53 protein-coding genes (2 of these 53 only partly in view) are annotated in these 57671 nt (G+C 50.3%); 3 read left to right on the top strand and 50 right to left on the bottom strand.

What is annotated here, in order from left to right:
• The 29 genes from ftsX to ACI7RC_RS04290 form a co-directional block, all read right to left on the bottom strand.
• Positions 1-820, bottom strand: the 5' portion of a protein-coding gene (ftsX, locus tag ACI7RC_RS04430) for a permease-like cell division protein FtsX (protein WP_408107018.1). It extends 74 nt beyond the left edge of the window; the window shows 820 of its 894 coding nt (coding positions 1-820); its start codon is at positions 818-820; its stop codon lies beyond the left edge, outside the window.
• A complete protein-coding gene (gene ftsE, locus ACI7RC_RS04425) occupies positions 810-1496 on the bottom strand; it encodes a cell division ATP-binding protein FtsE (protein WP_408107017.1) in 687 nt (228 codons plus the stop codon). Before ftsE ends, ftsX begins: the two co-directional genes overlap by 11 nt.
• A 236-nt stretch (positions 1497-1732) precedes the next feature.
• Positions 1733-2890 carry an iron-containing alcohol dehydrogenase gene (locus ACI7RC_RS04420; RefSeq protein WP_408107016.1) on the bottom strand — a complete coding sequence of 386 codons (1158 nt, stop codon included), beginning with the start codon at positions 2888-2890 and terminating at the stop codon, positions 1733-1735.
• A gap of 190 nt (positions 2891-3080) precedes the next feature.
• Complete coding sequence (locus tag ACI7RC_RS04415; protein WP_408107015.1) at positions 3081-4250, bottom strand: iron-containing alcohol dehydrogenase; 1170 nt, start codon at positions 4248-4250, stop codon at positions 3081-3083.
• A 31-nt stretch (positions 4251-4281) separates the two neighbouring features.
• A complete protein-coding gene (locus ACI7RC_RS04410; protein ID WP_408107014.1) occupies positions 4282-5391 on the bottom strand; it encodes a Zn-dependent alcohol dehydrogenase in 1110 nt (369 codons plus the stop codon).
• 40 nt (positions 5392-5431) lie between these two features.
• Positions 5432-6934, bottom strand: coding sequence for an aldehyde dehydrogenase family protein (locus ACI7RC_RS04405; RefSeq protein WP_408107013.1), 1503 nt, complete (start codon positions 6932-6934; stop codon positions 5432-5434).
• Between the two features lie 63 nt (positions 6935-6997).
• On the bottom strand, positions 6998-8329 hold the full coding sequence (locus ACI7RC_RS04400; RefSeq protein WP_408107012.1) for a lyase family protein: 1332 nt from the start codon (positions 8327-8329) through the stop codon (positions 6998-7000).
• Positions 8330-8344: 15 nt separating this feature from the next.
• Positions 8345-9328: an ABC transporter ATP-binding protein gene (locus ACI7RC_RS04395; RefSeq protein ID WP_408107011.1), complete on the bottom strand. Its 984-nt coding sequence runs from the start codon at positions 9326-9328 to the stop codon at positions 8345-8347.
• A gap of 13 nt (positions 9329-9341) precedes the next feature.
• Complete coding sequence (locus ACI7RC_RS04390; RefSeq protein ID WP_408107010.1) at positions 9342-10775, bottom strand: NAD-dependent succinate-semialdehyde dehydrogenase; 1434 nt, start codon at positions 10773-10775, stop codon at positions 9342-9344.
• A gap of 38 nt (positions 10776-10813) precedes the next feature.
• Positions 10814-11743 carry an ABC transporter substrate-binding protein gene (locus ACI7RC_RS04385; RefSeq protein WP_408107009.1) on the bottom strand — a complete coding sequence of 310 codons (930 nt, stop codon included), beginning with the start codon at positions 11741-11743 and terminating at the stop codon, positions 10814-10816.
• Between the two features lie 48 nt (positions 11744-11791).
• Positions 11792-12427 carry an ABC transporter permease gene (locus tag ACI7RC_RS04380; protein WP_408107008.1) on the bottom strand — a complete coding sequence of 212 codons (636 nt, stop codon included), beginning with the start codon at positions 12425-12427 and terminating at the stop codon, positions 11792-11794.
• Between the two features lie 21 nt (positions 12428-12448).
• On the bottom strand, positions 12449-13069 hold the full coding sequence (locus ACI7RC_RS04375; protein ID WP_408107007.1) for an ABC transporter permease: 621 nt from the start codon (positions 13067-13069) through the stop codon (positions 12449-12451).
• Complete coding sequence (locus ACI7RC_RS04370; RefSeq protein ID WP_408107006.1) at positions 13066-14199, bottom strand: mandelate racemase/muconate lactonizing enzyme family protein; 1134 nt, start codon at positions 14197-14199, stop codon at positions 13066-13068. Before ACI7RC_RS04370 ends, ACI7RC_RS04375 begins: the two co-directional genes overlap by 4 nt.
• Positions 14200-14482: 283 nt before the next feature.
• Entirely contained in the window at positions 14483-15442 is a 960-nt protein-coding gene (locus ACI7RC_RS04365; protein ID WP_408107005.1) for an ABC transporter substrate-binding protein, read from the bottom strand.
• Positions 15443-15460: 18 nt separating this feature from the next.
• Positions 15461-16831 carry a sigma-54-dependent transcriptional regulator gene (locus ACI7RC_RS04360; protein WP_408107004.1) on the bottom strand — a complete coding sequence of 457 codons (1371 nt, stop codon included), beginning with the start codon at positions 16829-16831 and terminating at the stop codon, positions 15461-15463.
• Positions 16824-18989, bottom strand: coding sequence for a sensor histidine kinase (locus tag ACI7RC_RS04355; protein ID WP_408107003.1), 2166 nt, complete (start codon positions 18987-18989; stop codon positions 16824-16826). Before ACI7RC_RS04355 ends, ACI7RC_RS04360 begins: the two co-directional genes overlap by 8 nt.
• Before the next feature lie 422 nt (positions 18990-19411).
• The gene (locus ACI7RC_RS04350; protein WP_408107046.1) at positions 19412-20170 is read right to left on the bottom strand and encodes an amino acid ABC transporter ATP-binding protein; all 759 of its coding nucleotides are present in this window, start codon (positions 20168-20170) and stop codon (positions 19412-19414) included.
• The gene (locus ACI7RC_RS04345) at positions 20170-20841 is read right to left on the bottom strand and encodes an amino acid ABC transporter permease (protein ID WP_408107002.1); all 672 of its coding nucleotides are present in this window, start codon (positions 20839-20841) and stop codon (positions 20170-20172) included. Before ACI7RC_RS04345 ends, ACI7RC_RS04350 begins: the two co-directional genes overlap by 1 nt.
• A 49-nt stretch (positions 20842-20890) precedes the next feature.
• Positions 20891-21718: a transporter substrate-binding domain-containing protein gene (locus ACI7RC_RS04340; protein ID WP_408107001.1), complete on the bottom strand. Its 828-nt coding sequence runs from the start codon at positions 21716-21718 to the stop codon at positions 20891-20893.
• 148 nt (positions 21719-21866) lie between these two features.
• On the bottom strand, positions 21867-23222 hold the full coding sequence (locus ACI7RC_RS04335; RefSeq protein ID WP_408107000.1) for a sigma-54-dependent transcriptional regulator: 1356 nt from the start codon (positions 23220-23222) through the stop codon (positions 21867-21869).
• Positions 23210-25231: a transporter substrate-binding domain-containing protein gene (locus ACI7RC_RS04330; protein WP_408106999.1), complete on the bottom strand. Its 2022-nt coding sequence runs from the start codon at positions 25229-25231 to the stop codon at positions 23210-23212. Before ACI7RC_RS04330 ends, ACI7RC_RS04335 begins: the two co-directional genes overlap by 13 nt.
• A 142-nt stretch (positions 25232-25373) precedes the next feature.
• Entirely contained in the window at positions 25374-26819 is a 1446-nt protein-coding gene (gene argH / locus ACI7RC_RS04325) for an argininosuccinate lyase (RefSeq protein WP_408106998.1), read from the bottom strand.
• On the bottom strand, positions 26816-28075 hold the full coding sequence (locus tag ACI7RC_RS04320) for an argininosuccinate synthase (RefSeq protein ID WP_408106997.1): 1260 nt from the start codon (positions 28073-28075) through the stop codon (positions 26816-26818). Before ACI7RC_RS04320 ends, argH begins: the two co-directional genes overlap by 4 nt.
• Before the next feature lie 133 nt (positions 28076-28208).
• A complete protein-coding gene (locus ACI7RC_RS04315) occupies positions 28209-29528 on the bottom strand; it encodes an HD-GYP domain-containing protein (RefSeq protein ID WP_408106996.1) in 1320 nt (439 codons plus the stop codon).
• Entirely contained in the window at positions 29512-30063 is a 552-nt protein-coding gene (locus tag ACI7RC_RS04310; RefSeq protein WP_408106995.1) for a DUF5317 domain-containing protein, read from the bottom strand. The genes ACI7RC_RS04315 and ACI7RC_RS04310 overlap by 17 nt, the downstream gene beginning before the upstream one ends.
• A gap of 505 nt (positions 30064-30568) precedes the next feature.
• Entirely contained in the window at positions 30569-31540 is a 972-nt protein-coding gene (argF, locus tag ACI7RC_RS04305; protein ID WP_408106994.1) for an ornithine carbamoyltransferase, read from the bottom strand.
• Positions 31485-34724, bottom strand: coding sequence for a carbamoyl-phosphate synthase (glutamine-hydrolyzing) large subunit (gene carB / locus ACI7RC_RS04300; protein ID WP_408106993.1), 3240 nt, complete (start codon positions 34722-34724; stop codon positions 31485-31487). The genes argF and carB overlap by 56 nt, the downstream gene beginning before the upstream one ends.
• Complete coding sequence (locus ACI7RC_RS04295) at positions 34717-35823, bottom strand: carbamoyl phosphate synthase small subunit (RefSeq protein ID WP_408106992.1); 1107 nt, start codon at positions 35821-35823, stop codon at positions 34717-34719. The genes carB and ACI7RC_RS04295 overlap by 8 nt, the downstream gene beginning before the upstream one ends.
• A 132-nt stretch (positions 35824-35955) precedes the next feature.
• The gene (locus ACI7RC_RS04290; RefSeq protein ID WP_408106991.1) at positions 35956-36798 is read right to left on the bottom strand and encodes a transporter substrate-binding domain-containing protein; all 843 of its coding nucleotides are present in this window, start codon (positions 36796-36798) and stop codon (positions 35956-35958) included.
• Positions 36799-36972: 174 nt separating this feature from the next.
• Between ACI7RC_RS04290 and ACI7RC_RS04285 the strand changes: the two genes are divergently transcribed.
• Positions 36973-37494 carry an RNA polymerase sigma factor gene (locus tag ACI7RC_RS04285; protein ID WP_408106990.1) on the top strand — a complete coding sequence of 174 codons (522 nt, stop codon included), beginning with the start codon at positions 36973-36975 and terminating at the stop codon, positions 37492-37494.
• A complete protein-coding gene (locus ACI7RC_RS04280; RefSeq protein ID WP_408106989.1) occupies positions 37491-38585 on the top strand; it encodes a hypothetical protein in 1095 nt (364 codons plus the stop codon). The genes ACI7RC_RS04285 and ACI7RC_RS04280 overlap by 4 nt, the downstream gene beginning before the upstream one ends.
• Positions 38586-38726: 141 nt before the next feature.
• Here the strand turns inward: ACI7RC_RS04280 and argD are convergent, their stop codons facing one another.
• From argD to ACI7RC_RS04215, 13 genes are all read right to left on the bottom strand, one after another.
• Positions 38727-39908, bottom strand: a complete 1182-nt coding sequence (argD, locus tag ACI7RC_RS04275; RefSeq protein WP_408106988.1) for an acetylornithine transaminase — start codon at positions 39906-39908, stop codon at positions 38727-38729.
• 24 nt (positions 39909-39932) lie between these two features.
• Positions 39933-40727 carry an acetylglutamate kinase gene (gene argB, locus ACI7RC_RS04270; RefSeq protein ID WP_408106987.1) on the bottom strand — a complete coding sequence of 265 codons (795 nt, stop codon included), beginning with the start codon at positions 40725-40727 and terminating at the stop codon, positions 39933-39935.
• 9 nt (positions 40728-40736) lie between these two features.
• Positions 40737-41783: an N-acetyl-gamma-glutamyl-phosphate reductase gene (argC, locus tag ACI7RC_RS04265; RefSeq protein WP_408106986.1), complete on the bottom strand. Its 1047-nt coding sequence runs from the start codon at positions 41781-41783 to the stop codon at positions 40737-40739.
• Positions 41784-41884: 101 nt separating this feature from the next.
• On the bottom strand, positions 41885-42298 hold the full coding sequence (locus ACI7RC_RS04260; protein ID WP_408106985.1) for a c-type cytochrome: 414 nt from the start codon (positions 42296-42298) through the stop codon (positions 41885-41887).
• A gap of 133 nt (positions 42299-42431) precedes the next feature.
• On the bottom strand, positions 42432-42701 hold the full coding sequence (locus ACI7RC_RS04255; RefSeq protein WP_408106984.1) for a YciI family protein: 270 nt from the start codon (positions 42699-42701) through the stop codon (positions 42432-42434).
• A 131-nt stretch (positions 42702-42832) separates the two neighbouring features.
• A protein-coding gene (prfB, locus tag ACI7RC_RS04250; RefSeq protein WP_408106983.1) for a peptide chain release factor 2 occupies positions 42833-43952 on the bottom strand; the annotation gives its coding sequence in 2 pieces (ribosomal slippage) (positions 42833-43870 and positions 43872-43952; 1119 coding nt in all).
• A gap of 78 nt (positions 43953-44030) precedes the next feature.
• Complete coding sequence (locus tag ACI7RC_RS04245; protein WP_408106982.1) at positions 44031-45026, bottom strand: ketoacyl-ACP synthase III; 996 nt, start codon at positions 45024-45026, stop codon at positions 44031-44033.
• Between the two features lie 117 nt (positions 45027-45143).
• Positions 45144-47663, bottom strand: coding sequence for an accessory Sec system translocase SecA2 (gene secA2 / locus ACI7RC_RS04240; protein ID WP_408106981.1), 2520 nt, complete (start codon positions 47661-47663; stop codon positions 45144-45146).
• A 168-nt stretch (positions 47664-47831) separates the two neighbouring features.
• On the bottom strand, positions 47832-48383 hold the full coding sequence (hpf, locus tag ACI7RC_RS04235) for a ribosome hibernation-promoting factor, HPF/YfiA family (RefSeq protein ID WP_408106980.1): 552 nt from the start codon (positions 48381-48383) through the stop codon (positions 47832-47834).
• A 180-nt stretch (positions 48384-48563) separates the two neighbouring features.
• The gene (locus ACI7RC_RS04230) at positions 48564-48764 is read right to left on the bottom strand and encodes a cold shock domain-containing protein (RefSeq protein WP_408106979.1); all 201 of its coding nucleotides are present in this window, start codon (positions 48762-48764) and stop codon (positions 48564-48566) included.
• A gap of 88 nt (positions 48765-48852) precedes the next feature.
• Positions 48853-49524 carry an amino acid ABC transporter permease gene (locus ACI7RC_RS04225; protein WP_408107045.1) on the bottom strand — a complete coding sequence of 224 codons (672 nt, stop codon included), beginning with the start codon at positions 49522-49524 and terminating at the stop codon, positions 48853-48855.
• A 75-nt stretch (positions 49525-49599) separates the two neighbouring features.
• Complete coding sequence (locus ACI7RC_RS04220) at positions 49600-50478, bottom strand: basic amino acid ABC transporter substrate-binding protein (RefSeq protein ID WP_408106978.1); 879 nt, start codon at positions 50476-50478, stop codon at positions 49600-49602.
• 267 nt (positions 50479-50745) lie between these two features.
• The gene (locus ACI7RC_RS04215) at positions 50746-51180 is read right to left on the bottom strand and encodes a hypothetical protein (protein ID WP_408106977.1); all 435 of its coding nucleotides are present in this window, start codon (positions 51178-51180) and stop codon (positions 50746-50748) included.
• A 144-nt stretch (positions 51181-51324) separates the two neighbouring features.
• Between ACI7RC_RS04215 and ACI7RC_RS04210 the strand changes: the two genes are divergently transcribed.
• Positions 51325-51498, top strand: a complete 174-nt coding sequence (locus ACI7RC_RS04210; RefSeq protein WP_408106976.1) for a polyribonucleotide nucleotidyltransferase — start codon at positions 51325-51327, stop codon at positions 51496-51498.
• An 83-nt stretch (positions 51499-51581) separates the two neighbouring features.
• Here the strand turns inward: ACI7RC_RS04210 and ACI7RC_RS04205 are convergent, their stop codons facing one another.
• From ACI7RC_RS04205 to ACI7RC_RS04170, 8 genes are all read right to left on the bottom strand, one after another.
• Positions 51582-53015 (bottom strand): hypothetical protein, encoded by a 1434-nt coding sequence (locus ACI7RC_RS04205; RefSeq protein ID WP_408106975.1) that lies wholly within the window; start codon positions 53013-53015, stop codon positions 51582-51584.
• Positions 53016-53217: 202 nt separating this feature from the next.
• Complete coding sequence (locus ACI7RC_RS04200; RefSeq protein ID WP_408106974.1) at positions 53218-53880, bottom strand: TylF/MycF/NovP-related O-methyltransferase; 663 nt, start codon at positions 53878-53880, stop codon at positions 53218-53220.
• A gap of 91 nt (positions 53881-53971) precedes the next feature.
• Entirely contained in the window at positions 53972-54340 is a 369-nt protein-coding gene (locus tag ACI7RC_RS04195; RefSeq protein ID WP_408106973.1) for a flagellar protein FliT, read from the bottom strand.
• Positions 54337-54732, bottom strand: a complete 396-nt coding sequence (gene fliS, locus ACI7RC_RS04190) for a flagellar export chaperone FliS (protein ID WP_408106972.1) — start codon at positions 54730-54732, stop codon at positions 54337-54339. Before fliS ends, ACI7RC_RS04195 begins: the two co-directional genes overlap by 4 nt.
• Before the next feature lie 18 nt (positions 54733-54750).
• Positions 54751-56193: a flagellar filament capping protein FliD gene (gene fliD / locus ACI7RC_RS04185; protein WP_408106971.1), complete on the bottom strand. Its 1443-nt coding sequence runs from the start codon at positions 56191-56193 to the stop codon at positions 54751-54753.
• A 10-nt stretch (positions 56194-56203) separates the two neighbouring features.
• A complete protein-coding gene (gene flaG / locus ACI7RC_RS04180) occupies positions 56204-56566 on the bottom strand; it encodes a flagellar protein FlaG (RefSeq protein ID WP_408106970.1) in 363 nt (120 codons plus the stop codon).
• A 121-nt stretch (positions 56567-56687) separates the two neighbouring features.
• Complete coding sequence (locus ACI7RC_RS04175) at positions 56688-57371, bottom strand: acylneuraminate cytidylyltransferase family protein (protein ID WP_408106969.1); 684 nt, start codon at positions 57369-57371, stop codon at positions 56688-56690.
• On the bottom strand, positions 57368-57671 hold the 3' portion of the coding sequence (locus ACI7RC_RS04170; protein WP_408106968.1) for a nucleotidyltransferase family protein. The gene runs 743 nt beyond the window's last position; 304 of the gene's 1047 nt are visible here — the last part of the coding sequence; its start codon lies off the right edge, out of view; the stop codon is at positions 57368-57370. The genes ACI7RC_RS04175 and ACI7RC_RS04170 overlap by 4 nt, the downstream gene beginning before the upstream one ends.

Here is a 57671-nt window from a genome sequence, read left to right as displayed (position 1 = left end):
TGACCGCGATTTGATAGGACAGCGGGAACATCGGCAGCAGGTCGAACAGGGATCCGGCCAGGTTGGAATGCATGGCACGCAACAGGAAGTAATAGCCCGTGCCCAGCAGCAGTATCGGAATGATCGCGCCCAGTATCCCCATGAACAAACCTTCGATAAAAAACGGCCAGCGGATAAACCAGTTGGTCGCCCCGACCAGCTTCATGATCTCGATCTCCCGGCGGCGGGCGACAATCGTCAGTTTGATCGTATTGGCGATCAAAAACATCGCCGTAAACGCGAGGCCGATGATAAACACCAAACCGATGTTGCGGATGACTTTTGTCACGGCAAACAGCGCATCGACCGTCTCGTCGCCGTACACCACTTTATCCACATTCTCGATCGTACCGACCTGCTTGGCCACGGCAGCCGTATCCTCCGGCTTCTTGGTCCTGACGACAAACTTGTCGGGAAGCGGGTTCTCGTTCTCCAGCCCGTCGAGGAAATACGCTTTCTCTTTAAACGATTCTCGTAATTCTTCCAAGCCCTGCTTTTTGGGAACATATGTAACGCTCTTGACCAAGGGGTTGGCTCGGATTTGCGACTCCACCTGATCAATCGTAGGTTTGTCTGCCAAAACATTCAAAAAGACGTGGATCTCTACTTGGTCCTCCACCTTCTGGGTAATGTGGTTGACGTTGAGCGCCAAGAGCAGAAAAACGCCGAGAATCATAAGCGTTATGGTCACAGCGCTGACAGAGGCGAAAGTCATCCAGCCGTTTCTGCCGAGGTTCTTGACTCCTTCGCGAACGTGACGTCCCAGGGTGCTAATTTTCATAGCCGTAGTCCCCCTTCTGTTCGTCGCGAACGATCTGGCCGCCCTCGATGGCGATGACGCGCTTGCGGATGGTGTTGACGATCTCACGGTTGTGGGTAGCCATTACTACTGTGGTCCCGCGCTGGTTGATCTCTTCAAACAGGTTCATAATCTCCCAGGAGGTTTCGGGGTCGAGGTTGCCTGTGGGCTCGTCGGCGATGATAATCCCGGGGCTGTTCACCAGCGCCCTGGCCAAGGCAACACGCTGCTGCTCGCCGCCTGACAGCTCGGAAGGCAGCATTTTCGCCTTGTGCTTCAATTTCACCAGTCCGAGTACGTCCGACACCCGCGGCTTGATCTGCTTCTTATTGGCTTCGATCACTTCCATCGCAAAAGCGATATTTTCAAATACCGTCAGCGTGGGAAGGAGCTTGAAATCCTGAAAGACGACTCCGATACTGCGCCGAACGCTGGGAATCTGACGTTCCTTGATCCGGCTGACGTTAAAGCCGCCGAGAAAGATTTGCCCTTTGGTCGGTTTTTCTTCGCGGTACATCAATTTGATAAATGTCGATTTTCCCGCTCCGCTCGGGCCTACTACGTAAACAAACTCGCCTTTATTGATCCGAACGTTAATCCCTTTTAATGCGTTCGTTCCGTTTGGATAGGTCTTCCAAACATCGAACATTTCTATCAAAGCTATCACATCCTACTATTCTTTGCTGTTATTCGACTCTCGTTGCTGCGCAATTTGACAAAAACTCCCTCTTTGTCTACTCTCTTCCCCATTATACCATCGGAAATCGTCAATGTTATCCCCTAATTCTCTCAAATCTTGTCGTTTCCCTCTTTGTTTTTTCGGACATTTTACCCAAAGTGTAAAGCAAAAAAAGAGCGTCCCGCAAAAGGACGCTCTCGGAAAACCCGGTCGCACTATAAACTCATCTGCAGTATAGCGTGCACGTCGCTTGCTTCCAACGGTTTGAAGCGGCCGATCGGACCGAACGGCGTCGCTTTCTGGGCCATGACATCAAGCTGTTCATCCGTGATGCCGTAATCTGACAACCGGCTTGGCGCCCCGATCTGGTTGAAAAACTCCCGTGTCCGGGCGATCCCTTCCAAGGCGACGGCTTCATCCGACTTGCCGGCAGGATCGATGTTCCAGACGCGGACCGCGTACTGCTTGAACCGTTCGACATTTTCTTTGTACACGTACTTCATCCAGTTGGGAAAGAGGATCGCCAGTCCGCCGCCGTGCGGAATGTCGTACACAGCGCTGACGGCATGCTCGATAGAGTGAGTTGCCCAATCGGTCTCCACCCCTACCGGAAGCGTGCCGTTCAACGCCATCGTACCGCAGTAGAGCAGGTTGGCCCTGGCATCGTAATCATGCGGATTTTCCAGGACACGCGGCGCGTTTTCGATCACCGTTTGCAAGATGGATTCGGCAAACCGCGACTGTAAGGGGATCTCCATTGTCTGCGTAAAATACTGCTCAAATACGTGCGACATCATATCCACAATTCCGTAGACAGTTTGATCGCGCGGAACGGTAAACGTGTATTCCGGATCCAGGATCGAAAAAGTGGGAAACGTCGTCGATACCCCTAACTTCTGTTTCGTTTCCCAGTTGGTGATCACGCTGCTGCGGTTCATTTCCGATCCGGTGGCAGCCAGCGTGAGAATCGTCCCGAGCGGCAGCGCTGCCTGCGGCACAGCATTCCGCATGTAAAAATCCCAGACGTCCCCGTCGTATTTCACCCCGACGGCAATTGCCTTCGAAGCGTCAATGACACTTCCACCGCCTACAGCAAGGATCCAATCCAGCTGCTCGCTGCGGCACAGCTTGATACCTTTATATACGGTACTGAGACGAGGATTTGGCTCGACACCGGCCAGTTCCACTACGTGGCATCCCTGTTCGGCCAAGATCGAAACGACGTTGTCGTACAAGCCGAGCTTCTTGATGCTCCCGCCCCCGTACACCAGCAAAATTCGTTTCCCAAGTGCCTTTACCTTGTCGGCAAGATGACCAATCGCTCCCTTGCCAAAGATCAATTCAGTCGGGTTGTGGTAGATAAAAGAATTCATCAACAACCGCCTCCACATGTAGTTTTTCTACAACGTAATAGTACCACACCTGGAGTGTCAGACAAAAATTTAGGCTTTAAACGGACAGGACAAAACAACCTTGTCACGACGAGCGGTGGAATTACGTCTATCCCGAAATTTTGGACAAGTGAACGCCGCTATCACATTCTCCATTTTTGACCGGAATCAACTATGCCAAAATTTGTAGAGCGAACCGGTTTAGATCTTCATGAGTGGCCAAACGGCAATTATTATTAAGCATTGGTTCATTTTCTGCGGATAACATGATGTCGACAAATCTTTCTATTTCGGCAGTCGTAATACCTTCATCTTCAAGAGAGGTTTTTAACTTGGAAGAAGTGATCAACTCGCCAAATTTTGCCGCTCCTGCCAATGCAAGCTCATCTTCAGACATTCCGGTTCCATTTACGCCAAGTGCGCGAGCGATATCGGCATGAACCGAGATGTTGCCGGCGACATTCCAATGATACACCGCGTTCAATGCGATAGAGACAGCCCTTCCGTGATGGACACGTGCCAAGGTCCCAAGCGCATGGCCGATGCAGTGGGCAATCCCCGTGCCGCCCAGTTCAATGGACAGTCCCGCTAAAGCCGCACCAACGCTTAAATTGCCCCTGGCCTCCAGATCGTTCGGCTGCCGGATCGCCTGCTGCAAGCTGCAGGATATTAAGCGAATTGCTTGCAATCCGTAGGAGAGAATCAACGGATTGCTCCGCTGGCCGGCACACGCTTCAATCGCGTGAACCAGGGCATCCAGACCAGTTGCCGCTGTCAGATGCGGAGGCAGGGCGACCGTTAGTGTCGGGTCGAGAATGGCCAAATCAGGGGCCAAATCGGAGCTCCATCCCCATACTTTCCGCTGTTCGCGATTGGAAAAAACTACGGTGCTGGTCACCTCTGCCCCGGTGCCTGACGTGGTGGGGATCATGATCGAACTTATGACTTTTGGTGCGAACGTATTAGCCATCAAAGCATAATGCTCCGCCGGATGCGAGTCTCCCGCAACCAAGCCTGCGCATTTGGCCACATCCATTGCCGAGCCGCCGCCCAGTCCTACCACGCACTTCGCTCCAAACGAGCGGATCGCCTCCGCAGCCTTGTCGATCGATTGGCTGGAGGGATCGCTTTGCACATCGTCAAACAGGTAAACTTCGATGCCCTCCGCTTCCAGTGCCGTACTCACTTCTCCGGCCAAGCCAATCTGGACCAGCCCTGGGTCTGTGACAAGAACCGCTTTATTCTGCCCGCTCAGCCGCAGCACGTCTCCTCCGACGCTCTTGCTACGTCCGATCCCATAGCTGATCGCTGTGTTCCCGGGATTAAACTCAAATGGTCTCATGCTTCCACTTCCTCCAATATAGTAGCGTCGACTAAAACGTGATCACAGAACGCCCTACGTTTACGCAACTGCAATCGTGGAATGAATCGAATGCTTTGTTGATCTCTTCCAAACTGATCTTGCCCAAGACCAGCTCATCCAGCATGAACTTGCCTTCTAGATACAACTGTGCAATGATCGGAAAATCGTGAAACGGATTCACATCCCCGTAAAAGCTGCCTTTGAGTGTTTTCCCCATACGATGGAACCCGCCAGCAGGCAAGGTCAATTCCTTTTGCGGGTTAAACGCCCCGACCACGACGACGGTTCCGCCTTTGCGCGTTCCTTTCCACGCGGCAGCAGCCGCCTGTGTATTGCCCGAGCAGTCGATTGCGAAGTGCACACCGTAACCGCCTGTCAGTTCTTTTAGTGCTTCATCTGCCGCTACTTTGGCTACGTTGATCACATGGGTAGCCCCGAATGTTTTCGCCAGCTCCAAATTTTGCTCTTTTACGTCGCAAGCGATGATTTTGGACGCTCCGGCAATCCGCGCCCCTTGGATCGCATTGACACCGACGCCGCCAATTCCAAACACAGCTACTGTGGAGCCCGGCGTCACTTTTGCCGCCCGCACAGCCGCTCCATATCCTGTCGCTACGCCGCAGCCGATCAAAGAAGCTTGGGCGAATGGCATAATATCAGGTATTTTAATGCAAGACATTTCCGGCACTACGGTATATTCGGCAAAGGTAGACAAGATCGAGTAGTGATACAGCGTTTCGCCCTCGACAGACAAACGGGACGTCCCGTCAAGCAATGTTCCGGCAAACATCGGGCCAAACGCAGACTCGCAAAGATTCACGGAGCCTGTGACGCAAAACTCGCATGTACCGCAATACGGAACCCAACTAAGCGCGACACGGTCTCCTGGTTTTACGCTTTTTACATTTGGCCCTACTTCTACCACAATGCCAGCGCCCTCATGGCCGAGAATGGTAGGGGTAGGCGTCGTCTCGTCCTCCAAGGCGTTCAGGTCGCTGTGGCAGATGCCAGTTGCTTCTACTTTGACGAGAACTTCGCCTGCTTTAGGCGGGGCCAATTCCACATCGAGGATTTCCAAAGGCTGGCCCGTGTGACACATCACTGCCGCTTTCATTTTCATCTGTCCGTTCCTCCTCCAGTTGGTTCGGGTAACTTTCTCCTTAATGGGCAATCCAGATCGCTTTGCTCTTCGTGTAGGAGGCCAGCGAGTGCATGGCATACTCTTTGCCCCAGCCGCTCTGTTTCAATCCGCCAAACGGACTGGCAAAATCGTAGCAGCCGTAGCGGTTGACAAACACCATGCCCGCATCCAGTCGTCTGGCAACCCGATGAGCCCGAGAAACATCATTGGTCCACAAACCGGCAGCAAGTCCATAGATATTGTCATTGGCCATCGTAATTACTTCTTCTTCATCTGTGAAGGGAATCACGCACAGCACAGGCCCGAAAATCTCTTCCTGGGCAATCCTCATGCTGTTGTCGACGTCGGCAAAAATCGTCGGACGAATAAAAAAGCCATCCGCATTGGTGCCTTCTGTATCACGGGTTCCACCGACCACCAGTCGGGCTCCCTGTTGTATGCCGCTTTCGATATAGTCTAAAATCCGCTCCATGTGCGCTTTTGTCACCTGAGGCCCCTGATCGCTGCTGGGGTCAAACGGATCGCCGAGACGATAGTCGTTCGCCATTTGCGCCAATCTGTCTACCACTTTGTCGTAGATGTCGCGGTGGACAAACAAGCGTGTCGGTGCGGAGCATTTTTCGCCTTTATGCGTAAACAAGCCATAAAAAGAGCGCTCGATTGCCGCATCCAGGTTCGGAACGTCGGCAAACAGGATGTTGGGGGATTTTCCGCCTAACTCCAAGGTTATCGGCTTCAGATTCGAGTCGGCAGAGTCGCGGACGAGCTGCTTTCCTACGTTGGTACTGCCCGTAAACGAGATTTTGTCTACGCCCATGTGTTGGGAAATGTATCCTCCCACTTTTCCTTCGGCCAGGATCAGATTGAGCACACCCGGCGGCAATATGTTCGCTTCGTGAATCAGTTCGACAAAGCGAATTGCCGAAAAAGAGGTGGCATTGGACGGTTTGAACACAATGGTGTTGCCCATCGCCAAAGCGGGAGCAATTTTCCAGGCCGCCAGGAGCAGCGGGAAGTTAAACGGCGTAATCAAGCCGCATACGCCAATCGGATCTTTGGTGGTAAAGCTGATGAAGTCGCCTTCCACCGGATTGCTTTCGCCGTAGTACTTGTCCGTCCAGCCGGCGTAGTAGTCCAGGATGTCCGCGACCTCCTGCATGTCGTCGCAGTACGATTCCTTGTATAATTTTCCGTTGTCCAGCGACTCCAAAGTGGCAAGCTCCGCCTGATGTTCGCGAACCAATGCGCTGATTTGACGCAAGATGCTGGCACGCTCTTTGCGAGACGTTGTTTTCCAAGGTCCAAAGTCAAACGCTTCCCGGGCAGCCGCTACAGCGGCATCTACTTCTGCTTGGCCCGCACCTTGGAAACATCCCAAAACTTTTCCGTTTGCCGGGTTAATCGATTCGATCCGCTGATGAGAGGAACTCTCAGTCCACCAACCGTTGATATATGATTTTTTCTCTGATTTCAGCCATTCTTTGGCCCATTCGAGCTCTGGAGCTTTGATGTTGTTTGTCACGTCGCTCTCCCCCTCGTTTCGTAATGATCTAGACAATTCTCGTTTTCGGCCTCTTTCTCGTCTCTACTCTATTGAATTGAGCGACTCTTTGGCCTTGTTTTTGATTTCCTCATGGCTCATCTCTTTCATCCAGGCACTTACCTGGGCATAGCCATAGGTTTCCTTCAACTCTACAACGGCCGGAATCAGGCTGGCGGCCAACTCGCGGCAGCGCTCCTCATTGGCGACAAGTCCGGCAAGACATTTGTCGTGAAACAAGTTCAGCGCCGCTGCCAACATTTTCAGAGAGTCAAGTATATTGCTTCCCGCCATCCCCTCCCAGATGTTGAGCTGCAGCTCTCCATGTTCAATCGCCGCCTCAACGGCCCGGCTGGCCCCGATCACCTGAAAACAACATTGGATCAGCATCTCTGGAATGACCGGATTCACTTTTCCCGGAAAAAAAGAGGAGCCTGCCTGAACGGCCGGCAGAGAGATCTCGGCAAATCCCGCCTCCGGACCGGATGAGAGCAGCCGCAAATCCTTGGCTATTTTGATCAGGCACCCGGCCAACAACGCTAGCTGACCAGCCACTTCGCCGAGATCATCCAGATTTTGAGCCGCATCATACAGATTGGGGCGAAGCTTAAGTTCCTTCCCAACCACTCGGCACAATGCCGGCATTACATGCTCTCGATACGTTTGGGATGCGCCCGTGCCAGAGCCGACCACGGTTCCCCCCAGATTGACGCTGGAAAGCCCAGAGACGGAGCTGCGTAAACCGGCCAGCCTTCTGGTCAGCACCGCAACGTACCCGCTGAATGAATCTCCCAGCGAAATGCTGATTCCATCCTGAAGGCAAGTCCGGGCTATAGTTGGTATGGATCGGAATGCTTCCGCTTTGCGTAAAAATGTATTGATCACTCGTTCGAGCTGTACTTCCACGGATTTGCTGACGTCGAGGATCGCCAACCGCATCGCCGTGTGGCAAACGTCTGCAGTGGATTGCGACGCGTTTACCTGCTCTGTAGGATGAATCGGCGCATACTGTCCGCGCATTCCTCCGAGCCGTTCATTGACAAGATTGGCGATCACTTCGTTGATATTCATGTTGGATCCGATACCGCCGCCGCCGTGAAACATATCGACAACGAATTGGCCCTGATAATCTCCGGCGATCAGTTGATCACAAACCTGGCCAATCACCTCGCAGTGCAATTCTGCAAGCAGTCCTGCCTGACAATTGGCGATAGCGGCTGCTTTTTTCACTTGGGCCATCGCCCGAATGTACTCTGGATAGTCAGCCAATTTGCGCCCTGAAAACGACATGTTCTCAACTGTCCGCAGCGTATTGATCCCGTACAGCGCCTCGTCAGCAACCGCCATCGGACCGATCAAATCGGTTTCTGTTCTCATCTGTCCATCCTCCGGCTACTTGACTTGCAAGTACTTGACGATCGTGTCCAAACTGATCCGGTTAACACAACGGTTACTGTCGTCTATGACCGGCAGCTCTTTCCGTCCTGACTCGATCAGTCTTGTAAAGACGGTTTTCAGGTTGTCGTACAGATGGGCCGTCTCGACATCAGGGTACACAGCAGCTGCTGTCTCTGTCTCCCCCGCAGCTTTCTGCTTGATATCGAGGATGTCACTGATCTTTAACATGCTCATCCGGCGGTAGACATCGCGGTCACCCACCAGTTGTCTGACAAAATCATTGGCCGGGTTAGTGATGATTTGATATGACGTATCAAACTGCACCACTTGACCAGCCTGCATGATGATGATTCGGTCAGCCAGGCGGAAGGCCTCATCCACGTCATGTGTGACGAACAGGATCGTCTTTTGAAACTGCTTTTGAATGCGAAGCAGCTCTTCCTGCAAATTGCTGCGCGTAATCGCATCAATCGCACCAAATGGTTCATCCATCAGCAAAATGTCCGGGTTGGCTGCCAGCGCTCTGGCAATCCCGACGCGCTGCTGCTGCCCGCCTGACAACTGGCTGGGATAACGCCGCCTATACCCCTTTGGATCGAGATGAACCAATTCCAGCAGTTCATCCACCCGCTTGCTGATCTTCGCCTCGTCCCATTTCAATAGGCGGGGAACAACCGCGATGTTGTCTTCAATCCGCATATGCGGGAACAAGCCATTTTGTTGAATGACGTAACCGATCCCCCTGCGTAGTTCCGCTTCCGGCAGGGTAGCAGCGTCAACCCCGCCGATCTCAATCGTTCCGGATGTGGGTTCGTACAGACGATTGATCATTTTCATCAATGTCGTTTTTCCGCAGCCTGAAGGTCCGAGGAAGACGATGAACTCTCCCGGCTTAATCGTCAGGCTTACGTTATTGACTGCCAGGTTTTCAGCGTTTTTGTACCGTTTGCAAATGTTGCGAAAGACGATTCCTTTCATTTCCCCTCACCTCTCAGAAGTTCAGATTGAGATATTTGTAATCCAGGAAGTCGTCAATGCCATGCCTTCCCCCTTCCCGCCCCATCCCGCTCTGCTTTACTCCGCCAAACGGAGCCTGCACATATCCGAGCGCGGATTCATTAATCCCGATCATGCCGTACTCGAGCTGTTCGGATACTCTCATTGTCCGGGCCAAATCTTTTGTGTAGAAGTAGGCAGCCAAACCGTATGGAGTCTGATTTGCCGCTTGCACGACTTCCTCTTCGCTCGAAAACGGAATAAGCGGCGCCACAGGCCCAAACGTCTCTTCATGGAAAATTTTCATTTCTTCCGTTACATGGGTCAAAACCGTCGGGCTGTAATAGTATCCCTGTGCAAAAGTCCCTTCCAGCAATCGCTGGCCGCCGCAGAGAAGCCCCGCTCCTTTGGCCAAAGCATCCTCTACATGCTCTGCCACCTTTGAGAGTGCGCGTTCATGAATCAGCGGGCCAATCTGAACGCCCGGCTCCATCCCATTGCCAATGCGAAGTTCAGCAATTTTGGACGTCAATTTTTCGCTAAACGCCGCCGCAATCGACTCGTGTACAAAAATACGGTTGACACAGATGCAGGTCTGCCCGCCGTTTTGGAACTTGTTGAAGACCAGTCCTTCTACAGCCGCATCCAGATCCGCATCCTCGAACACGATGTAAGGAGCGTGCCCTCCCAGTTCCAGGGAGAGTTTTTTCACCTGTGCCGCCGATTGTTCGATCAGGTACTTTCCTACCTGGGTTGAACCGGTAAAGCTGATTTTGCGCACTTTGTCATTCTCCAGAAACTCCCGTCCGATCTCCTGCGAATCCCCTGTCACCAGATTGACTACGCCTTTGGGCAATCCCGCCTGCTCAAATAATTCAAACAACGCAATTGCAGAGAGCGGCGTTTCCGGAGCTGGCTTCACCACTACCGTACATCCGACAGCCAAAGCCGGAGCCAGTTTGCGGGTGATCATCGAAGACGGGAAGTTCCACGGCGTAATCGCTGCCACTACGCCAACCGGCTGACGCTGAACGAGAATCCGTTGCGTCGGACGGGAAGCCGGGATCATCTCCCCGTATACCCGTCGCGCTTCCTCTGCATACCAAAGCATGAAGTCCGCGCCCCACAGCACTTCTCCTCTTGCTTCTTCAAAGGGCTTGCCTTGCTCCAATGTCATCACTTCTGCCAGATGGTCTGCATGTTCCACAATCAATCGGTAAATCTTACGCAAGTATTCAGCGCGTTCTTCAGCGGACAAGCGGGACCATCCGGGAAAAGCCGCATGTGCCGCTTCTACTGCCGCCCGTGCTTCTGCTCTTCCGGCATAAGGTACCTGATCCACCACTTCACCTGTCGCCGGATTGGTTACATCTGCTGCCGCCTGCGAAGAAGCGTGTGTCCATTGACCATTGATGAACATCTGTTTCATGTTTGTTGTCTCCTTTTGCTAGCACATTTTCAAACCCGTTATTTTACTAGACCGTTTTCTTTCAAGAATTCTTTCGCTACATCTTCCACTTCTTTTTTGTCTGGACCGTCCACTTGCCAGTCCAGTTTTTGCATCACTTGGTCCGTCAAAAGCGCGGATAGCTTGTTCAACGGCTCTTTTGCTTCCGGATACATCTCCAGCTTTTCTTTCCGGATAATCGGCGCTACGTTGTAGACCGGGAAGAAATTCACATCGTCTTCCAGCAATTGCAGTTCGTAACCGGCGATTTGGCCGTCAGAACCTACAGAGACCGTCACGTCGGAAAGTCCCTGTGTTAACGGATCGTAACGCAGGCTGTAATCCACCTGGAATTGCTTTTTGAACTGGAAGCCTCCTTGATCCTTAAATTGCTTTTGCAAGCCGGGCAGACCGTCATCGCGAACGTCGAATTCTTGCGGGTAGGACAGTGTCAATTCCTTGCTGTGTTTCGCTAAGTCAGAGATCGTTTTCAAATTGTATTTGGCCGCTGTCTCTTTTGTGGTGGCAAACCCATATGTGCTGTTGAGTGGTGCGGGATCAAGCCACTCGATGTCCCACTGCTTGAAGCCTTCGCGATTTTTTTCCATTACTTTTTGCGGATCTTTTTCCAACGGCAGCTTGAGGATAGCGAGGATACCCGTCCCCGTATATTCTGGATACATGTCGATCTGTTTGCTCTTGATCGCTTCAAAGGTAACCATCGTTCCTCCGAGATTCAGTTTGCGCTCAACCGGAACGCCTAGCTCTTCCAGCACCTGCGCGTACATTTCCCCTTGCAGCAGGTTTTCCGTGTTGTTCTTGGAGCCAATCACAATAGGTTCTTTTTTCGTCGCGCCACCGGCGGATTCAGATCCCCCGGAGCCACATGCTGCCGTTAAGAATGCAGCCAACGCTACCACCAAAGAAAATGCAATCTTTGTCTTTTTCATCTTGTTTCCCCCTCTGTAATGGTATTGGCAAAAATACCTTGTAAGAATTTACTTGTAAGCGGTTACCTGCTTCAGCAAAAAACCGAATAAAAACTCGCTCAGTATCGCCAGCAAGGCGACTGGCACTGCGCCGAGAAGCAAGAACATCGTGTTAAACATGGCAATGCCGTTCATGATGTAGTTGCCCAGGCCGCCGCCGCCGATGAGTACGGCCAACGTAGCGCTGGCAATAATTTCAACCGAAGAGGTACGAATGCCGGCGATGATCACGGGCAGAGCAAGCGGCAGCTCTACTTTCCGAATCGTTTGCATCGGTGTCATACCCATCCCGTACGCCGCTTCCCGAATGCTGGGCGCAATCTCTTTAAAGCCAACATACGTGTTCAGCAAAATCGGCGGGCAAGCGAGTAAGAACAAGGCCAGAAATGCTGGTAAAAAGCCGACCCCGAGCAATGGCATGGCCAAGGCCAGGATCGCCAAACTGGGTATGACGCGGGCAACGTTTACCAGGTTAATCACTGGACCTGCAATCATCGCTTTTTTGGAAATACAGATTCCCAGCGGCACACAAACTAGAATCGCCGCCGCTATAGACACCACGCTGATCAGCAAATGCTGTCCGAGCGAGGTCAGAAACAGGCTGGTGTTGACCGCAAAGTAATCTTGCAATTGTTGCAAAAGCAAGTTGTCCTCCTCCTTTCCCGGCTACACGATGTTGGGGCGCAGCCATTTTTCGATCAGTCGAAAGAGCAGATCGGCGGCAATCGCCAGCAGCGCAATCGTGACCGTTCCTGCAATGATCTTCTCGGAGTGACTGCGGTAAATGCCTTCAAAAATCAACGTCCCCAGACCGCCAGCATTGATCCAGGCAGCGACCGTTGCGATGGAGATAATCGAAACCGCAGCGATTCGAATACCAGCCACCACGACAGGCAGGGCAAGCGGAATTTCGATTTTCAAAATCATCTGCCATTTGTTCATCCCCATTGCCCTGGCTGCCTCCAGCATCAGCGGATCGATGCCCCGGATTGCCGCTACCACGTTACGTACCAGGATCATTTGCGAATAGGCGATCAATCCAACAATCGCTGTCGTACTGCCCAAGCCTGTAATCGGGATTAGAATTGCGAACAGCGCCAAGCTTGGGATGGTGTAAACCAGGCCGAGAAAGCCGGTTACTGGCACGTAGAGTTTGGAAAACTTGACGACGAGCAGCCCGAGCGGAATTGCGATAATCAGAGCTATTCCTAATGAAATGGCCGTGATGTATAAGTGTTCGCCAAACAGTCCTAACACTTTTTCGGGATGATCAAACAAGTAGTTCATGAACTTTCACCAACATATACATGGTTGATTTCATAGCGGTCCAGCGCTTCTTCATCCAATTCGAAGCCAAGTCCCGGCTTTTGCGGTACAACCAGGTAGCCATCCGAGTCCACCATGAACTTCTCTTTTTGTACAAAATCGCGACGCTCCGCTGTCCAGGCTGGCGGATCATACGGAAATTCCAAATACGGACAAAGACTGATTGCTGCGGACAGATGCAGATTGGCGAGAAGTCCAATACCGTTTGTCCAAGTATGCGGACTAAACCACGCCCCATTCGCTTGCACCATTTCCCCTATCTTTTTTACCTGGGTAATTCCACCCGAAAGGGCCACATCCGGTTGATAAACATCAAGCGAACCGAGATGATTCATCTCTCTGAAATCGTACCAATTACGGTTCATCTCTCCGCCGGCAATTCGAATCCCTACCATCTCACGCAACTTGGCCAAACCGCGAAAATCGTGAGAAGGTAACGGTTCTTCCAGCCAAAAAACATTCAGTTTTTCCAGTTCTTTGGCCACCTGGTGAGCTGTTTTCAGGTCCCATGTACGCTCCGTATCCCACGGCATTTTCCAACCTTGATTGGCGTCCACCATGATTTCCAGCTTGTCGCCGACCGCTTTCCGGACAGCTTCCACGACCTTGATGTCGTCTTTCGGATTTTTGTGGTGGAAGCGAATTTTCATCGCCTTGAATCCTTGCTCAATGAAACCCAACGCTCTTTCTGCTCTTACTTCCGGTTCGACCAGTTCGCCTGAGGAAGCGTAGGCAAGGATTTTGTCCGCTCTCCCCCCCAACAGTTTGTAGACTGGCTGCCCGGTTGCTTTCCCCATCAAGTCCCACAGTGCCAAATCAAGCGGCCAACACCGACCGTAATGGAAGTCGATATTGTCAATAATCTGACTGTGTCTTTCGATCGCAAACGGATCCTGTCCGATAAACAGATGCTCATGTCCTGCGAAACCCGTCATCAGATCTCCAGAACCAATTCCTGTAATTCCTTCATCTGTATGGACATAAACGAGCGTGCTGGCAAATTTTTTCCGTGGGTTGGGGTCCCAGGCGGCTTTAAACGCCGGTTCCAACGGCAATAGATATTGTTTGATCTCAATCGATGTAATTTTCATTTCACTCACCTCTAAAACGTTGTTTGCCGTGCCATGCTTTCGCTTGCCTAATACTCATACAGCAAGTTGCATGCCAATTTAAATTCGAGATGAATACGCTATTTTTGAAATCGCTTCAATAATGTTGCACATAAATTTTACACACAATAGTGTAAAAAATTTGGGCAATCCGCTGCTTCCATTACCTGACGCAAGAATCGTTATGAATCAGGGCAGCGTACGCTGTCCTAACTCAAACAAAAAACCTGCCGATATTGGCAGGTTTTTATTCGTATAGCTGTGTTTATTCTGTCGGCTGTGACTGAATCAATTTTTGCTGGATCAAAAACTGACGGGCGGTCTGGGATACGTCCTGATGCAGAACGTCTACCTGATAGATCAGTTTATCCATCGTTTCATTGTTAATTGGCTTCGTTAATTGTTTCATCAGTTTCTCTATGTCACGATTGGCGTGAAGCGTCTTCTCCTGGATGACCGCCGAAGCGTGATACGGGGCGAACAGTTTTTTGTCATCGTGCAAGATCACCAATCCGTCCTCTTGGATCCGCGGGTCAGTTGCCATGCCTACGGCCACTTGCACGCGGGACTCCTTAACCGCTTGGGGCAGCAAGCTGGAGTCTATCGCAATCAGATCGTCGTCAGAGATAGAAAACTGATACACCTCTTGCAATCGTTTAATCCCATCATCCCGAATCAAGTATTCATCATTGGTGGCGAATTTGAATTTGTGCTGCTTTTCACGGGCGTACGCGGCAAGATCGCTAATAGTAGAGATATGTAACTGCTCTGTGACACTTCGTTTCATCAATACGGCCCAACTGGAATCAAATTGGCTGCGCTCAATCCAGATAATCCCTTTGGGCTTGTCTGCTTTTGCCGCGGCTGCAAAAGACTCGTCCGGATCGTAAATCGGCGGCCGCTTATGATAAAAGTGCAGAGCGGTAGTCGTGTATTCCCAATACAGATCGATAACTCCTGACTCCATCGCTTGGCGAATCGCCGGACTGTCCAAAAATACTATCTCTTTCACCTTGTACCCCTGCTCTTTCAGCAAAAGGGAAGTCATTTTCATCAACAAATACTGTTCCGTCAGCGATTTTGCTCCAAGCGTGATGACTGGTTTGGGGTCAGCAACAGGTTTGCTAGGTTCAGTTGGAGGTTCAGCAAGCGTTGCTGTTTGCGACGGGCTGCAGGCGGCCATCGCAAACACCAAACACAGCAACAGCCACAGATGTTTCCACATCACCTGTTCACCCCTTCCCTACAGAACGTGCATTTTCTTCAGTTTGTAGATCAGCGTATTGCGGGAAATCCCCAAAAGTTGGGCGGCTTTCGTCTGGTTGCCTCCCGCCCGTTCCATCGCTTTCTCGATCAGTTTTTCTTCTATCTCTGACAACACTTCCGGCAAGCTGCCCTCCCGGAAGAGAAACTCACTGTTCTGCGTTTCTGCTGTCCTCGGCTGCTGCAAGTCATACGGTAAATCAGCCGCATCAATCTGTCCTTTCCAATTCAGGATGCACATGCGCTCCAACATGTTAAACAACTCACGCACATTGCCGGGCCAATGATAGGCAGCCAACTGTTCCACAACTTGCGAAGTTACCTCAATCTGCTTGTTGTATTTATGTCCCAGCGTCTGCAATCCGTGCTGGATCAAGAGCGGAATGTCTTCCTTCCGCTCTCGCAGCGGCGGAACCACCAATTCTACCAGATTGAGCCGATAGTAGAGATCTTCACGAAATTTACCGTTGCGAATCAGTTGTTTGATATCTTTGTTGGTTGCCGAGATGATTCTCACATCCACGGACCGGTACGCATTACTGCCCAACCGCATGAAGCTCTTATCCTCGATTACGTGCAGCAGTTTGGCCTGCATTGTCAACGATACTTCCCCTATCTCGTCGAGAAAGATCGTACCACCGTCCGCTATCTCGAATTTTCCCGGACGGGACTCCATAGCTCCGGTGAACGCGCCTTTGCGGTAGCCGAACAGTTCGCTTTCCAACAGTGATTCCGGGATGGCCGCGCAGTTGAGTGAAACAAATGGCTTTTCCCTGCGCGGACTGCGTCTGTGCAACCATTTGGCCAATGCCGTTTTACCGACGCCACTCTCCCCTAGAATCAGCACGCTGGCGTCCGTCTCTACCACTTTGTTCATCATCTGCATCATCGTTTGCATCCGCGGACTGGCAAACACCAACTCATCCTGTTTGTCGTCCTGCTCCAGTTTTTCTTTTAGCAGTTGGTTCTCCTGTTTTAACTGCTTGCTTTCACAAGCTTTTTTGACCACCTCTTGCAGCAAGCTTAGCTCGATCGGCTTGTTCAAATAGTCTTCCGCGCCATATTTCATCGCCTGGACAGCACTTTCAATATTGCCGTAAGCGGTTAGCATCAAAACCGAGATCGTGGAGTCTTCTTCCTTCAATCGCGCCAGTACATCCAAACCAGTCATATCGGTCAACATGTAGTCCAGGATCACCACGTCAAGCTTTGTCTCTTTAGCCAAGTCGATTGCGTCCTGACCTGTATACGCTTCATAGGTGTGAAAACCAGATTTCTTTAACTTCATCGCAATGTTTCTCGCCAGCTTTTGCTCATCGTCTACCACGAGAACAGAAAACGGATTACTCATAATCCTTCCCCTTGCCCCCTATCAGCGGAAATTTGCAAGTAATGGTGGTTCCCTTGCCCGCTTCACTTTCCACTACCATTTCACCGCCGTGCTCTCGAACAATATCCCGCGCGATCGTCAAACCCAGACCGGAGCCGTTCTCTTTTGTGGAAAAAAACGGGTTGAACATCCATTCCAGATCCTTGTCTACAATTCCATGTCCGGTGTCGCTGATTACCACTATTAGCCATTCAGCCAGTTCCCCACTCTTTTCGTCGTGCTGCTCGTCGATGACGATCCGCAGCGTGCCGCCGTCTGACATCGCGTCTAAGCTGTTGAGAAAGAGATTAAGATAAACTTGCATCAGCCTGTTCGGTCTGATCATCAGCTTGCGATCCGTCACTCGATACTCTGTCTGCACTTGTACCTTTGCTTCATTTACTTTAATGCGCAGCAGATGCAGGACTCGATCGATCACTTTATGCATTTCGATTCGTTCTTCTGCGTCTTCTTTCGTCCGTGCAAATGAGAGAAAATCAACAACAATTCCACTCATCCGGCGAATCTCTTCATGAGTATCCTTTATTAGCATCCGAATCGTTTGTCCATCCCTATTTTCTTCCACTTCCTCACACAAAAGTTCAGAAGTACTTGACAACACGGCCAGCGGGTTTTTCAATTCGTGAGCAATTCCCGTCGTGATCTCGCCGATCAGCGCCAGCTTTTCGCTCTGTTTGATATGCTCCTCCATCAATTTCAACTGTGAGATATCTTGCAGCACGGCAATCAATCCGATGCTTTCTTGCCGCTCATTGTAAAATTTGGAGGTGACAATGCGAACGATCCGTCGGCTGCCGGTTGTATCGATAATATAGGACTCTCGCTCGTCCCAGTTTTGATCGGTGTGAAGTGACTGCAGCAGCACAAAATCATCCTGGTCTTCCTTGATCGGTAAAGCAGATAAGGGACGCCCCTGAATCTGGCTGTGGTCGAATCCAGTGAGCTGAGCAAAGCGTTGGTTCAGATAGGTTACGATCCCCTGATTGTCAATCGTAACAAGTGAGTACGGGATTCCTTCCAGAACATCGTGTAAAAATCGCTCTTTGTCTTCCAGCATCCGTTGCTTTTCCATGATACTCAGTCGCATGGAGACCATCGCTTTCATCAAAATGCCGAGCTCGTCCCTGACGTCCCCCTTTACTCTGCCGATCTCTTGCAAGGCAGCAGGATTCTCAAAATTCTGAGCAAAGCGCGTCAGCTTGACGATGGGATAAAGGATATGGCGAACTCCAAGAAATATAAAAATCACGAGCAGCACAAAAATGCCTGTAAAGCCTAGCTGCAAAGCGACAGAGAGCGTAGAGACGGGTTGAAACGCGATTTTCTCCGGTACGCCAAGTCCTAATCCCCAGTTATCCCGAAGCGGCTGATAGGCAATAATGCTAGGCTCCCCCTGGTAGTTTTCTTTCAGTGTACCTGATGAACCCTTTGCCAAATTGATCGCTACCGGGTGCAGCTCGTAAGATTTGCCCACTTCCCGAGCGGAAGTGGAAGCGATCACCTTTCCTTTCTGATCCAAAAGAAAGCTGAACCCGCCTGTCGACACATTGATGCTGCGCAACACGTTTGAGAGATAGTCCTGGCTGAACTCCGCAATGAGCACTCCCTGAAATTTTTGGTCCTGATAAAACACCGGGATGGAAACGGTTACAACTTCATCATTTTGAAAGTTGCGAATGAGTCCCGTCACCACGTAGTTTTTACTCCACTTTACTTCATCGAACTCGGGGTAGTCATAGTACAGATCATCTATTCTCGGCTGAAATGGCGCTTCAAACAACAGTTTATGGTTTAAATCCAAATAGTAAATCGACTGAATAAATGATGACTTCGTAATAGCCTGTTTGGCTCGATTGTAAATCGCCGTCGTTGAAGTTGGCTGGTTGCCGCCTTGTCCCAAAATCAGCTGCAATTGCAGCACGATATCAGTGATTTCCTTATTCAGCCGCTTCACCAATGCATCAGCGCTGACGGCATTTTTACGGACAATATCATTCTCCATGATCTCTTTGGCAGAGCCGATGATCAGTTGATAAATGATAATGGTTGGAACAAGAAAAACCGCCAAAAAGATGGCGATGTACTTTTGGGTGATACCGGTTGGAAAAAGTCGGTTCATATCATCTGATCACCTGCCTGGCTGTTGAATACGAGTTTTCCTCTTAAAAAAATATTTCGCAGACGATCAGGGTGGAAAACAAACACATCATGTCATACCGACGTCCTTCGTACCACACAACGTACTTATCTAGTACCCCGGGAGTGATAATCTGCTCAATTCGACTCATTCCATTAGGTTTCCTTATCAACAACATGGTACCACAGGCAACGAACCATGTGCCAGAATAAAAAACTCGGCCAATACTGCATAGAAGTTCTTGAAAATATCAGTACCCTCTGCAACAAACTTGGCAACCAAAACAGCCTCCTCCCAACAGGAAGGAAGCTGTTCTTTTTATTCCGGCAGGGTTTGGCGATTCCAGCTTTCTATGGGTTACCGTTTATCCCGCTTATAATTACCTGTTACAAAATGAAGTCGACTCAATGTGTCAATACCTTGCTTAAGAAGTTTTTCGTTCGCTCACTTTCAGGGTTTTGGAAAATTTTATCAGGAGCACCTTCCTCAATGATCCGTCCATCGGCCATGACTACAACGCGGTCTGCCACCTCGCGGGCAAAACCCATCTCATGCGTCACCACGACCATTGTCATTCCTTCTTTTGCCAATTCCTTCATGACGGATAGCACTTCACCGACCAATTCCGGATCGAGTGCCGAAGTCGGCTCGTCAAACAACATGATTTGCGGCTTCATCGCTAATGCTCTAGCGATCGCCACCCGCTGTTTTTGCCCTCCGGAGAGATTGTCGGGGTAGGCCTCAGCCTTATCCGCCAGGCCGACTTTCTCCAAGAGCTCTCTCGCCAACGAGACGGCCTCCTGTTTTTTCATCTTGCCCAAGGTGAGCGGCGCCATGATGATGTTGCCCAAAACCGTTTTATGCGGGAACAGGTTGAAGTTTTGAAAGACCATCCCCACTTTTTCCCTCATCGCATTCAGTTCGTTTTGCGGCATTTCTATAAGCTTCCCGTTTTTATGAATTAATCCGATAGGCTTTCCTTCGATTTCAATGGATCCATCCTGTATCTGCTCCAGATAGTTGATGCACCTGAGCAGCGTGCTTTTTCCAGAACCGCTGGGTCCGATAATGACGACGACTTCACCTTTGTGAATACGTAAATCAATCTCTTTCAATACATGGTGAGCGCCGTAATGTTTGTTGATCTTGTTTACCGCAATCATCATCTCGTCACTCCCACGTGCAGTCTTCTTTCAAAATAACCGATGAATTTGGAAATTGCGTAGTTCACGATAAAATAGAGAACAGCAACAGCGATATAAATTTCGAAGTACCGGAAATTGTTCGATACGATAGAGTTTCCCGCCCTCATCAACTCAGGAACGGTAATAACAGACAGCAGGGAAGAGTTTTTGGTCAGGGCGATAAATTCATTCGCCAGCGGCGGGAGCATCCGGCGCAGCGCCTGCGGCAAAATCACCTTTCGCATCGTCTGCCAGTGACTCATGCCCAGCGAGCGGCCCGCTTCCATCTGCCCTTTGTCGATCGATTGGATAGACCCGCGAACGATTTCGGAGACGTACGCGCCGCTGTACATCCCCATACCCAGGACCCCAGCTACCGTAGCGCTCAAGTCAATCTGCATGCCAATCGCCAGCCCGTAGTAGAGAATCATCAACTGAACAAGCAGCGGAGTCCCGCGAAACCAAGCGAGGTAGATGGAACAAAGCGATGAAATAAACTTGTTCTTCGACAGCCCGCCGATTCCGATAATCAAACCGATGATCACGCTTAAAATCAGCGCAAAAAACGTCATCGAAATCGTCATCCACAACCCTTTTAAGAGAAAGGCAAGGTTACCATCCTGAAATAAAACCGAGAATTCAAGTTCCATAATCAAATACGACCCCCTTCTTTTGAAGAAGGGAGCAAGTTATGCTCCCTTAATTGCCAAACCACTTTTCGGTAATCTTCTGATATTCGCCATTGTCTTTAATCGCCTGTATCGCTTTATTTACCTCTTTTACAAATGCGGTGTCTTGCTTGCGAATCCCATACCCATAATTTTCCTGCGTCAATGGCTCTTCCAGAACTTTTACTTTCCCGCTCTGTTTGGCATACACTTTTGCCGCCGGCATACCGGTAACAACGGCATCTACCCGCCCGCTTTCCAACTCCAGGAACATCTCGACATTCTTCTCAACCTCTACCCTTGTCACATCCGGGTAGTTCTCTTCCAGGAATTTCACCGATTTTGTTCCGATTTGGACCGCAACTTTTTTTCCTTTCAAGTCATCGATGCCCTTAATGGAATTGTCATCTTTTTTCACCATGATGGACAAACCGCCTGGATAGTAGGTGTCGGAGAAAGCGATTGACAATTTGCGTTCATCCGTCATATACATGGCAGAAGCGATCAGATCGAACTTCTTAGCCTGAAGGCCTGGAATCAATCCCTTAAACTCGGTATCGACAAATTCAACCTTATCGGCCCCAAGTTCTTTCGCCACAGCGCGAATCAGGTCAATATCAAATCCATCGAATTCCTTCTTGTCATTCTTAAACTCAAACGGCTGGAAAGTAGCATCGGTACCGACGGTCAACGTTTTTGATTCCTTGATTTTTTTCAATACGGCATCATCGGCGGCTTGCTCTGCTTGCCCGCCCGTCGACTGCGTTTTATCCGCCGCTCCTCCGCATCCTGCCAAAACAAGACTGCATAGCATCGTCAAAAGCAGCATTGACGCAAACCATTTGGAAAACCCTTTCATTTCTTTACCCCCTAATAAAATCTTTTCATTTCACAATTTCTTTAAATAGCAGGAATTATGCCAAGTCGATATCCGCTTAGTGATGCGGGTTTCATGGGCGTCATTGCATAAAAAAAAGCGGCCAAAATTGCCGCCTTGCAAAAACCGCCTACTTCTCATCCTGATATTTTTTTAATTTGTCACGGAGAGTTCGCTCCCCGATGCCGATGATTTGGGCTGTCTTTCTTCGATTGCCTTTACATGCGGTAAGGTTATGCAGGATCACTTTTCTCTCCACTTCCTCCATCGTTTCTCCGACGTAGACGGGGATCAGCGTATGCGAGATAAAAGCCTGCTCTTTCGTTTGAATTTCGTCTGGCAGGTCCACTTTTTGAATGAATGACGAGTTGGTCAAGGCAATCGCTCGTTCAATGATGTTCTGCAGTTCTCTTACGTTGCCGGGAAAAGAGTACGTTTGCAGAATCTTCAAGGCTTCCTGTGAAATGCCGTCAACCGGTTTTCCCATCCTGTCCCCTATCTTTCGGATAAAAAACTCCACCAGCAGCGGTATGTCCTCCCGCCTTTCTTTTAACGGGGGAAGCTTGATGGGAATCACGTTTAAACGGTAATAGAGATCCTCGCGGAAGCGATTCTCTTTCACTTCTTTCATTAAATCCCGGTTGGTCGCAGCGATGATCCTCACATTCACATTTATTTCTTCCGTTCCCCCCAGGGGAGTAACCTTTCGTTCCTGAATCACCCGCAGAAGCTTGCTCTGGAGGGCCAAATCCATCTCGCCAATTTCGTCGAGAAAAATCGTCCCTCCCTCGGCTTGCACAAACAGTCCTGTTTTTCGTTGGGTAGCCCCGGTAAAAGCCCCTTTCTCGTAGCCAAACAATTCGGATTCAAGCAAATTCCCCGGTATAGCAGCGCAATTAATCGTTTGAAACCGTTTAAATCTGCGTTTGCTCTGATTGTGAATCGTGCGCGCCGCTACCTCTTTTCCCGTTCCGCTTTCTCCGGTAATCAATATGTTGGAATCGATATCTTTCACTTTGTCGATCATCGCAAGCACATCTCTGATCGCCGGACTTTTGCCGATCAAGCCAAAGGTATCTGATGCTTTTTCTAACGCCTCGCTTAACCATTGCACCTTGGAATGAAGACTGTAAAATTCCTCCGCTTTCTGTATCAAAATGCCGAGCTCGTCGATATGCAGCGGTTTGGTCGCATAAGAGAACGCCCCTTTGCGCATCGCTTCGACAGATGAAGGAATACTCCCGTATGCGGTCATCATGATCACAACGGTGGATGGAGATACCACTTTGATTTGCTCCAGTATCTCAATGCCATCGTATTCACCTACCTTCAGGTCTAACAATACGATGGCGACTTCGACTCTTTCCAACAGCGACAGTGCCGCCCCCGGTTCGGTAAACGCATACACCTGGTACTGTTCCTCCAGGGCAAACTTCAACGACTGGCAAATCGCCGGTTCATCATCGATAATGACTACATTGTACATGGTTCCTGTGGCCTCCTTTCCGGACCGGGCAAAGTTACAATCATCGTCGTTCCGCTATCCTTTAAACTGATCACATCAATCGTTCCCTGATTTTCTTTCACCAACTGATAGGAGATCGGCAACCCCAATCCGACCCCATTCGCTTTCTTGCTGTAAAACGGCTCGAAGATTTTGGAAAATTCCTCTTCCGCTATGCCGCACCCATTATCCGCGATCTCGATAACAGTCAAACCCTCTTTACAGGAGCCTGTTATCGTTAGCTTTCCGTTGTTTTCGACTGCCTGAATTGCGTTTAAGATGATATTCATCAATACTTGTTTGATCTGCTGTTTATCAGCGGTCACCTCCAGTTTTTCATCAAGCTCAAGGCTGATCCTGATGGCTTTTTCGCTAATTTTTTGTTTGAACAGTTGAAGAATGGACGTCACCACCTCCGAAACGGAGAAAACGCTGGGTTCTGATTTTCTAGGACGAGCATAATCCAATAAATCGCTGACTAAAGAGTTTAGGCGCGTAATTTCACTAGAAACCTGAAGGGCAAAAAAAGTGCGGAATTCCGGGTTGTCAAATTTTTTTGGCAGCAACTCGGTATAAGTCAAAATGGATGTGAGCGGATTGCGAATTTCGTGGGCGATTCCCAGCATGAGACGTCCCAAGGAGCGCAGCCGATCTTCCTGAGCCAGTTTTTGCTCAAACTCTTTTTGCTCGGTAATATCAGTAAAGTTGAGCACCGCTCCGGCGATTTCCCCCGAGGTGGTGACAATCGGATAAATGCTGTAAGAAATGCATCTCTTCTGCGACCTCTCGCTTGTCGTGTCAGATTGCCATAAGACCTCCTTTTGCAGGTAGACACGCTTGTGCTGCAGTGCTTCTTCCACTTCCTGCACAGGTATAAAATCGGCGATCAGGGTATCCACAAGTCTCTTGCCAACGAGATCTTCCTTTAGCCCAAGGTAATCTATCGCCCTTTGGTTCATCATCGATATCGCGGCTGACTCGTTGAGTGTAATAAAGCAGCTGTATGTGCTGTCCAATAGCTGCTGCTGAAAGAATACATTTTCTTCAAGAAGACCCATTTTATCTTCCAGCTTTTTATTCATCGCGGCGATTTCGGCGGTTCTCTTGGCCACTTCCCGTTTGAGCACCCGGTTCCACCAGACCACGGCAAAAATGACGCAACAGGTGATGATCAATCCACATTCAACATATACCAAAGCTTCTCGCAGCTTAAGCGTAGAAGGCATGATATACTCGCCAAACCAATGCTGCTCAATTTTTTTATACGTGCCGTCGCTTTTAATCTGAGAGATACCGTCGTTCAGTGTGTCCAGCAGTTCTTTATTCCGGGGCAGTACCGCAATACCGTATGCAGTGGGGTCGATCGGCTCTCCGACAATCTTGATCAAATCCTGCTGATTGCTGTTTTGAATAAAGTATTGTCCGGTAATTCTGTTTCCGACAAAAGCGTCAACCTTTCCCTCGACGAGCAGTTGAATCGCTTCCTGCTGGCTGTCTGTCTTGATGAACTCCAAGCGGTTTAATTTGCTGAGCAGGTCATTGGCGATGTCGCCCTTTTGCACAGCTACTCTCTTGCCTTCCAGGTCTTGCAGCCTTCGAATGCTCAGGTTGTCCTTTAACACAAAGATTCCCTGTGAACTGGTAAAGTAAGGATCGGAAAAACGAAACACTTCGCTGCGGCCGGCACTGTACTTCATTCCCTGAATCGCTTCTACCCGACCGTCCTTAAGCGCTTCAACAGCTTCGTTCCAGGACATCGGGTGGAACTCTATGCGGATACCTTTCTTGCTTGCGAGCGCTTTCATTACATCTATGTTAAAACCGATGTAATCCCCTTGATTGTTTACAAATTCAAAAGGAGGAAAGTTTTTATCGCCCGCAACCCGTATGACTGTCCCTTTTTCCGAATAGGCCAAATTCGGAAAGATTACTGCAAGTGAAAAAACACTGACGAAAGATAGCAAAATCCAGAGATACTTGAGTCTTTTCAACGATTTTCCCCCATCTGTATTTTTTCTTTTTAATATAATTATACAAAATTTTAGCGTTGTCATATGAACAAACAATCTGGAAAACAACAAAAACAGCCTCCTCCCATCAGGAAGGAAGCTGTTCTTGTTATTCGCTATCCGCTTACAGCGGCGATCCGACGTCGATCAAGGATTCGATCATGACCTTTTGACTGTGCTCGGCGATCCAGGTTTCCGTTTTGCCCATCGCTTCGCGGTAGGCGGCGATCTGCTTCTCCACCTGCTGGCGGGCCGTACCGCCCATCACGTTGCGGGCGTTGACGACAGTCTCAACGTCGAGCGCTTGGTACACGTCGCCTTCGATGAGCGGAGAGAATGCCTGGAATTCCTCCAGCGTCAGATCGAGCAGGTATTTTTTCTGTTCGATGCAAGCGAGCACCGCTTTCCCGACAACCTCATGAGCTTGGCGGAAGGGCAGGCCCTTGGTTACAAGGTAGTCAGCCAGGTCGGTCGCATTGGAAAAGTCCTCGGTCACCGTCTGCCGCATGCGCTGCTTGTTCACCGTCATCGTCTCAATCATCGGAGTCAGGAGCGAGAGTGCACCGTGCAGCGTCTTGACGGTGTCAAACATGCCTTCCTTGTCCTCCTGCATGTCTTTGTTGTAGGCGAGCGGCAGTCCTTTCAGGACTGTCAGCAGGCTGAACAAATTTCCGTATACGCGACCCGTCTTGCCGCGAACCAGCTCGGCGACATCCGGATTTTTTTTCTGCGGCATGATGCTGGACCCGGTGCAGAAGGCGTCATCCAGCTCGATGAAAGCAAACTCCTGGCTGCTCCAGATCACCAACTCTTCGCACAGGCGGGACAAATGTGCCATTAACAGCGCTGACGACGACAGGAATTCGACGATAAAGTCACGATCGCTTACGGCGTCCATGCTGTTGATGTAAATCCCGTCGAACTGCAGCATATCGGCGACAAATTCCCGGTCGATCGGAAAAGTGGTTCCCGCCAGCGCCCCCGCCCCCAGCGGCAGGACATTTACGCGCCGCCATGCTTCCTGCAGCCGCTCAATATCGCGCTGCAGCATAGAGACATAGGCCATCAGATGATATCCGAACAGTACCGGCTGGGCCCGCTGCAAATGAGTATAACCCGGCATGACTGTATCCAAATGCTGACTTGCCTTATCGGTTAACGCCCTTTGCAGGTACATGGAGAGTTGGATAATCTCCATCATCTGTTCGCGCAAGTAGAGATGCATATCCAGCGCGACCTGATCGTTCCGGCTCCGCCCGGTATGCAGCTTCCCGCCTACGGGCCCAATCTCTTCGATCAGCATTTTTTCAATGTTCATGTGAACATCTTCATGGGCTAACTGGAAAGTGACCTGTCCCCGTTCGATCTTCTCTTTTACCTTTTTCAAGCCCGCGATGATCTGCTTCACTTCATCCATCGGCAAAATGCCGCATTTCCCCAGCATCGCTACATGGGCAAGGCTGCCGACGATATCCTGCCGCCACATCTTTTGATCGAAAGAAATCGAAGCTGTATACTCATCTACCAGCTGATTGGTCGGCTTGGTGAAGCGTCCTCCCCACAACTTCATGGTGTTACCGCATCCTTCGCGTCAATGATTTTGATATCGGTTTTGAACGACGATTGCGTATGTCCTTCGTTCACTTGCGCGTGTACTTTGGTCGGCAGGCCCCAGAGCTTGATGAAGCCGAGGGCCGCTTTGTGGTCGAATTGATCCCCTTCCGCGTAAGTAGCCAGCTCGTGGCTGTACAGGGAAGAAGCCGATTTGCGCCCTACGACCACTGCATGTCCTTTATGCAGTTTCACCCGGACGACGCCGCTGACGAACTTTTGCGTTTCTTCGACGAAGGCCTCCAGCGCGTTGCGAATCGGCGAGTACCAGAGTCCTTCGTAGATGACCTGAGCCATTTTCAACTCGATGATCGGCTTGAATTGGGCGATTTCGCGAGGCTGTGTCAAGCTTTCCAGCTCACGGTGCGCCAGGATCAGCGTGGTGGCTGCCGGCGTCTCGTACACTTCGCGGGACTTGATGCCAACGAGGCGGTTTTCCACGTGGTCGATCCGGCCTACGCCGTGCTCGCCGGCGATTTTGTTTAACTTGAGAATCAGTTCGGACAGCGGCAGCTCTTCTCCGTTCAGAGCCGTCGGCACCCCTTGAACAAAGGTGATCTCGATCTCTTCCGGTTGATCCGGAGCGTCTTCGATCGACTTGGTCAAATCATACGCTCCTTCAGGCGGGGCTGCCCACGGATCTTCCAGCACTCCGCACTCACAACTTCTGCCCCAGAGGTTCTGGTCGATGCTGTACGGATTGTCGAGGTCGATCGGGATCGGAATGCCGTGTTCCGCCGCATATTTAATCTCCTCGTCGCGGGTCCAGCCCCATTCGCGAACAGGAGCGACAATCTTCAGGTTGGGATTCAGCGCCGTAAAGGAGACGTCAAAGCGAACCTGGTCGTTTCCTTTGCCTGTGCAGCCATGGGCTACCGCTACGGCCCCTTCTTTTTCCGCGATCTCCACCAGCACGCGGGAGATCAGGTAGCGCGACAGTGCAGAGACGAGCGGGTACTTTCCTTCGTACATCGTGTTTGCTTTCAGCGCCGGCAGCACGTACTCCTGAGCGAACGTCTCCTTCGCATCGACGACATACGATTTCAATGCCCCTACTTTTAATGCCTTCTGCTGGACGAATTCGAGATCTTTTCCTTCCCCGACATCAAGCGCCACCGCAATGACATCGTAGTTATATGTTTCCTGCAGCCATTTGATTGCTACAGAAGTATCCAATCCGCCGGAATAGGCCAAAACGATCTTTTCTTTTGCCATAGTTTCCCCTCTCCATTCGTTCATGTTTCATCTTGTGATTAATTATACATACGGACTAATAAAAATACAATCACTTTTTTGGTCCCAATCATGCGGACAGCCCTGGCGCCATGACCGGCACCAGGGCTGCTCTCTACCCTGTCTTTTCATTAGAGTCACTCTTCCAGTGACCTTTTTTGTTCATGATGATCTCAAACTCCTCGGGCGGGTAATTCCTGATAATGTTGACGAACTTTTCGGCGATATTGGCGTCAAACTGCGTTCCCGAAGCCTCCTCAATCCTCTCGAGCGCCACTTCTACCGGAATTCCTTTCCGGTAGGGACGGTCTGAGACCATGGCGTCGAAAGCGTCCGATATGGCGAGGATGCGGGCCGCCAACGGAATCTCGGCCCCTCTGAGACCGTCCGGATACCCTTTCCCGTCTATGCGTTCGTGATGAGATCGAATCGCTGGCAGCAGTTCGTCAAATACGCCCGCCTGCCTCACGATTTGATATCCGATCACCGGATGCTGCTGGATCTTGGCGTATTCCTCCTTGGACAGTTTCCCTTCTTTTTTTAGGATCTCATCTTCTATGCCAATCTTGCCGATGTCGTGAAGGATCCCCCCGTAGTAGATTTCATCAACCTGCGCCTTGCCGAGTCCCAGCACATGGGAGATTTCCCGAGCCCAGTGCGCCACCCGGTAAGAATGCCCGTGCGTATACGGATCTCTTGCATCAATCGAAGCTGCCAGCGTTACGAGGAAAGAGTCGTTGAGATGCTCCAGCTTTTTCATCCCCCCAAAATATCTGTGAAAAACAATGCTTATCGCAATGATCTGTGCAAGGAGCGGGATAAAGGCATAGATGCCATACGCGCTGACCAGCCGGGCTCCGAGTCCGCCGATCAGCATTAACAGAATATAAGTGGTCGTCCCCGTTTTTACCATCCTGGTCATCGTTTCCAACCACGGCGCATGGAAGAAATAGGATATCCCTACAGCTACCAAACAAGTGTTGGCAAGCCAATAGATCAAGATCAGGATCAGGTCGAGGACAACCCACCAAGAAGCGTCAAAGGCACCAAACATCCAATCCCGAACCAAGCTTGCAAACCAGACGGTAATTAACATCTGACCGGCATTCGCAGCCGCTTTGCTGACCGATGACCTGACAAGCGAGGAGACGATCAGAATTTCCAGAATCGCACACCAGACGGCTATCCATGATCCGTACAAAAGGATGCCGGAGAAGAGAACCGCATTATTCAGCGTCAGCCTTGCATTATAGGTGCTTACCGGTGCGAACGTACAAATGATCGTCAGCACCGTGTAGCCGATCAGGGTACCCCAATGCTCCCTCGTTTCCCAGTATGGCAGCGCGGTATAAAGAATCGCAAGCCCCGCCATGGGATAGCCTACGCGGACCAGAAGGGAGACGAGCGTACGTCGGATGTCAATGTTTGGCCGCATAGGGTTTACCTGCTCTGAGGCGAACAAGCGAGATGGGCCTGTTCATGATCCGTTGAACCAAAAAGAAGGTTCCTAACATGATAAACATGTCCCCGACGCTTATCAGGCGCGGTATCGGAAACGGCATGTAGATAATGTCACTGAGAAAGGGCAAGTGGGTCGCCTCGCTCAACACGGTGTGTTTGAAGTCCGTCCCGTTTACGATCGGTTCGATGGAATACGGCAGCTTTTCCGCCAGTTTCAGGTCAACGGGCATCCGTCCCAGATTCGTCCAGATCACTAATGAATTCAACAGCCAACCGATTAGGAAAATGCGAATATCTTCGTGTACGCGATTATAAAAGAAGAAAAGCAGTATACATACATAAGCCAGTGAAACAAATCCGCCGCCCCACTCCGGCATCAGCGCTGAGCAAAGCTGGAGCAGGAGGCTTGCCGCGAGAAACGGCAGCTTGTGAAAGGTGGGTATGTTTCTGATTCGACCGCCACGCAAAAAAGCAACGATAAAAGAGAATAAGATTACGTCCAACAGCATGATGTTCCCCCCTTTTTCAAGTTTCTATCGCTTTCACTGTCTGATGCACCCGTAATAGATTCTATAGAAAGCTTTTCGTATGAAGTGAAAAACACCACTTTCTAGCGGTGTTTTCCAGGCATTCACTTCTGCAATTATCCGATGTGCCAGTTTGCTGAAGTCGCAGCCACGATTCCTGCGACCAAGAGAATAGCTGTAAATAGCTTCTTCATCTTGATCCCTCCTTGTTGGAGTCCCTATCTTTTGTGTTTATTTTACATGGAAATGACAAATTTCGGCAATCATCAATTTCATATTTTAATAGACTTTTCAGAAAATAGTTCTTTTTTCCTAGAAATTGATCGGATTTTGCCGTAAGAAAAGCTTTGATCGCAGTCTTCTTGCAGAAGTTGTCGAGTTTTACTAGAGAAGAAGCTTTTCAAGCAAAAAAAACGATTGTTCACTCTCGCTCTGTGCTCTTTGAACAGTGTTGTCGCGAGAGAACAATCGTTTTATCTGCTTGCTTTTAGATTAACGCCGCCAATACTGCCTTCTGCGCGTGCAAGCGATTTTCCGCCTGGTCGAAGACAACCGAATGTCCGCCGTCAATGATCTCTGCCGCAACTTCTTCGCCGCGGTGAGCCGGCAGGCAGTGCAGGAAGATGTAGTCTGCAGCGGCATAACGGGCAAGCTGTTCATCGATTTGATATCCTTGAAACGCCTTGAGCCGCACTTCATTTTCCTCCTCGAAGCCCATGCTGGTCCATACGTCTGTGTAGATGGCGTCAGCACCCGTGACAGCCTGTACCGGATCGTCCGTAAACGTCAGCAAAGCGCCGCTTTCGCTGGCGTACTGCTGCGCCGTCTTGACGATCTCCTCGGACATGTTGTACCCGGCGGGAGCCGCTACGCTCACATCCACCCCGAGCAGGGCAGCGGCGAGGACGAGCGAGTTGGCTACGTTGTTCCCGTCCCCTACATAAGCCAGCTTGACGCCCTGCAAACGGCCTTTGTGTTCCAGGATCGTCATCATGTCGGCCAACGCCTGACAGGGGTGGAACATGTCCGTTAATCCGTTGATGATCGGAATGCTTGCATATTTTGCCAGCTGCTCCACATCGGCATGGGAGTAGGTGCGAATCATGATCGCATCGATATAGCGGGACAGTACCTGCGCCGTGTCGCTGATCGGCTCTCCCCGTCCAAGCTGCAGCTCCTTGCCGCTCAAGAACATGCCCATGCCGCCAAGCTGGTACATGCCTACTTCAAAAGAGACCCGGGTGCGAGTCGATGCTTTGTCAAAAATCATCCCCAGCGTCTTTCCTTTAAGCGGTTGGTGCTGCTGCCCGCTTTTTTGCAGTTGTTTCAGGTGCAGGGCCGACTGCAGCAGATACAGCAGCTCATCACCGGAAAATTCGTCAATCCGCAGCAGATCCTTGCCTTTAAAGACCGACGGTTGTACGGTTGGCCAGCTCTCTGATATCTTCGCAAGATTCATGTTCGTCACTCTCCCCTTCCAGGCATGTTTGTATGAACAGGGCAAATGTTTCCAAAGCCGTAAATAATGGAATTCCTTTTTGCAGACACAAGCTGCGCAAGGCAAACCCAAAGCGTCCCTGACGGTTGCCCTTGGTCGCGGTGATCAGCGACAGGGCTACCCGGTGCTCCCCGATTACCTGCAGACAGCTGCTTTCGTCCGCTACTTCCATGACCGGTTCGGCACCGTTCTCCCGCAGGAAGCGGGCGGTTCCCGGCGTTGCCGCAAACTGGACGCCGGCAGCGAGCAGCTTCTCCAGATGCGGCTGGAAGCGATGCTTGTCGCCTGCCGACAGCGACAGCAGCAGCAGATCGCCCGGCTTCAGCGCAGAGATAATCCCGTCTTTGTAGTGGAACGCTTTGGCAGCCGCAGCCGTAAACGACCGGCCCAAGCCGAGGATTTCGCCCGTTGATTTCATCTCCGGTCCAAGAGCCGGATCGACCCCGAGCAGTTTGGCTGTAGAAAATACCGGCGCCTTTACGACTGCAAACGGGATGTCGGGAAGCAGCCCGAGACCGTATCCCATGTCAGCCAGCTTTTCTCCTAACTGGGCCCGGATCGCCAGCTCTACCATCGGCACGCCTGTCACTTTGCTGATGATCGGGACGGTCCGCGATGCCCGCGGGTTTACCTCGAGTACGTACACCGTGCCGTCGCCGATAACGAACTGGATGTTCACCAACCCTACGGCGCCCATCTCCTTGGCAATGAGCTTCGTATAGGTTACCAGCGCATCCCGCTGCTCCCCGGTCAACCCGGGAGCCGGGAACAGGGCGATGCTGTCTCCGGAATGGATCCCTGCCTTCTCCACGTGCTGAAAAATACCCGGGATGATGACGTTCTCTCCGTCACTGACGGCATCCACTTCCACTTCCAGTCCGGATATAAACTTGTCGACTAGCAGCGGGAAGAAATTGGCCTCCCGCTCCGCTGTCAGCCAGCCTTCAACCGCCTCTGTCAGCTCTGCCTGATTTTCCGCTACCGTCATGCCCTGGCCGCCGATCACATAGGAGGGGCGCAGCAGCACCGGATAGCCGATGCGTTCAGCCGTTTCGAGGGCTTCCGCCAAAGAGGATACCCCTTTTCCGGGGATGTGCGGAATCTTGAGGCTGCGCAGCAATTCGTAAAACAGCTCCCGGTCCTCGACGCGTTCCACCGCGGCAAGCGGCGTTCCCATCACGGCAAGTCCTGCCTTGGCCAATGGCAGTGCCAGGTTAATCGCCGTTTGGCCGCCGAACTGGACCATCACGCCTTCCACCTGTTCCCGCTGCGCCACATTCAGCACGTCTTCCACTGTCAGCGGTTCAAAGTAGAGATGATCGGCTGTTTCATAATCGGTGCTGACCGTCTCCGGGTTATTGTTGACGACGATGGCGGCAATTCCTTGCGCTTGCAAGGCCTTGGCTGCATGCACGGAGCAGTAGTCGAATTCGATTCCCTGTCCGATGCGGATCGGACCAGACCCCAATACCAGCACCTTGCGTCCCGTCTGTTCAGTCACCTCGTCATGACCCTTCCAGGTGGAGTAGTAGTAAGGAGTTTCGGCATCAAATTCGGCTGCACACGTGTCTACTATTTTATAGCTGGGCAAAATGCCCCACGCCAACCGCTTGGCCCGCACCTCTTCGGACGTTGTCCGGGTGAGCTGGGCGATGGTCTTATCGGTAAAGCCGCGGTGCTTTGCCTCTTGCAGCAGTTCAGGATCAAGCTGGTCAAAACCGGTCTGGCCGAGCAGATCTTCCAGCCGCACAATTCGCTGGATGCTTCGCAAAAAGAAAGGGTCCACCCTGGTAATCTCATGCAGTTGTTCCTCCGGCATTCCCCGTCGGATCGCCGCCGCTAAGGCAAACAAGCGGATGTCCGTCGCTTCGGCAAGCTCCTTTTTGAGCGCATCGTCAGACATGGCCTCCGTCTCGGGATGTGACAGATGCTGCACGCCGATCTCCAGTGAACGGACTGCTTTTAACAGCCCGGCCTCCAGATTGCTTCCGATCGCCATGACCTCGCCGGTCGCCTTCATTTGCGTGCCCAACAGTCGATTTGCCGTGACGAACTTGTCAAACGGCCAACGCGGGATCTTGACGACGACGTAATCGATCGCCGGTTCAAAGCTGGCGTAGGTGTGGCCCGTGATCGGGTTGGGCACCTCGTCCAGGCGATAGCCGAGCGCCAATTTGGAAGCGATGCGGGCAATCGGATAGCCGGTAGCCTTTGATGCCAGGGCACTGGACCGGCTCACCCGCGGATTTACTTCAATCAGATAATACCGGTCAGATTCCGGGTCTAGCGCAAATTGTATGTTGCATCCTCCTACCACTCCCAGGGCGCGGATTACCTTGACGGATACGCTGCGCAGCATCTGGTACTGGCGGTCGGTCAAGGTCTGCGAAGGGGCGACAACGATGCTGTCCCCGGTGTGGATTCCCACTGGATCAAGGTTTTCCATGTTGCAAACGATGATGCAGGTGTTGTTTGCGTCCCGCATCACTTCGTATTCAATCTCTTTCCAGCCCTTGACGCTGCGTTCGACGAGAATCTGTCCGATCGGACTGGCGGCGATTCCGCGCGCAGCCGCTGCTTTTAATTCGGCTTCATCTCCTGCGATACCGCCGCCGGCGCCGCCGAGGGTATACGCGGGACGGACGATGACCGGGTAACCGATCTGCGAGGCAAACTGCAGCGCCGCCTCAACCGTTTGCACGGTGGTGCTCTCCGGCACCGGTTCGCCGATTTCCGCCATCATCTTTTTAAACAGTTCGCGGTCCTCTCCGTTCTGAATCGCGTCAAGCGGTGTCCCGAGCAGCGAGACTTGGTACTTTTCGAGCACTCCGGCTTCTGCCAATTCCACCGCCAGATTAAGCCCGGTCTGGCCACCCAGTGTCGGCAGCAGGCCGTCTGGCCGCTCTTTTTCAATAATTTTCGTCAGCGACCCCACAGTGAGCGGCTCCAGATACACCTTGTCGGCCATCTGCTCGTCTGTCATGATCGTCGCCGGATTGTTGTTGACGAGGACGACTTGTACTCCTTCTTCTTTTAAAGACAGGCAGGCTTGCGCACCTGCGTAATCAAATTCTGCCGCCTGCCCGATCACGATCGGACCCGATCCGATCACCAGCACTTTTTTGATGTGTTCTTGTTTAGGCATAGTTTCTCGCTCCCTGTAACTGCAAGGACTTGGTAAACTGCTGCAAAATATGCGATGTATCGCTTGGGCCCGGATGGGCTTCGGGATGGAACTGCACGCCGGTAATCGGCAAATACAAATGGCGCAGACCTTCTACCGAACCGTCATTGACATTGCGGTACGTAACCTCCAACTGCCGCTGATCGAGCGATTCCTCCTGCACGACGTAGCCGTGGTTCTGCGAAGTCATGTAGACCTTCCCTGTCGCCAGCTCTACGACCGGATGGTTGCCGCCGCGGTGCCCGAAAGGCAGGCGCCCGGTCCGGCCGCCGAACATCAGGGCAAGCATCTGATTTCCGAGGCAGATGCCCAGTGTCGGAAATCTCTCCGCCGCCTTGCGCCACTCGCTGCAGTACGCCATCAAGTCATTGGGATCACCCGGCCCGTTGGACAGCACGACGCCGGCAGGTTTCAGCGCTTCGATCTCGGCAAAGCTGGTGTCAAACGGCACGACTGTCACGCTGCAGCCCAGTTCCACCAGCGCATCGGCAATCGACTGCTTCATGCCCAGATCTACGATCACGACATGCTCGCCTTTGCCGGGGTAGTGAATCTGCTTCGCAGAAGAAACGCTTGCCACCAGGGATTTTTTCGCGTGATCCCAGCGGTACGCTGACATCTCTTCCGGCGTCAGCGGCCTGTCGCTGATTACGCCGTGCACCAGGTGACGGGTGCGGACTATTTTGGTTATCGCCCGCGTATCGATGCCCGCGAGGATGGGAAAGCCAAAGCGCTCCGCTGCCTGTGCCAGCGAGTACTTCGCCCGGTAGTGGCTGGGCTTCTCGCACAGATCGCCCACAATCATGCCAGACAGGGCCGGCTTTCCCGACTCGTAGTCGGTATCGTTGATTCCGTAGTTTCCGATCAGCGGATACGTAAAGGTGACCAGCTGCCCGGCAAAGGACGGATCGGTCATCACCTCTTGATATCCAGTCATACCTGTATAAAAAACCACCTCACCAGTCGCCGCCAGCGGAGCCCCGTACAGCCGCCCGCTGAAGACTTCCCCCGTCGTCAAGGTGATATATCCAGCTCCGTTTGATTGTGCGTACATTTCCAATTGTTCCATCTCCTCTCCAAGACAGTTGACGCACTTTTCTATAATCGTATACATATTCGTAACTGTGAATTATTATACATACAGATCAATAAAAATGCAATCGGTTTTTCCGATTGCATCTGTCCGGCACCCTTACTGGATCCACTTTTTTTCGAGCTCTTCGAATCCGCCCTTTGCCTTCATTTCCTCGACCCAGAAGTTGATAAAGTTTTGAAAGATCGCGTCACCCCGCTGCATCAAATACGCCTTGTCGTCATGCGTGAAAGGGTGATCGGTAAACCCGGCATACAGACGTTTGTCCTGCTTGGCGTAGTACTTCGCCTCTACGCCGTCCGTAAACATCACATCGTATTTTCCTTCCGCGATCAGGCCGGGGATATCCATGTTGTTTTCAATGACAGTAATCTTGGCTTGCTTGATATTGGCACGGACAAATTTTTCATTGGTTCCGCCAGGGTTGACGGCAATCGTCACGCCAGCCTTGTCGATATCTGCCAGGCTCTTGAATTTATCCTTGTTTTTTTCGTTGATCAGCGCTGTCTTCCCGTCCAGGTAGTACGCCTGCGAGAGATGGGCCTTGATTTGCCGCTGGAAGTTTCTGGTGATTCCGCCCATGGCGATATCGAACTTATCTGCCAGCAAGTCGTCCATCAAGGTAGGCCAGGTCGTTTTCACAAAGCGCACTTCCACTCCCAGCGCTTCGGCCAATTGTTTGGCGGCGTCGATGTCGTAGCCCTCGTATTCTCCCGTCGTGGGATTCAGGTATGTAAAGGGTTTGTAATCTCCTGCGGTGCCTACGCGAATGTACCCTTGGGCAACGATCTGATCCAACCGCGATTCCGCCTTTACTCCGGCGCCTTGCTGCACCGTCTGGTCTGCCCCGGCCACAGGCAAAAAATTCCCCGCTACAAAGCCGCCTGCCAAAAGGGAGAAGGCGAGTATCCCCTTCAGTGCTGTTTGCTTTACGTTTGCCATGTCAATTTCCTCCTCGAATGATCATTTTGAATTTACTGATATGTATTATAATGTATTTTTCAGGACAAGCGGAAGAAAAAGACGGAAAAAACGAAATGAACCTTATATCTTGCCATGACAATATATAGGTGAGAGGCCTCTTTGATTCAAATGTATGCAGAAAGGAGGGGCAGCTTGGGTATATCTGATTTGCATGAGCTCGTAGAGCAGCACGGCAAGGCTGTTTATGGATTTTGTTACATGCTTGTAAAGAACAAGGCTGATGCAGATGACCTGTATCAAGAGACATTCCTGAAAGCGACGGAGCTGTGTCACAAAATTGATATGGATCAGAAGCCAAAAGCATTTCTCATCTCCATCGCTTCAAAGCTATGGAAGAACAAGATCCGAAAACATGCCTGGCGAGAAAGAATAGCACCAAAAAAGGAACTGCATGATGATGTGAACCATCACCGGTTCATAGATCAAGCTACCCCCGAAGAGATCGCCATCTCCAATGAATTTCGGGCGATGCTACAAATGGCAGCACATTCGCTGAACGATAAATTAAAAGTCCCATTGTACATGTATTATACGGCTGAAATGTCCATCGAAGAGATCTCATCGGCATTGAATATTCCACCCGGGACGGTAAAAAGCAGGCTGCACAAGTGCAGACAAGAATTGAAAAAATTTGTGGAGGCGAAGTCAATATGAAAGATGAGCAATTAGATAAACTTTTGAGACAAGCCTTATCTTCAACCATTCAGCCAAGTGATGAATTAAACCAAAAGGTAATGAACCATTTTAAGGAGAGAGCCGAGATGAAAAAACCATTTAAGAAAAGACTATCCGTTGCACTGATTGCTGCAGCAATAACTGTCACAACGTCCATAACAGCCTTGGCCGCTTCGCACCTTCTCAATACCAGGCAAATTGCCGAGCAACTGGGAGACCAAGCGCTTGCCCGTGCATTTGACCAGGAACATGCCATTACGGCCAACGAATCGATTGTTTCGGGCGGTTTTACATTCACATTCCTTGGCATCGTATCCGGCAAAGGTTTAAGCGATTTTGGAGGGTCGGCAAGTGAGATCCATCCAGACAGAACCTATGCTGTAGTCTCTATAGAAAAGCAAGATGGCAGTAAAATGCCAGATACTCAGGATGAAGAATATGGAAAAACCCCTTTCTTTGTTTCTCCACTCATTAAAGGTCAAAAGCCATGGCTGGTGAACATCGCTTCAATGAATGGCGGCTATAGCGAATTTGTAAAAGACGGGGTCACGTACAGATTGATAGAATTAGACGGGATCGAAAAATTCGCTGACAGAGGGGTTTATTTGGCCGTAAGCACCAGTGCATTTTATGACATCAATGCTTTTCATTATGATGAAAAAACGGGAGAAATCAGCCGCAATACGGAGTACAGCGGAGGCAACGCACTTTTCAATTTGCCTCTAGACGTAAAAAAGGCGGATCACGACCAGGCTGAAAAGTATTTGCAACAATTATTGCAAGAACCCGCCGAGGGTTCGACGGTTGGCGATGCTGCAGCAAAGGATTGGAAAAATGCTGTTGTCATCCCAGAATCCATGAAAAAAGTGACTCCCGACAAGGATGGCATGCTCCGCTATGAATATGCAGGCACCAGCGTTTCGCTTTCCGTAGACGTGCTGTTCAAAGAAGGGGAAACAGGCTTAACGGATATGGCAGCCATCTCCGAAGGAAATGGCGAGCGTATCGGAATTCGATTCTCAAGGGACGCTGCAGGTGTCATTACAGGCATGGCCGTGAGATTGAACTAGTGGGAAGAAGATTGTTCGGGAACCTTGCGGGGTTCCCTTTTCTCATGGTCAAAAGGACAGCCTCCCTACAAAAAAAGACGCGGGATGGCCCGCGTCCTATTCGTGCACCCAGCAACCTTGTGCTGCATGGAGCTGCTTATCCTATTGATGTTGAATCGCCTCTGCCAGCACCTCACAGGCATGGGCGATCTCCTCCTCGGTCGTAATGAACGAAGGAAGCAGGCGGATCACTTGAGGCCCCGCTGACAGGATCAACAGCCCTTTATCCCGGGCATAGGCAATCACATCTGCCGCCGGCCGGGTCAGCTCCACTCCGAGCAATAAGCCCTTTCCGCGCACAGATACCACCTGTTCCGGCAACTGCTGCTGAAGCTGCTTCAACCGTTTCTCCAGCTCTCCGCTTTTTTCCCGCACCCGGGCAAGCAGGTTCTCCTGCTCGATCGTCTCAAGCGTAGCGAGCGCGGCCGCCATCGCCAGGGGATTTCCGCCAAATGTCGTTCCGTGGGTGCCTGGGGCAAACGCCTCTGCCGCCTGTTCGGTGGCCAGCACTGCTCCCACCGGAAAACCGCTGCCCAACGCTTTGGCCAGGGAGACGACATCCGGTTTGATCCCGTAATGCAGGAAGGCAAACCATTCGCCTGTGCGGCCGATTCCGGTCTGTACTTCATCTACCAGCATCAACAGGCCGTGCTGATCGCACAGTTGGCGAATTTCCTTCACCCACTCGGGATCAGCGGCATGAACGCCGCCCTCTCCTTGCACCAACTCCAGCAAAATCCCGCAGGTCTTGTCGGAAATAGCCGCCCGCAATGCTTCGCTGTCATTGTACGGGATGGTCTTAAACCCCGTCGGAAGCGGTGCAAATCCGTCCTTTACCTTATCCTGCCCGGTTGCTGTCAAAGTCGCCAGCGTCCGCCCGTGAAACGACTGCTGGAAGGTGATGATCTCGTACCGCTCTGTTCCCTTCACCTTTTGGGCAAAGCGGCGGGCTATCTTGATCGCTCCCTCGTTGGCTTCCGCTCCGCTGTTGCAAAAGAAGGCGCGATCCAATCCGGAGAGCCGGGTCAAAGCATCAGCTGCCTGCTCTTGCAGCGGGTGTTCAAACAGATTGGACGTATGCCACAGCGTATCCACCTGTTCGTGCAGCCGTTTGGTAACACGCGGCGGCACATGGCCCAGGGACGCTACAGCGATGCCGGATGTAAAGTCAAGGTAGGACTTCCCCGCTTCATCCCACACCGTATTGCCCTGCCCTCTGACCAGGCGAACCGGCCAACGGGAATAATTATTCATCAAACGGAATGTTTTCTCAGTTGCCTCCATGCTCCTTTTCCCCCGTTCCTTTATTCACTGCAATAGGGTGCTTTTGATCGCTGTGCCTACCGGACGCCCGATCACGGCATCGCGCAAATCCGCCGCCGTTCCCCGGCAGATAACCACCTGTCCCACGCCTTGTTGCAATGCGTCAACGGCCGACTGTACCTTGGGAATCATCCCCCCGTAGATGATCCCCTTCTCGATCAGCTGATTGATTTCTGCCGGGTCTGTCTCACTCTTTACCTGCATTTCCCCGTCGGCTTGCGGCAGGCAAATGCCGGGAACGTCTGTCACCATCAGCAGTTTATCCGCACCCAGTGCCGCGGCGACGGCTCCCGCAGCTACATCCGCATTGCAATTGTAAACATTCTGACCGTCTGCAGAGGCGGCAAGCGGCGCGACGACGGGGATATACCCCAGCTCGAGGAGATGTTTCAGCATGGCTGACTCCACATGCACAATCTCGCCGACCAGCCCGAGCGGCCTCTCGGTTTGCCGGGCTGTAATGAGACCGCCGTCTACGCCGCTCATTCCCCAGGCTTTGCCGCCGGACTGGCTGATGCGGCGCACGAGCTGTTTGTTGATCGAACCGGACAAGACCATTTCGACGACTTCCAAGGTCGCTTCACAGGTGTAGCGCAACCCGTCTACAAAGCGGGGTGTAATCTGCACTTTTTCCAGCATCGCATTGATCGCCGGTCCGCCGCCGTGCACGATCACAAGCTGATGACCTGTTTGCTGCAGTTCGGACATCGCCTGAAAAAAGTCGGCAGGGAGCTGCTCCATCGTACTGCCACCGCATTTTATCACCAGTATTGAGCCCATCTCGCCCTCCTATGGGAACACAGGGGATAGTAGTAATCCCGTTGTTTCCGCCATTCCAAACATCGTGTTCATGTTCTGTACCGCCTGGCCGGCCGCACCTTTTACCATGTTGTCGATCACGGCCAAGACAATGACCCGTCCTGTCCGCTCGTCCAGATGCAAGGCGATGTCACAGTAGTTCGAACCGTATACATCCTTGGTTCGCAAATAACTGCCAGCCGGACGGATACGGACGAAAGGTTTGTCAGCATAGGCGGATTCGTACAATTGTTGCAGCTCTTCGAGCGATTTGCCCGCTTCCAGCTGGGCGTACGCTGTGACGAAGATACCCCGCGTCATCGGAACCAGGTGGGGTGTGAACTGCACCATGACATTCTCCTGGCCAAACCGGGAAAGTTCCTGCTCAATCTCGGGAGTATGTTGATGCTGACCCACCTTGTAAGCGGAGAAGTTCTCATTCAACTCGCTGAAGTGCACGGCGAGCGACGCTCCCCGTCCCGCTCCTGATACCCCTGACTTAGCGTCAACGATCAAGCTGTCGGGATTGACCCAGCCGGTTTTGATGAGCGGGATCAATGCCAGCAGCACGGCAGTCGGATAGCAGCCGGGATTGGCCAACAGGGCCGCGCCGGCGATCGCTTCCTGGTTCCATTCATGCAAACCGTATACCGCCTTGGCCAGCTGTTCTTCTGGCGCCGGGTCTTTTTTGTACCACTTTCGGTACTGATCGGCTGACTTCAACCGAAAATCTCCAGACAGATCGATCACCCTGCAGTTACCCTCAAGCAGTTCGGGTGTCAGTTTCGCGCTTACGCCCGCCGGAGTGGCCAAAAAAATCACATCCGTGTCGTCCATCATACTTTTCGTGTCAATCGCCTGAAGCTCGGGAAGCTGCAGCTCTTCGATGTGTCCAAAAACCTTGGCCAACGCCTCCCCTTCGGAAGCAGCCGAACTCGTATACAATCGCTGAATATGCACATTCGGATGGCCGGACAGCAAGCGCACAAGCTCAATTCCGCTGTATCCGGTCGCACCGACAATTCCAGCTCGGATCATTCCCTCTCCCCCTACTGTATATTTATACATTAAATATAATAACAATACATAAAAAAAACAACCACCTTCTTATCGAAAGTGGTTGTTGGTTTGCTCTTCTCTTATTTGTGGGATGCCAGCCAAGCGGCCAGGTTATCAGCATCTGCACCCGATACAAGACCTTTCGGCATAATGCCTTTCCCGTTGTTGATGACCCCTAAAATATCGTCTTTGCTCAGTTGATCCCCAATTTTCGTCAGGTCTGGTCCGACAGCGCCCTTCAGGTCGACACCGTGGCAGCTGGAGCAGTTTTGCTTGAAGACAGCTTCCGCTTTGGCTGCGTCAAACTCACCAGCAGTCGCTCCAGGTTCAGTAGTCGGCGTTGTCGTCTCGCCACCCGTAGCCGGAGCGCCGGTTGACGGTTGTTCCGCAGGGGGAGTAGCAGGCTGCTGCGGAGTCGGTGCAGCAGACTTACCACATGCTCCAAGTACCAGGACCATTGCGCCTGCGAGCAAAAAGAATGAAAATCGTTTCATGGTGTTACCTCCTTGTATCGTGGAAGAAAGACATCCATCAGGGGACGAATTTCTTGTGCTTCTCAAAGTATAACTCCATCTTGGAAAAGCTATTCCTTCCCCTGAGCGACATCAGCGCCATATGCTTGGGACCTCAGCCCAGCGGGAAAGACAGCGGGCTCCACTCCCGCAATTCCAACGTGCGTGCCCCTTCGACTATGACCGGGTCAGCTTGTGCCAGCGCCAGTGCTTCTTCCCAGGTGTCCGCCCGGTAAATCACCATACCCCCGCGTTTGTCAGTAAAGGGCCCGGCCATGACGACTTTCCCTTCCAAAAACAACTTGTTCATATACTCCAAGTGTGCAGGACGAAATTGGCTGTTTTTAGCCTCGTCGATAATCGGCAGCATGGCAACGTACATCATCGGACGTCATTCCTCCAAAATGGTAGATTTTCCACTGCTAAGTATATCACTTACACCGATTGGCAAATCTAACGAATTGGTGAACTTCATGGAAACGCCCCGCCAAGCAGCGGCAGGGCAGTCATATGCACTCAAGATGAAGTTTTCAACTGGGAGCGGAGAAAAGCGTCGATAAAAGTATCCAACTCCCCGTCCATTACAGCCTGTACGTTGCCGACCTCCACATTGGTCCGGTGGTCTTTCACCAGGCTGTACGGATGAAACACGTAGGAACGAATCTGGCTTCCCCAGGCGATATCTTTTTGCTCGCCCTGGATGGCCGCCAACGCTTTTTCCTGTTCTTCCCGCTGCCGTTCAAACAGTCTGGCAGCGAGCATCTTCATCGCCCGCTCGCGGTTTTTGATCTGCGAACGTTCTGACTGGCAGGTGACGACGATCCCGGTGGGCAGGTGTGTAATTCGTACCGCCGAGTCCGTCGTGTTTACGTGCTGTCCACCAGCCCCGCTTGAGCGGTACGTATCGATTTTCAGGTCCTCGCTGCGAATATCCACTTCCGTATCTTTTTCGATCTCCGGCAAGACGTTGCAGGAGACAAACGATGTGTGACGGCGGCCGGAAGCGTCAAACGGAGAGATGCGAACCAGCCGGTGTACGCCTTTTTCCGATTTTAAATACCCGTAGGCATTATACCCTTTGATCAAAAGAGTTACGCTTTTCACACCCGCTTCATCACCAGGCAGGTAATCCAGCGTTTCGACCTTAAAGTCGTGATCTTCCGCCCAACGCGTGTACATCCGCAGCAGCATGGATGCCCAGTCCTGTGATTCGGTGCCGCCAGCACCCGGGTGAAGCTCCAGGATGGCGTTGTTTTTATCGTACTGGTCGCTGAGCAGCAGTTCCAACTCGAAGTTTTCCAGCTCTTTCTTCAATTCTTGCGTACTGTCGTATAGGTCGGGGATCAGGGAAGCGTCTCCTTCCTCTACCGCCAGTTCCAACATGACCTGCATATCTTCGTAGGATGAGTCCAATTGGTTCATCTTATCCACCAGATGCTTCAACGCGTTCAATTCACTGATGGTTTTCTGTGCGGCCTCATTGTCGTCCCAAAAGTCCGGAGCGATCATCCGCTCTTCCAATTCGCCGATTCGCTCCTGTTTTACCGGGAGGTCAAAGAGACCCCCTAATATCCGCTAAACGCTTAGCCATGCTTGCCAGCTCTTGCTTGACATCTGCCACATCAATTAATGCCATGTATCGATACCACCTTCTTTTTTATCTACGTTCTATTGTAGCCAAATTACGCGATAAAACCAAGGGCCGGGACTTCTCTTAGATGGTCCAGCGCAGCAGCAGACCGGCGTGGACCAGGCCGCCGCCGAACCCGTACAACAGCAGTACGTCTCCCGTCTTTACCTTGCCGTCTTTCAAGCCTTTATCCAGCGCCAGCGGGATGCTGGCCGATGAAGTATTTCCGTAAAGCTCCATACTGTACAGCGCCTGCTCCATCGGGAAGCCGGATTTTTCGCAGATCGATTCGACCATCCGCAAATTGGCGCTGTGCGGAATAAACCAATCCACGTCTGAAAGCTGCAAGCTGCTCTTCTCCATCACCTGTCTCATCCCGACCGGGACAGTCGTCGTTGCCCAGCGATACACCTCCCGGCCATTCTGGACGATGCAGCCATTTCCGGCCAACTCCTTTTCGCCCATCTGCTTTGACAAGCCGCTGCGATAGAGATGAACGCCTCCCTCTCCTTTGGAGCCTACATGTGCGGCTAAAAATCCTGATACCTCCTCGTCCCGCTCCACCAGTACCGCCCCTGCTCCGTCTCCGAACAGGATACAGGTGGTACGGTCGTGATAGTCGGTCACTTTCGACAAGGTTTCTCCGCCGATCACCAGGATCTTCTTATGCAATCCCGAGGCAATCAACCCGCTGGCCAGATGCAGCCCATAAGTGAATCCAGCACATGCCGCACTAATATCAATCGCCCCTGCCTGCTCAATCCCGCATCTTGCCTGAACCTGGCTGGAGACGCTGGGAAAAGGGTAGTCCGGCGTGGTCGTTGCCGCAATGATGAAGTCGACGTCAGCGACCGATTTGCCGTAACGTTCGGTCAAATCCTTGACCGCCGCCACACAGAGATCACTGGTATACTCGTCCGGCCCCGCAATGCGCCGTTCGCGTATCCCGGTCCGCTGTACGATCCACTCGTCGCTTGTATCTACCATCTGCTCCAACTCAAAATTAGTCAATCTCCGTTCCGGCACATAAGTTCCAATCGCTGTGATCCGCGCTTTGGCCGCGGTATTTTGAATGTTCAAGGTATATCCCTCCATTTGTGATTAGGTTTTATTATTAGATTATAGTACCTGGTACTAAAAAATGCAAAAAAAGTTGCCGCCGCCGCAAAGGACGATGGCAAGCTGTTCATTTCTTGTTTACTTCATTCGTTTGATCTGCCGTTTCTTTTCCTGTGCTTCAGCCCGGCGCTGTGCACGGTTTTTCGGGTCGGCATCACCGCTGGTAGCCGCGTTAGGCCGTTCATTCGGGCCGGAGGCTTTCAATGAATTCTGGTCAACCGCTTGCCCTTTAACGACCTCCTGCCGCTCCAGGTTTTGGCTTACCTCTGCCTTCATGATGTACATCGCGACTTCTTCCTCAATGCTGGCAATCATCGCATTGAACATCTCAAAGCCCTCAAATTGATACTCGCGCAGCGGATCTGTCTGTCCGTAAGCCCGCAGGTGAATACCCTGGCGAAGCTGATCCATCGCATCGATGTGATCCATCCACTTGCTGTCGACGGCACGCAATACGACGACTTTCTCGAACTCGCGCATCATGTCGCCGATCTCTTCCTCGCGTTTGGCGAATTGGCGTTCGATTTCGGCCTTGACGAATTCCAGGATCTCTTCTGCTTCCTTGCCTTTCAAATCGCTGAGCGTGATGGTCTCTTCACGCAGCAGCGTGTTGTTGATCACTTCGAGCAGACCTTGCAGATCCCACTCTTCCGGCACTTCCTCCTTCGGGCAGTAAGCCTCTACATTGCGCTCGATCACGCTGTACAGCATCCCCAGCACGACGTCGCGCAGGTTCTCATTCTCCAGCACATCCCGGCGCTGTTTGTAGATGACTTCGCGCTGCTGGTTCATCACGTCGTCGTACTGCAGAACCACTTTTCGGGCGTCGAAGTTGCTGCCTTCCACCCGCTTTTGGGCGGATTCTACAGCCCGTGACACCAAGCGGCTTTCGATCGGCATGTCTTCTTCCATCCCGAGGCGGTCCATCATGTTCATGATATTTTCTGCCCCGAAGCGGCGCATCAGCTCATCCTGCAGGGACAGGAAGAATTGGGACGAACCCGGGTCTCCCTGGCGTCCGGAACGTCCGCGCAGCTGATTGTCGATGCGGCGGCTCTCATGGCGCTCCGTACCCAGGATGTGCAGGCCGCCTACCTCGGCAACGCCCTCGCCCAATTGAATATCCGTACCGCGGCCTGCCATGTTCGTAGCGATCGTCACGGCGCCGAATTGCCCGGCCCGGGCTACGATCTCAGCTTCGCGAGCGTGCTGCTTCGCGTTCAAGACGTTGTGGGGAACGCCTTTTTGCTTCAGCATCTGGGACAGCATTTCCGAGTTTTCGATCGAGATCGTACCGACCAGTACCGGCTGCCCTTTTTTGTGCCGCTCGACGATTTCATTGACGACCGCACGATACTTGGCCGCTTCGGTCTTGTAGATCAAATCCGGCAAATCTTTGCGGATAACCGGCCGGTTCGTCGGGATCACGACGACATCCAGCCCGTAGATCTTCTTAAATTCCTCTTCTTCCGTTTTGGCTGTCCCCGTCATACCAGCCAGCTTTTTGTACATCCGGAAGTAATTCTGCAAGGTAATCGTCGCCAGCGTCATACTTTCGCTTTGGACGCGCAGGCCCTCTTTTGCCTCGATGGCCTGGTGCAGGCCGTCGCTGTAGCGGCGCCCGACCATCAGGCGGCCGGTAAACTCGTCGACGATCACGACTTCGCCTTCCTGGACGACGTAGTCTACGTCCCGCTTAAACAGCACCTGTGCTTTCAACGCGGCGGTAATGTGGTGGTTCAGCGTCATATGGGCGGTGTCGTAGAGGTTTTCGATGTTGAACGCCTTCTCCACCTTGCTTACGCCTTCGTCTGTAAGTGACACAATCTTTAGTTTTTCATCGATGGTATAATCGGTCTCCGGCTCCAGACGCTTGACGAAGTGGGCACAGATATAGTACAGTTCTGTCGACTTCTGAGACGAGCCAGAGATGATCAACGGCGTCCGCGCCTCATCGATCAAAATGCTGTCCACCTCGTCGATGATCGCGTAATGGAGCGGTCGCTGCACCATCTGTTCTTTATATAGCACCATGTTGTCGCGCAGGTAGTCAAAACCGAATTCGTTGTTCGTTCCGTAAGTGATATCACAGGCATAGGCAGCCCGCTTCTCCTCGGAAGACATCCCGGTCTTGTTGAGGCCGACCGTCAATCCGAGAAAGTTGTACAGCTGGCCCATGATCGTCGAATCGCGTTCGGCCAGGTATTCGTTGACCGTGACAACGTGAACGCCTTTTCCCACCAGGGCGTTCAGGTAAGTCGCAAGCGTCGCGACAAGGGTTTTCCCTTCCCCTGTCTTCATCTCCGCGATCCGGCCTTCCTGCAGGACCATCCCGCCGATCAATTGCACGTCAAAATGGCGCATGCCCAATACGCGCTTTGAAGCCTCGCGCACGACGGCAAACGCTTCATTTAAAATATCGTCCAACTGCTCCCCGTTTTCCAGGCGAGCCTTGAATTCCGCTGTTTTTTCTTTTAGCTGCTCATCTGTCATGTCAGCAACGGTCGGCTCTAAAGCGTTTATCTTTTCGACCCGTCTAAACATCTTTTTGACTTCGCGTTCATTCGAATCACCAAAAAGTTTCTTAAGCCCTAACATAGGACACTCCTTCCACGGCTTCTCGCTTTTGTAGAGAGCGCCGTTTCTATCTGCGGGAAACAAATATCTCCATCTAACAAACTATTGTAGCAAAAGTGAAGAAGGGAAAACAAGTAAAGGGAGCTGCCAGTAGACAACTCCCTTTGTATCCGTATTTTTCTTATCTCCTTACTTCGGTTCTATCAGGCCGAACCTTCCATCGTTTCGCCGGTAGACCACATTCACTTCATTGGTGACGCTGTTTTGGAAAACGAAGAAGTTGTGTCCCAGCATATCCATCTGCATGACGGCTTCTTCGGCGTCCATCGGTTTCAGGTCAAATCGTTTGACCCTGACGATTTCGGTATCAAAATCCTCTTCTGTATCCGCCAATGCAATGGCGTTTGAGCCTGCGGCCACGACTTTGGCAGAAGAATCGTAACGCATTTTCCGGTTTAACTTTGTCTTGTGCTTTCGGATTTGACGTTCCAGTTTTTCGGCGACAAGGTCAATGGCGGCATACATGTCCTCATGGGTGTCTTCAGCCCGCAAAATACCGCCGCCGGTAAGTGGGATGGTGACCTCTATGGTCCCCGCTCCTCGGAGGAATCGCAAGGTTACTTGTACATCTGACACTTGCGAGGTGTCAAAATAGCGGTCAAGACGGCCGACCTTTTTTTCTACATAATCATGCAGAGCTTCTGTAACCTGAATGTTTTCACCACGAATATGCATCTTCATGGTATCTAACCTCCTTCCGTCTATGATAAACTTATTCTCGGTTTACCCCCGATAATCCTGTCCGCTCCATCTAAAAAATATTTACAAAATCTTTACAAACGTGTCCCCCTCCCGACGGGGAAATGTGAAAAAACGAAAAACCCCTTGACTGAAGATCAAGGGGCTGTTTGGTTTGCCATATTATAGTTTAACTACGTTCGCTGCTTGCGGGCCACGGTCGCCTTCTACGATGTCAAATTCAACGGATTGACCTTCGTCCAGTGTTTTGAAACCATCTGTTTGGATTGCAGAGAAGTGAACGAATACGTCGCCGCCGTCTTCACGCTCGATGAAGCCGTAGCCTTTTTCAGCATTGAACCATTTCACTTTACCTAACATCAATACACGTTCCTTTCTGTTTGAAAACTTGAGATAGACATCCCATAAATTGACTATATCACTACGCCAGATACAAAGTCAAACGGACGTTTTAACGCGGTGTATAGCGCTTTTCCAGCCCTCTGACGACGATTCGGGAGAGGAATAAAGTAAGCACCAAATAGATGGCCGCGATGGTCAAATACGGCGGATACCGCTCAAATGTGCTCTTGGCTACCGTCATCCCGGCGAAGGCCAGCTCGGAGGTGGCAATGATCGCCAGAAGCGAGGAATCCTTCAACAGGGCGATAAACTCGTTGCCAAGCGCAGGCAGCATCCGGACGAATGCTTGCGGAATGACGATGAGGCGCATCGCCAGCCCTTTGGTCATCCCCAAGGACCTTGCCGCTTCCATCTGCCCGACGTCAATCGATTGAATCCCGGCCCGGAAAATTTCGGCGATGTAGGCCGCTGCATTGAGCGAGAGCGCGACAAATCCTGTAAAGAGCGCACTGGGCGGCGGATCGGCAGTAAACAACTCCCAGATCGAAGGAATGATCGCGTAGTGAATCAACAGAATTTGCACGAACAGCGGCGTTCCCCGAAAGATCTCGACATAAACGAGGGAAGGAACACTGAGAATCGGATTGGACGACATCTTGCCAAGGCCGAAGAACAACCCCAAAATGGTGCCGCAGCCAATTCCCACGCTCGTCAAAATAATGGTATAGAAGAACCCTCTAATAAATAATTCCCGGTATTCGTACACAACAGACCAGTCCAGATGAACTCCTCCCTTCTGAAGCGCCGGTCGGCAAAACGGCGGGCAAACTCATTGGCCTGCCCGCCAGGCGGTCCGTTATTTTTCGAAATACTGTTTGCGCAGTTCTTCCAGTTTCCCGTTATCCTTAATCGTCTTGATGCCCTGGTTGATTTTGTCCAACAGCTCCTGATTTCCTTTTTTCACCATGATGCCGTAGTATTCCGCCGGGAACGAAGTATCCTTTAAGGTTTTGTACTTTTTCCCGGCAATTTTGGTGGCATAGTAGATCATGACCCCGTCATCGGCGACAACCGCATCCAGCCGCTTGTTGAAAAAGTCGTCAACCGCTCCCGGCAGGTCGTCATACCCTTTGAGTCCCTCATAAGCCTTGCCAAAAGCCTCCTGGACAATAAATTCCCCGGTAGTCGCAGACTGCACGCCGATTTTTTTGCCCTTGAGATCCTCCAGTTTGGTTACGGTCGAATCTTCCGGCAGCAGGATCAACTGGTTGGTCTCAAAGTACGGATCGGAGAAATCGTATTTCTTTTTGCGATCATCCGTAATGGTAATCGTGGAGATCCCGATGTCGACGGTCCCTTTGTCGATTCCGTCGAACACGCCGTCCCAACCGGTGTGTTTCTTCTCGACTTTGAATCCGGCAGCATCTGCCACAGCTTGGATTACATCCATGTCAAACCCGGTGATCTTTCCGTCCGGTTCCACCTGCTCAAACGGCGGGTAGGCTGCATCTGTCCCGACGACGTAAACCTTCTCGGCTGCAGAGGAATCCGTGCCCCCTGACTTGGCACCTCCCTCCGCAGGTTGACTGCCGCCAGCCGGTTCCGAAGGCTTCTCACTGCCCGCTGCCGGTGCCGCTCCGCCGCCTCCGCTGCTGCCGCATCCCGTCACCAACAAACCGAGACACAGTGCCAGTGAAAAGGCTGCCAGCCAACGCTTTTTTCTCTTCAGCTTCATGATTCAAAAGCCCCCCTTTTACCCTTTCCCCAATCTGTCCACATCAAAAGACCGCGAAATTGGCGTTCTCCACAGAGTTGTCCACATTATCCACAAGCGCTTGTGCACAAGCTGGGGAAAAGCGCACATGTTTTCTTGCCGGCGAACTGCCAAATAATGCAGCTGCCGGTAACTAAAGGTTCTATAAAAGCGGGAAAAATTCCTCTTTGATTAATATTAGAAATAGAGTATTTATTCTTGCAAGTAGAAAATAGGCCGCTGAATGGATTATTCCAATCCTGCGGCCTCCTTTACTTTTTGCAATTCGCGTTTCTGAATCCAGAAGTCCTCGCGCATGATTTTGAGATCGACTTCCATATTATCGAAGCGTTTAGAAAAATCCGCGGTTTGTTTTTTTAAATCGGATACATCGGATTTTAGATCGGCTACATCCTGTTTAAGGACAGTGACCTCTCTTTTTAAGTCGGCTACATCAGCTTTAAGCAAGGTTACGTCTTTTTTCAGTTCCGCTACGTCTTCTTTCAAGACAGCTACGTCTTTTTTCAGGTCCGCTACGTCTTCTTTCAAGGCAGCCATGTCTTTTTTCAGTTCGGCTACATCGCCTTCCAACCTTCGTACATCAAGGGTCAAAGCATCCAGCTTTGCGTTCGTCACATGTTGATTTTCCTGAATGGCACGCAGGATCGTCAGAACCTCATCCATGTAATCAACCCCCGGTCTCTTGTCTTGCTGCTAGTATATCATACCCTGTCAGGACAAAAATGCAGCAAGTCGTGCGGTTCCGGTTAATTTCTCGGGTGTTCCAAGCCGATAACAAAAATAATCAGAAAGAAATGAGGTGAACAGATGAATTTTCAGCTTAGCCAGCTGCAGCATACGGTAAGTCTTGGGGTGATGAAAATGCTTCAGGCGACTCAGATTGCCCAGGCGACTGTTATGATCGAGGATATGGGCAAGATGCAAGCGGCGGTGGAGGCACCTCATCCGACGCTGGGGAAGCAGCTTGATGTGAGTGTGTAGGTGGGATTTTGGCAGGGGGGAAAGGAAAAACGGTCGGGGGGTCCCGGCCGTTTTTTTGACTTTGCATAGTAATGAACATTCTCTTAAAATCCGTGTTCCAAAGTATGAGATCCTTGTAGGTTTTTTATCATTGTGTAGCAATAAAGTCCACCATATTCACTAAATATAGTCACATAGCCAAATTCGTTATCTAAATACTCCCTTGCTTGAGGAAAAATCTCACTTATATCGACACCGTTACTAAAATCTATGCATAATGCATTATCATATTTCTTTTCAATAAATCCCTGCCTTTTACCAGAAAAGAGCCGAATAGATAATGAAATTGGTCCCCTTCCATAAACTTCAGGAATATCATGAATAATTAATGAAGTCTTACGTTCTTCATCAGAGGCACATATACACCACCACATTCTTTTCGGAGGTCTTAACTTTGTTATCACACCGAGACTTGTCTCTGCCGGCAATAGACCGTTAGGATTCTCGCAAATTAACCCTGTCACTAGGCGTGTTGGAAGATAACCGCCGTTTTTGGTAAAAGTCATTACCCCATCCTTAACAGGAATTACAACTGGTTCACCGGTTTTAAACTCCCTTTCTATTTGCATGTATGTAACCTTATATTCACCTGGATCGGATTCCGGATAAATAATCGTTTCTTTTTCATCAACACTACAACCAGGTATGTGCATGTAGGCCATGGCGTCGTTTGAATCAATAGAATCAGTTTTATGGATAGAATAATTGAAATTGGAATGGGTTACTTGCAGGTCACTTCCATCCACTGTCTCGTTTCCTATCAGGAGACGAGTGAAAGCATCTTCAACTTTGAAGGAGATACTCGCATTTCCGTATTCGCCTTTCAACCATTCAGCAAGCCCCTGGATATGATCAGACGGGTAAACTTTGACCGTTGCATAAGGTTGAAGCTCACCAAGCTCAATAGTCGCTTCGCGAATCTGGTTATTTGGACCAATTACACGTAAAATAGCCTTTTGAGCTGACTGAGTTTTACCACCATTATGAAACACGCAAAATGATCTAACCAATTCGGTATCACGAAGAGTCCAGCAGGCCTCTTCCCCTTGGGTAATCGTTTTTCTTTCTTCAATCTCATGTTGCGAATATGTCCGGGAATAACTATGCACCATAGAAATCCCTTTTGGAGTTTCGTAAACAGCCATGATAGCAGCGTATGGGATAACCAAATTTTGGGTACTAAATACCTCTATTTCAACACTTCCTTCGAATTCTTGAAGAGTGTCTATTCTAGGGCTATAATTTATGACAGTTCCTTGATTAAAAATTAGTTCCTCTCGTCCTATTAATTTACCGGTCGATTCCCGGATTGTGGCAATTACAGTAACGATGATCCCCCTCTTCTGTCTCCAATAATCCATAAAAGAGATGGTCGTCTTTACTTGAGAAGAATATTTATAATAAAAAATAGCGGAGGAGCGCAAAACTATTCCAAAGTTTTGGGCAAAATTATCTTTTTGGGAAATAAATACATTCAATTTAATACATCCTTTCTTTATATAATGTACCACTGACTTCGGGTAAGCATCATCCTCGACAAACAAAACAGCCACGGAATCAGCTAAGCGAATCCTTGGCTGTAATTATCGGATTGCTATTCATTCAATCACTTAACGTTACCCAACTGGAAACCCAGTTTTAGTAGGATTTTCAATTACTCTCCTATACTTATAAAGGGAGCTATTCCTTAATTACGTAACACGGAGTCATACAATAAGGGAACTTGCGTATCTTTACCTTTTTAAATTTGAAATATTCGTCAACGGCCGCCGTTTCCCCTGGGAACGTACCATAGTCATCCAGAATCAGAATTCCACCTTCTACGATCCTTGGGTAAAAATGCTCTAAAATGGTAACGGCCGGTTCATAAATATCTGTATCAAGGTTTAAAAGGGAAATCTTTAATTCTGGATGTGACTTGATGTACTCTGGAACAGTAACAGTAATGTCGCCTTCAATTAATTCAATGTTCTTCGATATCCCCTTGTGTGATAAAACTTGCATCAACTGGTTTTTCCCTATACTTTGATTACCGGCGGTAGTAATAAAGTTATTACGAAACTTTTTATCCGCTTCATAATCAGTTTCAGGGAACTCTCCGAAAATATCAAATCCAATTAATTTCTTTGTAAAATCGTTTCCAAATAGATCTCGAAACATTGCAAATCTAGCAAAAGAGGCCCCTTTAAATACGCCACATTCGACAATCGCTCCAGGGATGTCAAGAGTCATTTTGAATAATTCATAATGAGCTATCAATTTTCCAATACGAATTGGATCACACGATAGATAAAAATTATTTTCATATTCAAAGTCTTTCTCGAAAGCTGGCATATTAATCATAGATGTATCCTTTACCTTCCGTTGTTTATGTAATCAGAATGTCTTTATCAATTATCCTCGAGATGGTAAAATATCTTCCCAATATACTTTTTCAGTTTTTCTGGTCGAAAAAGGCCCCGTAGCTGGCTATGTTCCCGTACCCCTGATATTGCAGGTTAACAGTTTTACTTCTATTTAGTTGCCCGATTTTAGTTGCCAGTTCTTCCTTTTTTTTATTCAAGATAGGCAAAATCTTTTGATCGCATTGGTAAGCCTTTTCGATGTACTGATGTTTAAGATGTTCGGACAATACCTCACCATTTGCAAGCATTCCGGATATGCTATCCATAACACCTTGACGTTCCTCGAGTATTTTAACCCAGACGTCAGGGTCTTCCTGTGCATCATTCACGCTTTTTTCTAAACCCAAGGTTAATGCCAAGAGACGTTCCAATAATGGTTCTAGTGTTGTCTCCTTCATGGCTGCTCCACAGCTTGACCCTGATTTTTAGCGAGACTCATTGCTTGTTTCCAAGTATCACGAAACTCTCCAAACAGGGATTCAACTTCGTTCAGGATCTCCACGTCTTTCCGCACATTTGCCTCAACCATACGGCGGAGCATGTAATCGTACATAGTAATAAACTGTTCAGATATCGGCACATCCCGGTTTAGGCTCGACATTAGCTCGTGGAGTATATCCTGTACGCGAATATTGCATTCGTGGGCTTTCTCCGGTTTTTTATCGAGAATGGCTTGTCTAGTTTGTTTAATGAATCTAATCGCCCCGTTGTAGAGCATCAGAGTCAGCTCACCTGGCGTTGCTGTCGTAACTTGATTGGTCTGGTAGACTTGTGCAGGATTTTGCAACACCAACCTTCGCTCCTTCCCTTATCGGTTGCCCATTAATTGGGAAAACCATCCGGTTTGAGATTGTGATTTTGCCATTGCTTGTTCTAAAGCCGTGAACTGTTTCCAGTACCGATCCTCAATTTTCTTGAGGCGATCTTGCCACGAATCGATCTCTTGGTTCATTCGGTTTAATGCCAAGCCCATCTCGCTAACGTCATTGCCAGTGGCTGTTGCGCTTCCTGCCTTGTCAGATATCTGTTTGATTGTCTTGTCCAATTGACTGTATAGACGTTCAAACAAACCGCTCTCCTGGCTTTTTGTAGGAGAGTCACTCGCTACGAAATTTGTAAACAGCTTCGTTACATCGTCAAGGTTTTCATTGATAGCCTTGCGCAGCTTTTCTTCATCAATGACCAATTTTCCTTTTTCGTAGTACTTCCCTGTCGTGATGCCAATACTACTTAGCGTATTGAAACTGTCATTAACTCCCGATACTTTTGTATTTAATGCGGTTCTCATCGAAGACAAAATTCCGGATAAAAGCGTATCGTTTCGAAGCGTTCCGCTTTTGGCTTTCTTCTCCCAATTCTCAACATCCTTGTCTTTCATGTCCGACTTTTGTTCATCACTTAGCGGGAAAAAGTCGCGATAGACTGGTTCCGAAATCTTGTCGTTGAGCTTGGCGATTACATCATTATACTTGTCTACAAAACCTTTGATCGTATTGAAGATGGCGTCCGTGTCTTGTTTGACGTTGATACTTACTGAAGAACCCGGATCAATGCCGGTTACTTGTTTCACAGTGAATTCAATGCCGTCATAAGTGAAGGTGTTGCCAGAAATATTTAATTTAGCACCATTAATATAGACTATTCCCGGTACGGCATCTGTCCCTTTAATTGTATCGGATGTTATTCCAAGATCATTTTCACCATTGGCTACTATCTCAATATCATTACCAGCCTCTGTTGAGGTCAATACTAATTGGTTGTTAAAAATACTAGCCTTTACATTTGTTGATGTAGCTTTTTCATTTATTGTCTTTGCGATATCCTCAAGTGAACCGCCAACGGTTATGTCAACACCATTTATTTCGAATGAAAACTCACTGACCGTATCCTTCTCATTTAGTGAATAAGCAACAGATGCAGGAGTAGCGCTGGTAGCCAACTTTTCCACCTGAACAGAATACGACGAGTATTGCGGTTTTCCCGCACTTTTTACCGAGACTACACTATCATTAGCTGATACAGCCACTTTCTTATTCGTAAAGGTAGAAGCATACCTCAAATCTGCCATCATATTCTTTAGATCAAGCAGCAGTCTGTTCGCCTCACGGTAATCGTCGCGCTTCCACTCCAGCTTTTGTTGCTTTTGTTTCAATCGATCAAAGGGTGCGCTTTCCGATTTCATCAACTGCTTAACGATCATTTCTGTGTCTAATCCCGAGTACATTCCTCCAAAACGTATACGGTCGATCATGGTCATCCTCCTATCGTTTTTCGTCTACGAGAATGCCAATCATTTCATGCATTTTCGCAACCATATCCAATATTTTTTTCGGGGGCACCTCGCGTACCACCTCTTGGGTCTGATCGTCGACAATCTCTACGTAGTACTCGTTCAACTTTTCATGCAGCGTGAATTTTAAATGTGTATTGCCCGATTGTATCCATTTGTTTAGGGAATCTACGGCCTTTTCTACTTCCCTTTTGGAAGAACTCCCCTCAGGACTAGACTCCCTCGATACTTCCTGAAAAGGTCCGCCCGGTTCTCCACTAGTGGGTGCTATCGGCCTTTCTGACGAGTAAGAAGAAGATATTTTGCCTGTCTGATTTACGGAATGAATATCCATAGACATTTTCCTCCAACCGTACTTTTACTATATGTATCGGCTTAAATAGGGAGAATTTTAATTAAGAACTCAAATATTTACATCAATTTACATTAAATCGTTTAATTGTATTTCAATAAGATTAACTCTGTAATAAAATGCTTGCAACTTTCAAATCAAATTCCGTATCTATATCAATTGAACGCTCTTTCGTCATTATATAAGCTACAGTCTCATCGGTTAAGAAGGATTTATTCTCCTGTACCCACTCGCTTTTTGCCACATACACTGCCCCGTTCAAAGCATATACTTTGGGCAGTTGCTGTCTACGAACTGCAAAAGAATCACCTGGGAGCAACAAACTCATTTTATTCCTATCGTCAACTTTATACATCCAATAGGGACTTTTATCCGGCTCCGTTACCGAAACACAAGCATTTGCCTTTAGTCGAAGACAAGTACAAATGCAGCCATCAATGTCTTCTACTGTTCGAAGTGGAGAAGTTGGCTGCAATAGAACGATGTAATCATATTTTGACACTTGATTTAATGCATGCAAAACTGGATCAATACCAGGTGTATCATCCTGTGCCAATTCTAAAGGACGCTTGAATGGCACCTCGCACCCCCATGATCTGGCCACTGAAATGATTTCATCGTCTTCCGAACTCAAAATCGTTTGATCAATATAACGTGATTTCTTCGCCTCCTCGATTGTCCATGCAATCAAAGGCTTGCCGGCCACCTCTCGAATGTTCTTGCGAGGAACTCCCTTGGAGCCTCCTCGCGCCGGAATAATAGCTAAAACCGTTTTCCCGTCTATCACCCGAATACCTCCGCAAATTCGACGTTTGCTCGCTCAAAGTCAGTGATTCGGCCAATATCGAGCCAATACTCCCGGATAGGGTAAACAACCGTTTCGATTTGCTCATTTACCAGCTTTTCGAAAAGGCTGGGCATATCAAAGTAGGTCTGGCCTGGGATCTTATCCAATACGTCCGTTTCCAACACATAAATGCCTGCACTTACAAAAAAATGCTGTGTTGGCTTTTCCTCTATGCTTACCAGACGTTGGTTGTCTGTTCGAACAACACCGTAGGGCACCTGGAAGTCATACTCCCTGACG

The organism is Brevibacillus sp. B_LB10_24, from assembly GCF_046036945.1.
Lineage (GTDB): Bacteria > Bacillota > Bacilli > Brevibacillales > Brevibacillaceae > Brevibacillus_C.
The sequence above is the reverse complement of the archived record's forward strand: the minus strand, read 5'-3'. Positions and strand labels throughout refer to the sequence as shown.

Bases quoted from the DNA above. Each gene is read 5' to 3' on its own strand.
- ACI7RC_RS04420 (WP_408107016.1), bottom strand. From the start codon at position 2,890: ATGAATTCTTTTATCTACCACAACCCGACTGAATTGATCTTTGGCAAG.
- ACI7RC_RS04415 (WP_408107015.1), bottom strand. From the start codon at position 4,250: ATGAGACCATTTGAGTTTAATCCCGGGAACACAGCGATCAGCTATGGG.
- ACI7RC_RS04410 (WP_408107014.1), bottom strand. From the start codon at position 5,391: ATGAAAATGAAAGCGGCAGTGATGTGTCACACGGGCCAGCCTTTGGAA.
- ACI7RC_RS04400 (WP_408107012.1), bottom strand. From the start codon at position 8,329: ATGAGAACAGAAACCGATTTGATCGGTCCGATGGCGGTTGCTGACGAG.
- ACI7RC_RS04395 (WP_408107011.1), bottom strand. From the start codon at position 9,328: ATGAAAGGAATCGTCTTTCGCAACATTTGCAAACGGTACAAAAACGCT.
- ACI7RC_RS04390 (WP_408107010.1), bottom strand. From the start codon at position 10,775: ATGAAACAGATGTTCATCAATGGTCAATGGACACACGCTTCTTCGCAG.
- ACI7RC_RS04385 (WP_408107009.1), bottom strand. From the start codon at position 11,743: ATGAAAAAGACAAAGATTGCATTTTCTTTGGTGGTAGCGTTGGCTGCA.
- ACI7RC_RS04375 (WP_408107007.1), bottom strand. From the start codon at position 13,069: ATGAACTACTTGTTTGATCATCCCGAAAAAGTGTTAGGACTGTTTGGC.
- ACI7RC_RS04370 (WP_408107006.1), bottom strand. From the start codon at position 14,199: ATGAAAATTACATCGATTGAGATCAAACAATATCTATTGCCGTTGGAA.
- ACI7RC_RS04365 (WP_408107005.1), bottom strand. From the start codon at position 15,442: ATGTGGAAACATCTGTGGCTGTTGCTGTGTTTGGTGTTTGCGATGGCC.
- ACI7RC_RS04360 (WP_408107004.1), bottom strand. From the start codon at position 16,831: ATGAGTAATCCGTTTTCTGTTCTCGTGGTAGACGATGAGCAAAAGCTG.
- ACI7RC_RS04355 (WP_408107003.1), bottom strand. From the start codon at position 18,989: ATGAACCGACTTTTTCCAACCGGTATCACCCAAAAGTACATCGCCATC.
- ACI7RC_RS04350 (WP_408107046.1), bottom strand. From the start codon at position 20,170: ATGATTGCGGTAAACAAGATCAACAAACATTACGGCGCTCACCATGTA.
- ACI7RC_RS04345 (WP_408107002.1), bottom strand. From the start codon at position 20,841: ATGGAACTTGAATTCTCGGTTTTATTTCAGGATGGTAACCTTGCCTTT.
- ACI7RC_RS04340 (WP_408107001.1), bottom strand. From the start codon at position 21,718: ATGAAAGGGTTTTCCAAATGGTTTGCGTCAATGCTGCTTTTGACGATG.
- ACI7RC_RS04335 (WP_408107000.1), bottom strand. From the start codon at position 23,222: ATGTACAATGTAGTCATTATCGATGATGAACCGGCGATTTGCCAGTCG.
- argH (WP_408106998.1), bottom strand. From the start codon at position 26,819: ATGAAGTTGTGGGGAGGACGCTTCACCAAGCCGACCAATCAGCTGGTA.
- ACI7RC_RS04320 (WP_408106997.1), bottom strand. From the start codon at position 28,075: ATGGCAAAAGAAAAGATCGTTTTGGCCTATTCCGGCGGATTGGATACT.
- ACI7RC_RS04315 (WP_408106996.1), bottom strand. From the start codon at position 29,528: ATGCGGCCAAACATTGACATCCGACGTACGCTCGTCTCCCTTCTGGTC.
- ACI7RC_RS04310 (WP_408106995.1), bottom strand. From the start codon at position 30,063: ATGCTGTTGGACGTAATCTTATTCTCTTTTATCGTTGCTTTTTTGCGT.
- argF (WP_408106994.1), bottom strand. From the start codon at position 31,540: ATGAATCTTGCGAAGATATCAGAGAGCTGGCCAACCGTACAACCGTCG.
- carB (WP_408106993.1), bottom strand. From the start codon at position 34,724: ATGCCTAAACAAGAACACATCAAAAAAGTGCTGGTGATCGGATCGGGT.
- ACI7RC_RS04290 (WP_408106991.1), bottom strand. From the start codon at position 36,798: ATGGCAAACGTAAAGCAAACAGCACTGAAGGGGATACTCGCCTTCTCC.
- ACI7RC_RS04280 (WP_408106989.1), top strand. From the start codon at position 37,491: ATGAAAGATGAGCAATTAGATAAACTTTTGAGACAAGCCTTATCTTCA.
- argD (WP_408106988.1), bottom strand. From the start codon at position 39,908: ATGGAGGCAACTGAGAAAACATTCCGTTTGATGAATAATTATTCCCGT.
- argB (WP_408106987.1), bottom strand. From the start codon at position 40,727: ATGGGCTCAATACTGGTGATAAAATGCGGTGGCAGTACGATGGAGCAG.
- argC (WP_408106986.1), bottom strand. From the start codon at position 41,783: ATGATCCGAGCTGGAATTGTCGGTGCGACCGGATACAGCGGAATTGAG.
- ACI7RC_RS04260 (WP_408106985.1), bottom strand. From the start codon at position 42,298: ATGAAACGATTTTCATTCTTTTTGCTCGCAGGCGCAATGGTCCTGGTA.
- ACI7RC_RS04255 (WP_408106984.1), bottom strand. From the start codon at position 42,701: ATGATGTACGTTGCCATGCTGCCGATTATCGACGAGGCTAAAAACAGC.
- secA2 (WP_408106981.1), bottom strand. From the start codon at position 47,663: ATGTTAGGGCTTAAGAAACTTTTTGGTGATTCGAATGAACGCGAAGTC.
- hpf (WP_408106980.1), bottom strand. From the start codon at position 48,383: ATGAAGATGCATATTCGTGGTGAAAACATTCAGGTTACAGAAGCTCTG.
- ACI7RC_RS04220 (WP_408106978.1), bottom strand. From the start codon at position 50,478: ATGAAGCTGAAGAGAAAAAAGCGTTGGCTGGCAGCCTTTTCACTGGCA.
- ACI7RC_RS04215 (WP_408106977.1), bottom strand. From the start codon at position 51,180: ATGGATGAGGTTCTGACGATCCTGCGTGCCATTCAGGAAAATCAACAT.
- ACI7RC_RS04210 (WP_408106976.1), top strand. From the start codon at position 51,325: ATGAATTTTCAGCTTAGCCAGCTGCAGCATACGGTAAGTCTTGGGGTG.
- ACI7RC_RS04200 (WP_408106974.1), bottom strand. From the start codon at position 53,880: ATGATTAATATGCCAGCTTTCGAGAAAGACTTTGAATATGAAAATAAT.
- ACI7RC_RS04195 (WP_408106973.1), bottom strand. From the start codon at position 54,340: ATGAAGGAGACAACACTAGAACCATTATTGGAACGTCTCTTGGCATTA.
- fliD (WP_408106971.1), bottom strand. From the start codon at position 56,193: ATGATCGACCGTATACGTTTTGGAGGAATGTACTCGGGATTAGACACA.
- flaG (WP_408106970.1), bottom strand. From the start codon at position 56,566: ATGGATATTCATTCCGTAAATCAGACAGGCAAAATATCTTCTTCTTAC.